The organism is Verrucosispora sp. NA02020 (genome assembly GCF_013364215.1).
In the GTDB taxonomy this organism is placed as follows: domain Bacteria; phylum Actinomycetota; class Actinomycetes; order Mycobacteriales; family Micromonosporaceae; genus Micromonospora.
On sequence record NZ_CP054923.1, the window covers coordinates 7,042,316 to 7,099,986 of the forward strand.

At 71.2% G+C, this 57,671-nt stretch carries 50 protein-coding genes, 3 tRNA genes and 1 pseudogene (1 of these 54 cut by a window edge); 33 read left to right on the forward strand and 21 right to left on the reverse strand.

Going from position 1 to position 57,671, the window contains the following annotated elements; all coding sequences use genetic code 11:
• From HUT12_RS31415 to HUT12_RS31430, 4 genes are all read right to left on the reverse strand, one after another.
• Nucleotides 1-585: the 5' end (the start) of a trypsin-like peptidase domain-containing protein gene (locus HUT12_RS31415; RefSeq protein WP_176095544.1), read on the reverse strand. The gene continues 1,668 nt to the left of window position 1, outside the view; only the first 585 of its 2,253 coding nucleotides appear in the window; the start codon lies at nt 583-585; the stop codon falls past the left edge of the window.
• A 17-nt stretch (nt 586-602) separates the two neighbouring features.
• Entirely contained in the window at nt 603-959 is a 357-nt protein-coding gene (locus tag HUT12_RS31420; protein WP_176095545.1) for a CU044_2847 family protein, read from the reverse strand.
• A 479-nt stretch (nt 960-1,438) separates the two neighbouring features.
• A tRNA-Arg gene (locus HUT12_RS31425) sits at nt 1,439-1,511 on the reverse strand.
• Nucleotides 1,512-1,546: 35 nt separating this feature from the next.
• Nucleotides 1,547-1,637, reverse strand: a tRNA-Ser gene (locus tag HUT12_RS31430).
• Between the two features lie 867 nt (nt 1,638-2,504).
• Here HUT12_RS31430 and HUT12_RS33090 point away from each other — a divergent pair.
• Nucleotides 2,505-3,662: a hypothetical protein gene (locus HUT12_RS33090; RefSeq protein WP_254877101.1), complete on the forward strand. Its 1,158-nt coding sequence runs from the start codon at nt 2,505-2,507 to the stop codon at nt 3,660-3,662.
• A 172-nt stretch (nt 3,663-3,834) separates the two neighbouring features.
• Here the strand turns inward: HUT12_RS33090 and HUT12_RS31440 are convergent, their stop codons facing one another.
• Nucleotides 3,835-4,605, reverse strand: a complete 771-nt coding sequence (locus tag HUT12_RS31440) for a CPBP family intramembrane glutamic endopeptidase (protein ID WP_131057684.1) — start codon at nt 4,603-4,605, stop codon at nt 3,835-3,837.
• A gap of 156 nt (nt 4,606-4,761) precedes the next feature.
• Here HUT12_RS31440 and HUT12_RS31445 point away from each other — a divergent pair, with 156 nt between their 5' ends.
• On the forward strand, nt 4,762-5,883 hold the full coding sequence (locus HUT12_RS31445; RefSeq protein WP_131057683.1) for a globin domain-containing protein: 1,122 nt from the start codon (nt 4,762-4,764) through the stop codon (nt 5,881-5,883).
• A gap of 224 nt (nt 5,884-6,107) precedes the next feature.
• On the opposite strand, the gene HUT12_RS31450 is transcribed toward HUT12_RS31445, so the two are convergent.
• Entirely contained in the window at nt 6,108-7,622 is a 1,515-nt protein-coding gene (locus tag HUT12_RS31450; RefSeq protein WP_131055932.1) for a peptide deformylase, read from the reverse strand.
• 277 nt (nt 7,623-7,899) lie between these two features.
• Here HUT12_RS31450 and HUT12_RS31455 point away from each other — a divergent pair, with 277 nt between their 5' ends.
• On the forward strand, nt 7,900-8,682 hold the full coding sequence (locus HUT12_RS31455) for a hypothetical protein (protein WP_176096057.1): 783 nt from the start codon (nt 7,900-7,902) through the stop codon (nt 8,680-8,682).
• Nucleotides 8,683-8,685: 3 nt separating this feature from the next.
• Here the strand turns inward: HUT12_RS31455 and HUT12_RS31460 are convergent, their stop codons facing one another.
• On the reverse strand, nt 8,686-10,512 hold the full coding sequence (locus tag HUT12_RS31460; RefSeq protein WP_131055930.1) for a hypothetical protein: 1,827 nt from the start codon (nt 10,510-10,512) through the stop codon (nt 8,686-8,688).
• Nucleotides 10,513-10,722: 210 nt separating this feature from the next.
• Between HUT12_RS31460 and HUT12_RS31465 the strand changes: the two genes are divergently transcribed.
• The gene (locus HUT12_RS31465; protein ID WP_131055928.1) at nt 10,723-11,433 is read left to right on the forward strand and encodes a class I SAM-dependent methyltransferase; all 711 of its coding nucleotides are present in this window, start codon (nt 10,723-10,725) and stop codon (nt 11,431-11,433) included.
• A gap of 136 nt (nt 11,434-11,569) precedes the next feature.
• Here HUT12_RS31465 and HUT12_RS31470 read toward each other — a convergent pair whose 3' ends face one another.
• Nucleotides 11,570-12,103 carry a YbhB/YbcL family Raf kinase inhibitor-like protein gene (locus tag HUT12_RS31470; protein WP_131057881.1) on the reverse strand — a complete coding sequence of 178 codons (534 nt, stop codon included), beginning with the start codon at nt 12,101-12,103 and terminating at the stop codon, nt 11,570-11,572.
• A 150-nt stretch (nt 12,104-12,253) separates the two neighbouring features.
• Between HUT12_RS31470 and HUT12_RS31475 the strand changes: the two genes are divergently transcribed.
• Nucleotides 12,254-12,412 (forward strand): hypothetical protein, encoded by a 159-nt coding sequence (locus tag HUT12_RS31475; protein ID WP_161595086.1) that lies wholly within the window; start codon nt 12,254-12,256, stop codon nt 12,410-12,412.
• 260 nt (nt 12,413-12,672) lie between these two features.
• Here HUT12_RS31475 and HUT12_RS31480 read toward each other — a convergent pair.
• Nucleotides 12,673-12,759 (reverse strand) — tRNA-Ser (locus HUT12_RS31480).
• A gap of 192 nt (nt 12,760-12,951) precedes the next feature.
• Here HUT12_RS31480 and HUT12_RS31485 point away from each other — a divergent pair.
• Entirely contained in the window at nt 12,952-13,929 is a 978-nt protein-coding gene (locus tag HUT12_RS31485) for an NAD(P)H-quinone oxidoreductase (RefSeq protein ID WP_176095546.1), read from the forward strand.
• Here HUT12_RS31485 and soxR read toward each other — a convergent pair.
• On the reverse strand, nt 13,926-14,375 hold the full coding sequence (soxR, locus tag HUT12_RS31490; protein ID WP_176095547.1) for a redox-sensitive transcriptional activator SoxR: 450 nt from the start codon (nt 14,373-14,375) through the stop codon (nt 13,926-13,928). The two genes, HUT12_RS31485 and soxR, sit on opposite strands and share 4 nt — an antisense overlap.
• A 46-nt stretch (nt 14,376-14,421) precedes the next feature.
• On the opposite strand from soxR, the gene HUT12_RS31495 reads away from it, so the two are divergent.
• Both HUT12_RS31495 and HUT12_RS31500 read left to right on the forward strand, forming a co-directional pair.
• Complete coding sequence (locus tag HUT12_RS31495; protein ID WP_176095548.1) at nt 14,422-15,147, forward strand: transketolase; 726 nt, start codon at nt 14,422-14,424, stop codon at nt 15,145-15,147.
• A gap of 2 nt (nt 15,148-15,149) precedes the next feature.
• Nucleotides 15,150-16,040 carry a transketolase family protein gene (locus tag HUT12_RS31500; protein WP_176095549.1) on the forward strand — a complete coding sequence of 297 codons (891 nt, stop codon included), beginning with the start codon at nt 15,150-15,152 and terminating at the stop codon, nt 16,038-16,040.
• 58 nt (nt 16,041-16,098) lie between these two features.
• Here the strand turns inward: HUT12_RS31500 and HUT12_RS31505 are convergent, their stop codons facing one another.
• Nucleotides 16,099-16,806 carry a glycosyltransferase family 2 protein gene (locus tag HUT12_RS31505; protein WP_131052358.1) on the reverse strand — a complete coding sequence of 236 codons (708 nt, stop codon included), beginning with the start codon at nt 16,804-16,806 and terminating at the stop codon, nt 16,099-16,101.
• A 125-nt stretch (nt 16,807-16,931) separates the two neighbouring features.
• Between HUT12_RS31505 and HUT12_RS31510 the strand changes: the two genes are divergently transcribed.
• Together HUT12_RS31510 and HUT12_RS31515 are read left to right on the forward strand one after the other, a co-directional pair.
• Nucleotides 16,932-19,175 (forward strand): glycosyltransferase family 39 protein, encoded by a 2,244-nt coding sequence (locus HUT12_RS31510; RefSeq protein WP_176095550.1) that lies wholly within the window; start codon nt 16,932-16,934, stop codon nt 19,173-19,175.
• A 173-nt stretch (nt 19,176-19,348) separates the two neighbouring features.
• Nucleotides 19,349-20,947, forward strand: a complete 1,599-nt coding sequence (locus HUT12_RS31515) for a ricin-type beta-trefoil lectin domain protein (protein WP_176095551.1) — start codon at nt 19,349-19,351, stop codon at nt 20,945-20,947.
• Between the two features lie 121 nt (nt 20,948-21,068).
• On the opposite strand, the gene HUT12_RS31520 is transcribed toward HUT12_RS31515, so the two are convergent.
• The 3 genes from HUT12_RS31520 to HUT12_RS31530 all read right to left on the reverse strand — a co-directional run bounded on the left by HUT12_RS31520 (nt 21,069) and on the right by HUT12_RS31530 (nt 23,924).
• Entirely contained in the window at nt 21,069-21,581 is a 513-nt protein-coding gene (locus HUT12_RS31520) for a hypothetical protein (protein ID WP_176095552.1), read from the reverse strand.
• A gap of 116 nt (nt 21,582-21,697) precedes the next feature.
• Nucleotides 21,698-22,696, reverse strand: coding sequence for a phosphotransferase (locus HUT12_RS31525; protein WP_176095553.1), 999 nt, complete (start codon nt 22,694-22,696; stop codon nt 21,698-21,700).
• Nucleotides 22,697-22,751: 55 nt separating this feature from the next.
• Nucleotides 22,752-23,924: an acetyl-CoA C-acyltransferase gene (locus HUT12_RS31530; RefSeq protein WP_131052353.1), complete on the reverse strand. Its 1,173-nt coding sequence runs from the start codon at nt 23,922-23,924 to the stop codon at nt 22,752-22,754.
• Nucleotides 23,925-24,036: 112 nt separating this feature from the next.
• Here HUT12_RS31530 and HUT12_RS31535 point away from each other — a divergent pair, with 112 nt between their 5' ends.
• Nucleotides 24,037-24,471, forward strand: a complete 435-nt coding sequence (locus tag HUT12_RS31535; RefSeq protein WP_131052352.1) for a PH domain-containing protein — start codon at nt 24,037-24,039, stop codon at nt 24,469-24,471.
• 4 nt (nt 24,472-24,475) lie between these two features.
• Here the strand turns inward: HUT12_RS31535 and HUT12_RS31540 are convergent, their stop codons facing one another.
• Both HUT12_RS31540 and HUT12_RS31545 read right to left on the reverse strand, forming a co-directional pair.
• Nucleotides 24,476-25,387, reverse strand: coding sequence for a rhomboid family intramembrane serine protease (locus HUT12_RS31540; protein ID WP_131052351.1), 912 nt, complete (start codon nt 25,385-25,387; stop codon nt 24,476-24,478).
• Nucleotides 25,388-25,530: 143 nt separating this feature from the next.
• Entirely contained in the window at nt 25,531-26,061 is a 531-nt protein-coding gene (locus HUT12_RS31545; RefSeq protein WP_131052350.1) for a peptidylprolyl isomerase, read from the reverse strand.
• 59 nt (nt 26,062-26,120) lie between these two features.
• On the opposite strand from HUT12_RS31545, the gene HUT12_RS31550 reads away from it, so the two are divergent.
• Nucleotides 26,121-26,936: a hypothetical protein gene (locus tag HUT12_RS31550; RefSeq protein ID WP_131052349.1), complete on the forward strand. Its 816-nt coding sequence runs from the start codon at nt 26,121-26,123 to the stop codon at nt 26,934-26,936.
• A 54-nt stretch (nt 26,937-26,990) separates the two neighbouring features.
• Here HUT12_RS31550 and corA read toward each other — a convergent pair whose 3' ends face one another.
• The 3 genes from corA to HUT12_RS31565 form a co-directional block, all read right to left on the reverse strand.
• The gene (gene corA, locus HUT12_RS31555; RefSeq protein ID WP_131052348.1) at nt 26,991-28,172 is read right to left on the reverse strand and encodes a magnesium/cobalt transporter CorA; all 1,182 of its coding nucleotides are present in this window, start codon (nt 28,170-28,172) and stop codon (nt 26,991-26,993) included.
• Nucleotides 28,173-28,522: 350 nt separating this feature from the next.
• Entirely contained in the window at nt 28,523-29,617 is a 1,095-nt protein-coding gene (locus tag HUT12_RS31560; RefSeq protein WP_131052347.1) for a PLP-dependent aminotransferase family protein, read from the reverse strand.
• A gap of 147 nt (nt 29,618-29,764) precedes the next feature.
• Nucleotides 29,765-30,259, reverse strand: a complete 495-nt coding sequence (locus HUT12_RS31565; protein WP_176095554.1) for an ester cyclase — start codon at nt 30,257-30,259, stop codon at nt 29,765-29,767.
• Nucleotides 30,260-30,396: 137 nt separating this feature from the next.
• Here HUT12_RS31565 and HUT12_RS31570 point away from each other — a divergent pair, with 137 nt between their 5' ends.
• The 5 genes from HUT12_RS31570 (at nt 30,397) to HUT12_RS31590 (ending at nt 34,167) form a co-directional block, all read left to right on the forward strand.
• Nucleotides 30,397-30,846 (forward strand): NUDIX domain-containing protein, encoded by a 450-nt coding sequence (locus tag HUT12_RS31570; RefSeq protein WP_176095555.1) that lies wholly within the window; start codon nt 30,397-30,399, stop codon nt 30,844-30,846.
• Nucleotides 30,843-31,610, forward strand: a complete 768-nt coding sequence (locus HUT12_RS31575) for a hypothetical protein (RefSeq protein ID WP_176095556.1) — start codon at nt 30,843-30,845, stop codon at nt 31,608-31,610. Before HUT12_RS31570 ends, HUT12_RS31575 begins: the two co-directional genes overlap by 4 nt.
• Before the next feature lie 73 nt (nt 31,611-31,683).
• Nucleotides 31,684-32,415 carry a sugar phosphate nucleotidyltransferase gene (locus HUT12_RS31580; RefSeq protein WP_131052363.1) on the forward strand — a complete coding sequence of 244 codons (732 nt, stop codon included), beginning with the start codon at nt 31,684-31,686 and terminating at the stop codon, nt 32,413-32,415.
• The gene (locus HUT12_RS31585) at nt 32,403-33,470 is read left to right on the forward strand and encodes an iron-containing alcohol dehydrogenase family protein (RefSeq protein ID WP_176095557.1); all 1,068 of its coding nucleotides are present in this window, start codon (nt 32,403-32,405) and stop codon (nt 33,468-33,470) included. Before HUT12_RS31580 ends, HUT12_RS31585 begins: the two co-directional genes overlap by 13 nt.
• Nucleotides 33,454-34,167, forward strand: a complete 714-nt coding sequence (locus HUT12_RS31590) for a CDP-alcohol phosphatidyltransferase family protein (protein ID WP_176095558.1) — start codon at nt 33,454-33,456, stop codon at nt 34,165-34,167. The genes HUT12_RS31585 and HUT12_RS31590 overlap by 17 nt, the downstream gene beginning before the upstream one ends.
• Nucleotides 34,168-34,692: 525 nt before the next feature.
• Here the strand turns inward: HUT12_RS31590 and HUT12_RS31595 are convergent.
• Nucleotides 34,693-36,060 carry a glycosyltransferase family 4 protein gene (locus HUT12_RS31595; protein WP_176095559.1) on the reverse strand — a complete coding sequence of 456 codons (1,368 nt, stop codon included), beginning with the start codon at nt 36,058-36,060 and terminating at the stop codon, nt 34,693-34,695.
• A 24-nt stretch (nt 36,061-36,084) separates the two neighbouring features.
• Here HUT12_RS31595 and HUT12_RS31600 point away from each other — a divergent pair, with 24 nt between their 5' ends.
• From HUT12_RS31600 to HUT12_RS31650, 11 genes are all read left to right on the forward strand, one after another.
• A complete protein-coding gene (locus tag HUT12_RS31600; RefSeq protein ID WP_131054756.1) occupies nt 36,085-36,945 on the forward strand; it encodes an Fpg/Nei family DNA glycosylase in 861 nt (286 codons plus the stop codon).
• A 325-nt stretch (nt 36,946-37,270) separates the two neighbouring features.
• On the forward strand, nt 37,271-38,782 hold the full coding sequence (locus tag HUT12_RS31605) for a sugar transferase (RefSeq protein WP_176096058.1): 1,512 nt from the start codon (nt 37,271-37,273) through the stop codon (nt 38,780-38,782).
• A 39-nt stretch (nt 38,783-38,821) separates the two neighbouring features.
• Nucleotides 38,822-40,048 carry a sensor histidine kinase gene (locus tag HUT12_RS31610; protein WP_176095560.1) on the forward strand — a complete coding sequence of 409 codons (1,227 nt, stop codon included), beginning with the start codon at nt 38,822-38,824 and terminating at the stop codon, nt 40,046-40,048.
• On the forward strand, nt 40,045-40,824 hold the full coding sequence (locus tag HUT12_RS31615; protein WP_131054758.1) for a LytTR family DNA-binding domain-containing protein: 780 nt from the start codon (nt 40,045-40,047) through the stop codon (nt 40,822-40,824). Before HUT12_RS31610 ends, HUT12_RS31615 begins: the two co-directional genes overlap by 4 nt.
• 139 nt (nt 40,825-40,963) lie before the next feature.
• Nucleotides 40,964-43,042, forward strand: coding sequence for a carboxypeptidase-like regulatory domain-containing protein (locus tag HUT12_RS31620; protein ID WP_176095561.1), 2,079 nt, complete (start codon nt 40,964-40,966; stop codon nt 43,040-43,042).
• 217 nt (nt 43,043-43,259) lie between these two features.
• Nucleotides 43,260-43,661: a hypothetical protein gene (locus tag HUT12_RS31625; protein ID WP_176096059.1), complete on the forward strand. Its 402-nt coding sequence runs from the start codon at nt 43,260-43,262 to the stop codon at nt 43,659-43,661.
• Nucleotides 43,662-45,302 (forward strand): cation acetate symporter, encoded by a 1,641-nt coding sequence (locus tag HUT12_RS31630; RefSeq protein ID WP_176095562.1) that lies wholly within the window; start codon nt 43,662-43,664, stop codon nt 45,300-45,302.
• A gap of 170 nt (nt 45,303-45,472) precedes the next feature.
• Nucleotides 45,473-46,834, forward strand: coding sequence for an IS4 family transposase (locus HUT12_RS31635; RefSeq protein WP_176092250.1), 1,362 nt, complete (start codon nt 45,473-45,475; stop codon nt 46,832-46,834).
• Between the two features lie 131 nt (nt 46,835-46,965).
• Nucleotides 46,966-48,327, forward strand: coding sequence for an IS4 family transposase (locus HUT12_RS31640; protein ID WP_176092250.1), 1,362 nt, complete (start codon nt 46,966-46,968; stop codon nt 48,325-48,327).
• A 129-nt stretch (nt 48,328-48,456) separates the two neighbouring features.
• Nucleotides 48,457-49,221, forward strand: a complete 765-nt coding sequence (locus HUT12_RS31645) for an ABC transporter ATP-binding protein (RefSeq protein WP_131055826.1) — start codon at nt 48,457-48,459, stop codon at nt 49,219-49,221.
• A complete protein-coding gene (locus HUT12_RS31650) occupies nt 49,206-50,894 on the forward strand; it encodes an ABC transporter permease (RefSeq protein ID WP_176095563.1) in 1,689 nt (562 codons plus the stop codon). Before HUT12_RS31645 ends, HUT12_RS31650 begins: the two co-directional genes overlap by 16 nt.
• Here the strand turns inward: HUT12_RS31650 and HUT12_RS31655 are convergent.
• Entirely contained in the window at nt 50,878-51,798 is a 921-nt protein-coding gene (locus tag HUT12_RS31655) for an endonuclease domain-containing protein (protein WP_176095564.1), read from the reverse strand. The two genes, HUT12_RS31650 and HUT12_RS31655, sit on opposite strands and share 17 nt — an antisense overlap.
• A gap of 380 nt (nt 51,799-52,178) precedes the next feature.
• Here HUT12_RS31655 and HUT12_RS31660 point away from each other — a divergent pair, with 380 nt between their 5' ends.
• From HUT12_RS31660 to HUT12_RS31680, 5 genes and pseudogenes are all read left to right on the forward strand, one after another.
• Complete coding sequence (locus HUT12_RS31660; protein ID WP_176096060.1) at nt 52,179-52,946, forward strand: flavin reductase family protein; 768 nt, start codon at nt 52,179-52,181, stop codon at nt 52,944-52,946.
• Nucleotides 52,947-53,140: 194 nt separating this feature from the next.
• A pseudogene (locus HUT12_RS31665) lies at nt 53,141-53,513 on the forward strand (DUF485 domain-containing protein); the annotation flags it as partial.
• The gene (locus HUT12_RS31670; protein WP_176096061.1) at nt 53,500-55,167 is read left to right on the forward strand and encodes a cation acetate symporter; all 1,668 of its coding nucleotides are present in this window, start codon (nt 53,500-53,502) and stop codon (nt 55,165-55,167) included. The pseudogene HUT12_RS31665 and the gene HUT12_RS31670, both read left to right, overlap by 14 nt.
• A 118-nt stretch (nt 55,168-55,285) precedes the next feature.
• Nucleotides 55,286-56,260 (forward strand): NAD-dependent epimerase/dehydratase family protein, encoded by a 975-nt coding sequence (locus HUT12_RS31675; RefSeq protein ID WP_131055746.1) that lies wholly within the window; start codon nt 55,286-55,288, stop codon nt 56,258-56,260.
• 68 nt (nt 56,261-56,328) lie between these two features.
• A complete protein-coding gene (locus tag HUT12_RS31680) occupies nt 56,329-57,549 on the forward strand; it encodes an LCP family protein (RefSeq protein WP_176095565.1) in 1,221 nt (406 codons plus the stop codon).
• Nucleotides 57,550-57,671 lie beyond the last annotated feature (122 nt).

Here is a 57,671-nt window from a genome sequence, read left to right on the forward strand (position 1 = left end):
CCAGCCGCCGAGGTCGCTGTAGCGGTCACGGGTAGCGGTGACCACGCCCACCACCGCCCTCCGCGTCGGACACACCAACGGTGCCCCCGACAGCCCCGGGACGGCCTGCCCCGCCTTCAGCTGGAAGAACTCGTCACCGGTAACACCTTCAAACGCAAAGGACGCCGGTGCCCCCACCGGCTTCACACCCTCCTCCCGCGGCGGGAACCCGAACGCATGACACTGTCCATCCAACGGCTGCCCTCCGGCCAGCCACACACACGGATGAGTGTCAACCCACGCGGCAGTGTGACGCAGCCGCAGCAAGGCCAGGTCCGGGAACGGCCACAACGCTGTATCTACCGGCGGCACCGACCGGGCACCCACATCCGCAACCACCGCAGCGACACCGACACCCCCATCGGCGGGCACCACCACGACCCGATCAAGGGCCACGCCGCTGGCATCGTCGTAGACAACGTGCGCGGCGGTCAGCACCCAACCAGGCGCGACGAAGAACCCCGCACCCCGCACCGCCCGATCCTCGACATGCTCGACTCGGACGACGTGGCGGCGTAGGTGCCGCGAGTCGACACGCGTGCGCATCTGCCTGCCCCCGGCTCTCAGGTCGACTCGGTCCGCTTCCAGGTAAGGGTGACCGTCAAGCTCGCCTCACCGTCAGCCTCGACGAGCAGGCCGGTCAGCTTGCCAGCCTTGGCCGTCAACGCCAGCCCGAACTCAACACTCGCCTCCGACGGCTTGACCCTCTCCCACACCTGCCCCAACTCCCCGGCGATAGCCTCAACCGTGTCCCGGACACCATCGAACGACAACGCCCGATCCACGGCGACGTTCTGCGGACCACCACCCTCGGCGAGCTTGACGAAGAACTCCGACCCACCCGCCTCAACCCGCGCCACCTGTCCCGCCCGCACCCACAGCCCCTTCCAGTCCGCCGTACCGGCACGTAACCACCCCACGTCCAACGTGGTAGCGCGGCACGAGAAGTCTCGTTCGGCCACACCCAGCACGCAACTTCCGCACCAGCCATGGTCAGAACTACGACAGCAGTTTCACGTCAGACCACTCATCCGCTCATCGGCAGATCCGGATGCCCCCAAGGCCTCGACGAGATCGTCGTCATTGGTGGCGGCCCCAGGCCCACCACCTCGCACCACAACGCAAAGCCGCGCCGGTCCGACTCGACGGCAAGATGCGGAACTGCGGCCTCAACCACCCCGCCCTCCACGCATTCGATCAATTTCGTGGATTGATTGAGGAAGGGTGGAAGTTCGGCATCGTCAAGCTCGCACGGACCCGACCGGACGCCCCCGGACAGTCCGACACGCAGGGGATGCTCGTCGCACGAGCAGCCACCGAGCAGCCAACCGTCCCTCATGGACAGAAACAGACAAGGCCCTGACCGCCGTTATGGCAGGTCAGAGCCTTGTCGATCTTGTGCGCCCGAAGGGACTCGAACCCCTAACCTTCTGATCCGTAGTCAGATGCTCTATCCGTTGAGCTACGGGCGCTGGTGCTCGGCCAGTCTACACACCCGGCCTTCGCGCGGAGACTCCGGGATTCGAACCCGGGAGGGGCTTTAAGACCCCAACCGCATTAGCAGTGCGGCGCCATAGACCAGACTAGGCGAAGTCTCCCTGGTGGCCCGCAGACCACCGCGCCCGAGGATACAGGCCCCGCCCGTCCGGGGGCAAAGCGACTACCGGAACCCGCCGCCCCGCAGACCGGCGAGGGGATTCTTGCGCTGTGCGTCGCCGTGATCGCGACTACGCTCCATCGACATGCAGGAGGAGTCGCCACGCGAGCATGACCACCCGGAACCTGCTCGGGAAGCGCGCCGCCGCTTGCCGAAGGCGACGTTCACAGCGCCTCCGGCTCCGGCGCCCCCGAGCGACGCGGAGCCGGAGGAGGGCGAGGGCGGGCGTCGACCTCGTCAGGCGAAGGCCGCGCCGGGTCTGATCTTCCAGCCGCCGCCCGTTGCCGAGCAGCCGGTGCCCCGTCAGACTCGTCCCGCTTCGTCCAGGACACCGTTCACCCCCACGCCTCCGGCCGCTCCGGCACCCCCCGCCGATGCCGGACCGGCACCCGCGGCCGGTCCGGCATCGGCGGGAAGCCAACCGGCCCAAAGGGGAGCCGACGGTCCGGACGGCGCGTCTTCGGACACCCCTGCGCCGTCGCGTCGGAGGGCCGCCGCTAAGAAGGCACCTCGATCGAGACCTGAGCCGACCGGGCCGGAATCGGGCGCCACCGGTCCCGCCGATTCCTCTGCCGCTGGGGCAGCGACCGCCGGGCCGTCGACCGGTAGCGGGCAGCACGACGCGACGGACACTCCCTCGGACAGGACCGAGCAGCACGACGCGACCGGAACGCCGTCGAGCAGCGATGGGCAGAACGACGCGACTGCGACTGCGGCGACGCAGCCGGCTCCGGCCCGGAAGACGGCCAGAAAGGCCACGCCGAGAAAGGCCACGCCGGCTGCGGCTGCTTCCGCCGAGGCCACCCCGGTGAAGAAGACGGCGAGGAAGGCGGCGGCGAAGGCCGCACCCGGCCGGAAGTCCGCGACGAAGGCGACCGGGGTCACCGCCGCCGGTGGGATCACAGCTGCCGCCGTGGTCGGAGCGGACGACGCCGTGCCCCAGGCCGAGGAGACCGCCTCGGCCCGCACCGACACCTCCCCAGCAGAGCAGACCACTGAGCCGACCCCGGCCGAGGCAACCCCCACACCGACCCTGGCCGGGCCTACCCCCACACCGAACGCCGCGGAGCCGACCCCAGTCGGGCCGACCCCCACACCGAACGCCGCCGAGCCGACCCCGGCCGAGCCGACCCTGCCACCGAACGCCGCAGCACAGACCGGCGCCGACCCGAGCGATCCGACCGAGCCGGATCCGAGCCGGCCGGGCTCCGTCGAGACGACCCGGCCCGAGCCGGCCCCGGGCAAGCCGACCCCGACCGCACCCGAGCCGCGCCCGCAGACCGCACCAGAACCAGCACCGCTCGACGCGATCGAAGCGGGGCTCGTCGGGCGTACGCCGGATCTGCGGATGCTCGTGTCGCGGTTGCTGGAGCACCCGGGATACGCACCGGAGCTGCTCGCCCTGACGGCCGTCGAGGCGCTCGGGCCGGGGGCGGCGGCGTGGGCGCGGCGGCTGCGGCAGAGGTACCCGGAGGCGGACGGCGACGGTCTGGCCCGGCTGGCCGACCGACGGTTCGTCCGGCAGGCGGGGGTCGGCGGGGCGACCGCCGCGCTAGCGGGTGTGTTCGCGCCGGTGGTGGAGTTGGTGGCGGTGCTCTGGACGCAGGCGAGCCTGGTGCTGCACCTGGCTGCGGCGTACGGCCGTGATCCGGCGGATCCGGAGCGGGCGGTGGAGCTGCTGGTGTTGGCGCAGGTGCATCCGGACGAGGCGAGTGCGCGGTCGGCGCTGGCGGCGGCGCGGACGGCGGACGGGCCGGGCGAGCAGCCGGGGCCACGGGCCGCCGAGGCGGCCTGGCGGCTGGCGGCGCCGCTGGCCGCGCAGGCGGGCGGCTGGTTGGCGTTGCGGTGGGCGTCCAGGTTGCTGCCCGGCGCGGCGGTGGTGACGGCGGCGGTCGGTGACTCGGCGGCGGCGCAGCGGCTGTCCTCCCGCGCGGTCGCCGCCTATCGCCCGACGCGACGTCGCTGACCACGGCCTGCCGGACCCCCGCTGACCACGGCTTGCCGGGCCCAACGGCCGCCCGCGTCCCCGACCGAGGCCAGCCCCACCATCCGGGAGCGCGACCGCCACCGGGCCAGGGACCTGCGCGGTCGGAGCGGAAGCGCGACCGGCGACCGGCACCGGGCCGGGGTCTGCGCGGTCAGAGCCAGTCGAACCATTCTCGGGGCAGCAGGCTGTAGCCGACGAAAGCGAAGATGTCGAGCAGGGCGTGCGCCACGATCAACGGCATCACCCGGCGGGTACGCAGGTAAAAGAGGCTGAACACGACGCCCATGACCGCGTTGCCGATGAACGCGCCGAAGCCCTGGTAGAGGTGGTAGGAGGCACGGAGAAGGGCGCTGGTGGCGATGATCGCGCCGACTCGCCACTGGAGCTGCCGTAGCCGGGTCATCAGGTAGCCGACCACGATCACCTCTTCCAGGATCGAGTTCTGGAAGGCGGCGAGGATCAGCACCGGCACGGTCCACCAGAGGTCGGGCAGCGCGGCCGGCACCACGGTGGCGTTGATGCCGAGTTGGGCTGCCGCCCAGAACAGCACCAGGCCGGGGAGCCCGATCAGTGCCGCCAGCCCGGCTCCCTGGGCGATGTCGGCCCAGGGTCGTCGGGCGTCCAGGCCGAGGGTGCGTACCGGGTCGCCGGGGTCGCGGGTGAGCAGGTGTACGGCGAGCAGCACCGGCAGCAGCGCGAAGACGATGCCGAGCAACTGGTACGTGAGGTCGAGGTACGGCCGGGCCGACGCGGAGGTGTTCAGCGCGGCGGTCTGCCGGGAGAGTCCGCCCTCGGCGGTCAGCTTCGCGATGATCGAGACGGTGGCGTAGACGGCCGACTGGCCGAGCGAGAGGCCGAGCACGAGCATCGTCTCGGTGCCGAGTGTCCGACGGGACGTCGGGCTGGTCAGCTCTGCGGTCACCGCACCACTGTGCCCGACCGTCTGCCCTGGTGGCATCCGGGTGTCACTGAGCGCGCCTCACGTCGGATCGCACATTCTGTGCGACCCACATGCACGCTCCGTGGACATTCTATCGGTGTTCCCGATCCCCGCCGGCAGAAGAAGGAGCGCTCCCAGGTGGACAACTTCGCGCGGCTGCTGAAGGAGAGCTGGGCCCTGGTCGAGGAGGATCGGGCCCGGTTGACGGACCACTTCTACGCGCGGGTCTTTCTCCTCGACCCGGAGCTGCGCAAGCTGTTCCCGGTGCAGATGTCCGGGCAGGGTGACCGGCTCCTCGAAGCGATCATCGCGGCGATCCACACCGTGGACGACCCGGAGGGGTTCGACGAGTTCCTGCGGGCGCTGGGCAGGGACCACCGCAAGTACCACGTCGACGCGGCGCACTACGACACGATGGGTGTCGCGTTGTTGGACGCGTTGCGTAGCACCGCCGGGGACGGCTGGAACCTGGAGTACGACCAGGCGTGGCGGGACGCGTACGCGGCGATCGCCGAGAAGATGCTGGCCGGGGCGGCGGCGGACGACAACCCGCCGTTCTGGCACGCGGAGGTGCTGACCCACCGGCGGTACGGCTCGGACACCGCCGTCTTCACCTGCCGCGCGTTGCAACATCCGCTGTCCTGGAAGGCCGGCCAGTACGTCAGCGTGGAGGCGCCCCGGCACCATCCCCGGGTGTGGCGGACGTACTCGGTGGCGAACGCTCCGAACGACGACAACGTGCTGGAGTTCCACGTGCGTACGCCGCCGGAGGCGGCCGGCTGGGTCTCGGGTGCGCTGGTCCGCCGGATCAAGCCGGGTGACCTGCTGCGGGTGGCCGCGCCGATGGGGTCGATGACGTTGGACCGCGCGTCGGAGCGGGACATCCTCTGTGTCGCCGGTGGGGTCGGGCTGGCGCCGGTGAAGGCCCTGGTGGAGGAGTTGGCCGGCTACAACCGGGCGCGCTGGGTGCACGTCTTCTACGGTGCCCGTACCGAGGCGGACCTGTACGGTCTCGACCAGTTGCGGGAGCTGGTGGCGGCACATCCGTGGCTGTCGGTGACGCCGGCGTGCAGCGACGACCCTGACTTCGACGGCGAGCAGGGTGACATCTCCGAGGTGGTGGCCCGCTACGGGCCGTGGACCGCGCACGACTGCTACGTCTCCGGTTCCGCCTCGATGGTCCGGTCGACGTTGCGGGTGCTCGCCGCCGACGACGTCCCGCCTCAGCAGACCAGGTACGACACCTTCGGCAACCTGTAGAGCTTTTCTCCCCCCGAGCCGGGGCGCGTGCCCCTGCCCCCTGGGGCACGCGCCCCGGCCCTCCCTGATCGGGCGGACCGGCACCGCCCGCGCCACCGCGCCCGTCCGGCCGTCGTTCCCACCCGGGCGGGCGCGGTGGCGCCTCCCGCGAGCCCGTGACCGACGGATCATGAGTCCGCCGTTCACACCTTGGCGCGGGGCGCCACCCGCGCAGGCGGCAGGGGTCAGTAGCGCCAGGGGTTCCCGGTCTCCCGGTACTCCTCGATCGGCACCAGCGGCACGCCGGGCGCCATCCGGTCGACGTAGAGCCGACCCTCCAGGTGGTCGATCTCGTGCGCGACCAGGCGGGCCATGCCGAACTCGAACGAGGTGATCACCCGTCCGCCGTCGAAATGCGCGTGCTCCACGTCGATCCGCAGCGCTCGGGGCACCAGCCCTCGGTGGTCGAAGAAGGAGAGGCAGCCCTCGTACTGTTCGTCGGTGTCCGGCGCGGCCTCGACCACCCGGGGGTTGAGCAGGACGACGGGCTCGGCGGTGCGGTCGGGCGGGCGGACCACGGCCGCCGCGCGACCGATGTCGAGCTGTGGCGCGGCGACGCCCACGCCCTTGGTGAAGGGGTGGATCTCGTCCAGCCGGGCCATCGCGGTGACCAGCCGGTCGACGATCTCGCGGGCGGCGTGTTCCTCGCGGGGCAGGTCGAACGGTCGGGCGGGCTGCCGCAGCAGGTCCGCGCCGCGCTGCACGACACCGAGTCCGCGCATCCGGTCGGACGGCCGGACCCGGCCGGCTTCCGGCTCGGTCTCCGGCTCGGCGCGGAAGCGCCACTGCATCCTGTAGCGGGCGTTCAGCGGCGGCTCGTCGGTCGCCCAGTCGAAGATCGCCCGGTCGTCCTCGTCCCGCCGGGTCACCGCCGTGCGCAGCGGCCCCTCCTCTGCCGAGAGCGAGGTCTCCGCGCCCCAGACCTGCGGGTCCAGCGCCGCCGGCAGATCCAGGCGTACGGCGAGGTACCGGGTGGGTACGCGGACCGCCCGCTGGAACCAGGGGCCCCACTTGTCCCGTCCGACGGTGTACGCGTACTCGATGGTGGCGCGGCGACCCGGGTAGAGCGGGAAGCGGCGGTCGGCGTTCTCGAAGAGCAGCCAGATCTCCTTGAAGGCGTCCCGGTCGTGCTTGGCCCGCCAGTGCATGGCCTCCCGCTCGCCGGACTCCTCGCGGAGTGCGCTCAGTTGCAGTTCGGCGAAGGTGAGCGGGTGTTCCCGGTGGTGCCGGTTGGAGCGGCCCGGGTCGTTCGGGTAGCGGTCGACGGCGATCCGGACCAGGTAGCGCGTGACCGGTTCGGTGCCGGCGTTGTACAGCTCCCGGCGGATGACGCAGTGGTAGGAGTCGTCGGTGTGGGTGAGTGTGGCGGTCTCGCGTTCGACGATGAGTCCGGTGCCCGGCGGCATCCACTGGCCGGGGAGGACGGGTTCCCGGTGGTGGCGCTCGACTCGGGCGTGGCGCAGGTCGTCGTACTCCCGGAACCGCTGCCAGATGGCGCCGCTGGCCTCCAGGACGGCCTCGGCGCGCCGGGCGAAGTCCTCGGTGGGTCGGTGCCGCCGCCCTTCCACGTGGCTGACGTACGACGGGTCGAAACCCATCAGGGTGGCGAGTTGTTTCTTGGACAGCCCCCGCTCCGTCCGGTGCCGTGCGAGTTCGGCGGCGAACGAGTCGGCAGCCCGATCGAGCGGTGAGGTCGTCATCAGCTTCCTCGTGGCCGGGTGCATCAAGTTTCACGTTGCGTCGCCGATCACGCACACATCTGGCATGTTCTCGACAGGACCCTTGACCGGTGAGCGATTTCTACCGATACTGCCCCGAGTCTCCGGTGCGACACTCTGCGTGACCGCCGCCCGTCGAGTGATCCGAACCTCTCGCTTTTCCTTCTTCCCGGGTTCCCCGGATGCCGGAAGTGTGGTTAGGCTAGCCTTAGTTTGGCCAGTGGGGTCTCGGACGGGGGTGGATCAGGTGACAGCCGTGCTGCCCGTCCACGCCGCCTCGGCCGCACCGCTGGCCCCGGTCACCACGGCCCTGCGGGCCATGTTCGGCACCGACGCGCTGCCCGGTCTGGCCGCCGGGCTGGTCGTGCCGGACGAGGCGGGTTGGGCCCCGGCGACGACGCTGACCAGCGGCACCCAGGTGCCGGAGCTGCTCAGCTCGGCCGTCCGCCTCTGGGGTGGTACGCCACACGCCTCCGCCGCGGTCGCCTGGAAGGCGTACAGCTACTGGGCGGCACTGCCGGTGGTGCTCGGTTGGGCCGTCGCCCGACGGGTGCCGCTGCTCGACGCCGACGCGGCTCTCGTGCACTTCGCCGACCCGCGCACCCTGATCACGCTGGGCCTGCGCCGGTCCACCCCGATCGCGGTCCTGCCCAACGACCCGCTGGCCCTGTCCGGGCTGCCCCAGGTCCGGGTGCTCGCCGACGAGCAGGCCCTGTTGACCGCGCTGCGCGGCACACTGCTGGACGCCCACCTGTCGCCGGTGATCGCCGCCATCCAGGGCGAGGTCCGGATCGGTACGCGGACGCTGCTCGGCTCGGTGGCCTCCGGCATCGCGCACGGGGTACTGCGGGCCGCCGACAGCCTGCCCGGCTCGGCAGTCGAGGCGGTCGACACCCTGCTCGGCGCGCTCGACCTGGCCGACCTGGTGGAGCTGGTGCCGGGCCGCAACGGCGAGCCGACCGTGCAGCGCCGCACCTGCTGCCTGGCCTTCACCCTGCCCGCGCCGAAGGTCTGCCAGGGCTGCTGCATCCGCAGCTCCTGAGCGTCACTCTCCGACCAGCGGCCGGACGTCCCACAACCACACCCCGCCGGTGTAGGTGGGTTCCACGCCGGTCAGTTCGGTCATCCCGGTCCGCAGCGCCTCGGCCTGCTCGTGCGGGCCGAGGACCACCGCCCCGGCCCGCCAGTACCGCAGGTCCTCGACCGCTTCCCGCCGGTCCTGGTCGGTGATCGGCGGCACCTCGCCGGTCCGCCGGATCGTTGCGAAGAAGGTGCTGGTGGGGCGCGGCGGCGCGGTGAACAGGGCGACCCGGTCCCGGCCCGGCCGGGTGTCGGGGCCGAGGAAGTAGCCACGGGCGATCGGCATCCGCAACCGGGTCTGCGCCGACCAGCGCAGTGGCTCGGCGTAGTCGGTGTCGGGAAGCGGCAGGGTCACCAGGCTGCGCCCGCCGGCCAGGTAGGGACGCCAGGCCCCCGAGGTGACGAACTCCGGGGTCGGTTCGAGGCGCTTGGTCGGCAGCGGGGTGGGCAGTACCGGCACCAGGGCCATCGCCAGCACGGTCGCCGTGCCGAACCGGATCTGGGTACGCCGGTCCGGGTGCCGGGCGGCGACCTGCCGGATCCGTTCGGCACCGTAGGCGAGCAGCAGCCCGACGATCGGCGTGATCGCCAGCGACCAGCGGGTGGGCACCACCGAGTGCAGCACCGGCAGGTCCTCCAGTGCGGCCCAGGGGCCCGGTATCCCGGTGCCCCGGCCGTCGAAGCGGATCTCCCGCCCGAGTGAGAGCACCGCGAAGACCAGCCCCAGTCCGGCCAGCGCGACCACCACCGGGTTGCGCCGCAGCCACCACACGATCGCCGCCACCAGGATCACCAGCGGCCAGCCGAAGAAGGCGTTCTCCTCCGTGGGGTTCTTGACCAGCCGGGCCGCGCTGAGCGCCTCGCCGCCCACCGACTCCCGGGCGTAGGTGAAGAACGAGGCCAGGTCGGTGGAGTAGCCCCGGATCAGCCAGGACAGGCCGTTGTAGGCGCCGGGCCCGAAGAACTGGACGTAGAGCGGGTACGCCAGCAGCACGAGTGCGATCCCGGCGGCGACGCCGAGTCCGGCGAGGAAGGTGCGGGTCCGTCGACGCAGGTCGGGTCGGGCGATCGCCAGCGCCACCACGACCACACCGAGACCGATCGCGGTCATCAGCAGGATCTCCAGGTTCAGGAACGCCTGCCAGACGATCACCAGGGCGAGCAGGACGCCGTTGCGCAGCCAGCGGCCGGGCTCGGCGAGCCGGAGGGTACGCCAGACGATCAGCGGCACCACGAACTGCGACACGATGTTCGGGTGCGCGTTGGCGTGCGAGACCATCGCCGGGGCGTACGCGCAGAAGGCGGCGCCCAGCCAGGCGGGGCCGCGCGAGCCGACGAGGACGCGGGAGAGCACGAAGTACCAGGCGGTGGCCGTGGCGATCATCCCGAGCGTCAGGAAGAGCAGGAACGACGTGCGGGTGCCGAACAGCAGGGTCACCGGCGTCATCGGCAATGAAACGGATAAAACGGAGGTATTCGCCATCAGATTGACGGATTCCGGCACGTTCATCCGATCCGAGGAGAACGGGTACGCGAATTCCGTCACCACCCGCGCACCGTGCGCCATCATCCACTGAAATTGGGCCATATCCGTCTGATTGTCGCGAATTCCGTCGGCCGGGTTGAGCCACATCCGCGCGGTGACCCAGAAGCCGAGCACCGTGAAGCTCACCACGGCGGCGACGTCCCTCCACCGCGCTGAACTGGGACGATGGCCGCCTTCCGGTGGCCCGACCGGCACCCCTGGCGCCTCGGACTCGTCGGCGGAGCGGCCCGATTCAGGAGTAGTCATGGTAATTCGGAGCGTAGTCGGCGTATCGGGCCATCGTGCGGCCTTCCGACCACTGGCGTAACATCTTCCGAGTTCGCTGACCACCACCGATCGTGCAGCCACCCGACCGTAATTCGGCCACCGCGGGCCCCGATATTCCCGCCCTCCAGGCGGATGGTTCACTCAGTCGGTCCTGGCGCGGGGTCGAGTCATATCGTGAGGAATCGACGCATGGCAGAAATCACTGGGGATCAGCGCGTGCAGTCCGAGGTTCTGGAGGGCCTCGCCACCGCGGTCAACCACCGACGTTGGTTCGTCGAGCTGGCCGTGCCCTACCTGGGCGACAACCCGATCGAGATCGGCAGCGGGCTCGGCGACTACGCACTGGAGTGGGCCGAGCACTTCCCCCGCTTCACCGCCACCGAGGCCGACCCGGACCGGCTGGTCGCGCTCAAGGAGCGCCTGGCCGACCAGCCGTCCATCGAGGTACGCCAGATGCTGCTGCCCAACACGGAGCGGGGCGACTACAGCGCGGCGGTGTCGTACAACGTGCTGGAGCACATCGAGGACCACGTGTCGGCGCTGCGCACCATGGGCCAGTTGGTCCGCCCGGGCGGCGCGGTCGTCATCATCGTCCCGGCGTTCCAGTTCGCGATGAGCCCGGCCGACGTCGCCACCGGCCACGTGCGCCGCTACACGAAGAAGACGCTCTCCGCCGCGATGACCGAGGCCGGTCTGCGGGTAGAGAAGATCCACTACGCGAACGCGCTCGGCCTGATCGGCTACTTCATGGCGACCAAGGTCTTCCGGCTGATGCCGAAGGAGGGCCCGATGGTGAAGGTGTACGACACCCTCGTCCTCCCCGCCACCAAGGCCGCCGAGCAGGTCGCCCGCCCGCCCTTCGGCCAGTCCGTCTTCGCCGTAGCCCGCACCCCCGCCTAACCCCCCCTGCGCCTCCCCCTCCCCCTCCCCCACCCCCGGGCGGGTTCACCGCGTTGATCAAGAATTTTGTGCCACGCCCGGTCGGGATCGGTGGCCAAAACCTCTTGATCAACGCGGCCATGTCGGCGGGGTGGGGTCAGGTGGTGATCTGGTAGGTCGGGCGGATGGTGGCTCGGGCGAGGGTGTGGAAGGCCAGGTTGAAGCCGACGTATGCCGGTGAGGCGTCCGGCGTGAGGTCCAGGCGCTCCACGTCGAGGGCGTGCACCGCGAAGACGTACCGGTGCGGCCGGTCACCGGCCGGCGGCGCCGCACCGCCGAACCCCTGCACGCTGTAGTCGTTCCGGACGCTGAACGCACCCCGCAGGTCGCCCTCGGCGACACCACGCGGCAACTCGGTCACGTCGGCCGGGAGGTTGACCAGCACCCAGTGCCAGAACCCGCTGCCGGTCGGTGCGTCCGGGTCGAAACAGGTCACCACGAAGCCCTTGGTCTCCGCCGGGAAACCCGACCAGGCCAGGTGCGGCGACACGTTCTCCCCACCGGTGCTGTCGTGGGCGTGCGCCGCGTCCATCGGCTCACCGTTGCGCACGTCGTCGCTGGTCAGCGTGAACGATGCGACGGTCGGCAGCAGCTCGTACGGGTCCGGGGCGATGGGTCGTTCCAGGGTCATCGACACAGGTCCTTCCGGTGGAAGTGGTGTTCTGCGTCCCCCTTCATACCCTGTCGCGCGGCGCCAACCAGGAAAACGCGAGGTGTCCGCCGTAACCGAAGGCCGCTCACGCGGGTTGTCAGCCTGGCACCCATCGAGCGAGGGAGATCCGTGGCCGGCATCTGGCGCGACTTCGTCACCGCGGCCGTAGACGCCGTGCGTGACCGCGACGACGAGCAGCCTCGACCCGACGAACGCCGCCGGGCCGTGGACCGGCTCGCCACCGAGAAGATCCGCGAGAACCAGCAGGTACGCCCACCAAAGCGCTGAGCGCCGACGAGTCACGCCACCCACCCCGCCTCGACACCCGCCTAACCCCACCCCACCCCAACCCACCCGCCACACCCCACCCGCCCCGCCGATCATGGACTTGTGGCAGGGACAAAGAAGGGCATTCAGGAGCTTTCCGCGTGCCACATGTCCATGATCGCGGCGGGCAGGCCCGTGACGCGGCAGGTCGCGGGGCGCGTGGACGGGTGCGGGCGCGTGGACGGGTGCCGGTCCGAATGAGCGCGCGGGTGGAGGGTGAGCGGAGGGTGTGGGATTCGAACCCACGAAGACATCGCTGCCTTACCGGTTTTCAAGACCAGCGCCATCGGCCACTAGGCGAACCCTCCCGGTGCCACGCACGGCGCGGCCGTGCACAGTCTGCCACGTCCGGCAGATCGGCGAAGGGGCGAGCCACCCCCGACCGCGTGGCCGTCGCGGCGGTCGGTCACGCGACTCCACTGTGCTCCGCCGGCCCGAATTTCGCCGGCCAGGGGACGGCCAGGGCGTGGAACAGCACGTCGATCGGGTAAGACTGGGCTATGCGCGCGATCGTGATTGCCGAGCCCGGTGGGCCGGAGGTGCTGAGCTGGGACGAGGTGCCCGACCCGGAGCCGGGACCGGACGAGGTGATCGTCGACGTACGGGCCACGGCGGTGAACCGGGCCGATCTGCTGCAACGGCAGGGGCACTATCCGCCGCCGCCGGGCGCGCCCGCGTACCCGGGACTGGAATGTTCGGGTGTGGTGAGCGCCACCGGCGCGGACGTCAGCGGATGGCGGGTCGGTGACGAGGTCTGTGCGTTACTGGCCGGCGGCGGGTACGCGGAGCGGGTGGCCGTGCCGGCGGGGCAGCTGCTGCCGGTGCCGGCGGGGGTCGACCTGGTCGACGCTGCCGCGCTGCCCGAGGTGGCGTGCACGGTCTGGTCGAACGTGGTGCAGGTGGCCCGGCTGTCGGCGGGCGAGACGCTGCTGGTGCACGGTGGCGGCAGCGGCATCGGCACGTTCGCGATCCAGCTCGGCACCGCGCTCGGGGCCACGGTGGTGGCGACCGCGCGGGCGGCGAAGCATCCCCGGCTGCGTGAGCTGGGCGCGGTCCACCTGGTCGACTACCGGGAGCAGGATTTCGTCGAGGAGGTCCGGCGGGTCACCGACGGACGGGGCGCGGACGTCGTACTCGACATCATGGGCGCGTCCTACCTCGGCCGGAACGTGGCCGCGCTGGCGCCGGACGGGCGGCTGGTGGTGATCGGCATGCAGGGTGGCCGCAAGGCCGAGCTGGACCTCGGCGCGCTGCTGGCCAAGCGGGGCACGGTGGCGGCCACCGCGTTGCGGGCCCGCCCGCTGGACCAGAAGGCCGCCATCGTGCAGGGGGTACGCGACGAGGTCTGGCCGCTGGTCGAGGCGGACCGGGTCCGCCCGGTCGTGGACCGGCGGCTGCCGATCACGGAGGTGGCCCAGGCACACCGGCTGGTCGAGTCGAACGAGCACGTCGGCAAGGTGCTGCTCACCGTCGGTTAGAGGGACTCCCGCCCCGGCAGCGTCAGTCGGGGGCCGGGGCCCTCGGCGCCGAGCCGGTCGTCGAGGTTGTTGAGCGCGCAGCGTTGGAGCGAGAGGCACCCACAGCCGACGCAACCGTCGAGATCGTCGCGGAGCTTGGCGAGCAGCCTGATCTTCTCGTCCAGCCGGTCGCGCCACGCGGCGGAGAGCTGGGTCCAGTCCTCGGCGGTCGGCGTCCGGGAGGCGGGCAGCGAGTCGAGTGCGGCCCGGATCTCGTCCAGCGAGATGCCGACCTGCTGCGAGATCCGGATGAACGCCACCCGGCGCAGTTCGCCCCGGTGGTAGCGACGCTGGTTGCCGCCGGTGCGGTCGGCGCGGATCAGCCCCATCCGCTCGTAGTAGCGCAGGGCCGACTGTGCCACGCCGCTGCGATCGGCGAGCTGACCGATGGTGAGGGCTTCCTGCATCACACCGCCTTGAATTGAACCTGACTTCAACTTGCAGAGTATCCGCATGACTACTCTCGCCACCACCGCCCGGGTCGCCGAGGCCGCCGCGCCGCTCGACGGCCGTTCGCCGGTCGCTCCGCTGCTGGAACGGATCCGCGCCGGCCGCGTGTTCGGTGCCAACGTCCACTCGACCGTCGACGTGCTCTGGGTGCTCTACGACCGGGTCCTCCGGATCACCCCGGACACTGTCGACGACCCGGCTCGTGATCGTTTCCTGCTCTCCAAGGGACACGCGGTCGCCGGCTACTACGCGGTGCTCGCCGCCAAGGGGTTCGTGCCGCTCGACTGGCTGGACGACCAGGGCGGGCCGGACAGCCGGCTCGGCGACCACCCGGACCGGACGCTGGTCCCCGGAGTCGAGATCGGCTCCGGTTCGCTCGGGCACGGTCTCGGCCTGGCCGTCGGGACCGCGCTCGGGCTGCGCGCCCAGGGACTGCTCGACACCCGGGTGTACGTGCTGCTCGGTGACGCCGAGCTGGACGAGGGATCGAACCACGAGGCGATCGCGTACGCGGGCGCGACCGGTCTGCCCAACCTGACCGCGATCGTGGTCGACAACTCCTCCGCCACACACGGCTGGCCCGGTGGCGTGGCCACCCGTTTCACGGTGAACGGGTGGACCGCCGCCACGGTCGACGGACGGGACCACGACGCGCTGCACACCGCCCTGACCGGGCACCACGGACCCCGGCCGCACGTCGTCGTCGCGGTCGTCGAGAGCGGGGAGTAGCCATGCGGGACAGCTTCATCGAGACCACCACGCAACTCCTCGCCGAGGATCCGCGTACCGCGCTGGTGCTCGCCGACATCTCCGCCGACGCGTTCTCCCCCGCCGCCCGACGGCACCCCGACCGGGTGCTCAACGTCGGCATCCGGGAGCAGTTGATGCTCGGGGTGGCCGGTGGGCTGGCGCTGACCGGGTTACGGCCGATCGTGCACAGCTACGCGCCGTTCCTGGTGGAGCGGGCGTACGAGCAGATCAAGCTCGACCTCGACCACCAGGCGGCACACGCGGTGCTGGTCAGCGTGGGCGCGTCGTACGACCGGGCGGCGGCCGGGCGCACCCACCTGAGCCCGGCCGACGTCGCGCTCTTCGACACCCTCTCCGGCTGGACGGTGCACGTGCCGGGGCACCCGGCGGAGGTGCCCGGTCTGCTGCGCGCCACGGTCGCCGGGGACGCCTCGGCGTACCTGCGGTTGTCGACGTCGCGGAACGCGCGACCGTACGCCGGTGACGGCGAGCTGGTGGTGGTCCGCGAAGCCGGACCGGGTGCACCGCTGCTGGTCGCGGTCGGGCCGGTGCTGGATGCGGCGCTGGCAGCCGCAGCGGACCTGCCGGTCACGGTGGCGTACACCCACCGGCCGCGCCCGTTCGACACCACCGGCCTGCGAGCGCTCGCCGGGACCGAGGTGATCCTGGTCGAGCCCTACCTGGCGGGCACCTCGACCCGGGTGGTCACGGCGGCACTGGCGGACCGGCCGCACCGGCTCCTCGCACTCGGTGTGGGACGCGACGAGCTACGCCGCTACGGCTCGGCCGACGACCACACCCGTTGGCACGGACTGGACGCGGCGGGCCTGCACCGCGCGTTGACCGGGTTCCTGTCCCCGGCTCTGGTCTGAGGACCGCCGTCGCCCGCGCCCGGCGGGAAAGCCGCCCGTCCTCGCCCCGGCTGCCGCGTCAGGCGGCGGAGCCGCTCCCGGGGCGACGGCGGGTCCGCTCACGGCCGAGGATCCAGATCGCCTCGACACCGTCCCGCCAGGTGATCTTCTTGCCCTCCTCGCGGCCCCGGGCCCGGTAACTGATCGGCACCTCGTACGGCCGGATCCGGCGGCGCAGCAGTTTGCCGGTCACCTCGGCCTCCATGCCGAAGCCCCGGGAACGCACGTCCAGCGAGCGGTAGAGCGCCACCGGCATCAGCTTGAAGCAGGTCTCCAGGTCGCCGATGTAGGAGTTGAACATCACGTTGGCCGCCATGGTGACGCCCTTGTTGCCCATCACGTACCAGAAGCTGTAGGCGCTGTGGCTGCCGAAGGTCCGATTTCCGTAGACCACGGTCGCCCGGCCGTCGAGCACCGGGGCGAGCAGCTTGGGGATGTCCTGCGGGTCGTACTCCAGGTCCGCGTCGAGGATGACCATGTACTCACCCTCGGCGCTGGCGACCGCCGTCCGGATGGCCGCGCCCTTGCCCGCGTTGCGCTGGTGCGTGATCACGCGCAGACGCGCGTCGTCGGCCCGGCCCAGGATCTCCCCGGTGCCGTCGCGGCTGCCGTCATCGACCACCACGAGTTCGATCTCACACGGGTACTCGACCGCCAACGCCTGCTTGAGGGCGTCCGCGATGCGTTCCTCCTCGTTGTAGACCGGCATGAGGATCGACAGCTTCACGGGAATCTCCACGAGGGCGGCAGTATGTCGGCCATAGCGTAGCCCCGGCAGGTCGGTCCTGTGGTGGCGACCGCCTCAGGAGATCGACCAACGGGCACTCAGTCCGATGGTGTTTACTTCCGGCCATGTCGGCCGCCGGCTTCCCGTTCGTCCTCGCCCCCGTCGCCGCCGTCGTCCTGCTGTCGGTGGCGCTGCGGCCACGGTCCGTACGCCACACCGCGCCACGACGGCTTGCGGTGATCCGAGCGAGTCTCGCCGTCGGCGCCTTCGCGGTGCTGACCGTCGAGGTGCTGGGTGCACTGGGGATGCTGGCCGCGCCCGCGTTCGGGGCGGCGTGGCTCCTCTTCCTCGCGGGTGCCGGGGTCGCCGCCGCGCGACGGCGGGCGGCCACCACGACCGGCCGGGTGGCGGATCGGCCTGTCTCCGAGGGCGCGAGCGGGTCGGTCGGTGGGCGTCCGGCCGCGTCGTCCTCGGCGAGTGTCCTCGCCGGAGCGTCGGAGACCCCGACCCCGACCTCGACCGCGATCGGCACGATCGCCACCGTCGACCCGGCGACCGTGTCCGGCCCGGAGGACCCGGCGACGGAGGTGGGCTGGCGGGCGTCGGTCACCGATTTCTGGCGTACGGCGAGTCGCGGCGAGCGGTTGCTGGCCGGCACGGTCGCCGGGCTGGTCCTGGTCGAGCTGCTGATCGCCCTGCTGGCCGCGCCGAACAACTTCGACTCGCAGACCTACCACTTGCCCAAGGTGGAGCGTTGGGTGGCGCAGGGCGACCTGTCGCTCTGGGCGACCGCGATCCACCGGCAGGTCACCATCCCGCCGGGTGCCGAGTACCTGCTGCTGCACCTGCGCCTCTTCACCGGTGGCGACGCGCTTCACCACCTGGTGCAGTGGGCCGCCGGGGTGCTCTGCCTGATCGCGGTCGCCCGGGTGACCGCGCAGCTCGGCGGCGCCCGCCGGGCCCAGTTGCTCACCGTCTTCGTCCTGGCCACCACGCCGATGGTGACGCTCCAGGCGACCAGCACCCAGACCGACCTGGTCTGCGCCGCATGGGTGGTGTGCACGGCCACGCTCGCACTGGACGGGCTGCGTCACCGCGCCGGCTTCGGTGAGTTGCTCGCGCTCGGGGCGGCCACCGGACTGACCGCCGTGACCAAGACCAGTGGCCTGCTCGCGGTCGGCCCGCTGCTGGTGCTCTGGGGACTGGGCCAGCTCCGCCTGGCGTACCGTGACCGGCCGGGCGTGGAGCGTCGACTCCCGGCCGCCCCGACCGCCCGGACGGTCGGCGCCTCGGCGCTGATCCTGCTGGTCGCCGTCACCGTGGTCGGCCCCTTCCTGGGCCGGGTGTACGCCGAGTTCGGCCATCCGCTCGGGCCGGAGCGGCTGCGCGAGTCGGTGCCGATGGAACGGCACGACCCGCTGTCGGTGGTGGTGAACGCGCTCCGTATCGGACACACCGCGCTGGACACGCCGCTGGCCCCGCTCCGGGACGCCTCCGCTGCGGTGATCATCGGCGTGGCCGACCTGATCGGGGTGGACCCGCAGGACCGGGCTATCACGTTCGGGCGGGAGGTCTTCCCGGTGCCGTCCTGGTATCCGGACGAGGACCGGGTGGCCTTCCCGCTGGCCGGCGCGCTGGTGCTGATCGGTGCCGTGGCGGCACTGCGCCGTCCGGCGCGGATCAGCCCGGAGACGGCCGGGGCGCTGCGCGCGTACGCACTGGTGGTGGTGGTCGCGGTGGTGCTGCATACCGCGACGATCAAGTGGCAGCCCTGGGGCAACCGGCTGATCCTCTACGCCCTGGCCGCCTCGGTGCCGCTGGCCGGGCTCTGGCTCGACGCCGTGCTGCGGCGAGCACACCGCAACGCCGGTGACGGGCGGAGCGCCGGTGACGGGCGGAGCGCCCGGCGGCCGATCGCCGCGACGCTCGCGGTGACGGTGCTGGCCACCTGCGCGCTGGCCGGTGTGCTCGCGGTGTCGTACGGCTTTCCGCGCCGGCTGGTCGGCGAGGGGTCGGTCTTCACCACCTCCGACTGGGAGAGCCGCTTCCTGCGACGTCCGCACTGGGCCGAGGAGTACCGCTGGGCGGCCGATGCGGTGCGCGCCGCCGACGCCCGTCGGATCGGGCTGTCCCAGCGCAACGACGACTGGGAGTACCCCTGGTGGCTGCTGTTGCGGGACGCCGACGGCGGAGCACCGGAGTTGCTCGCGCTCCAGTCGGTGCTGGATGACCGCCCGGCGGCCGACCCGGCGGCGATGGACGCGATCGTCTGCACCGGCAGCCGCCGGCTCTGCGCCGATCTCGTGCCGCCCGGCTGGCGCTTCGAGTTCCGGGAGTACGTGGGTTACGCGGTGCCGACGGACCGCTGAGCGGCACGCCGCCGACCTCGGGCGACACTGCCCGACCGGCCACGACCTGCCCCATTGGCCCGGTTCGACGCTGCGCGCAAGTATTCCGAGAGGCATTCACATAGGTACGCGGCAGGCGCTACCGTCCGGTAACTCGATCGACGTCCCGCGATCGACCCGGAAGGAGTGCGTCGATGTCTGGTACCCCTGCCAGGCGTGACCGGACGCATCGACGGCGGCTCGTCCAGGCCGCCGTCCTCGCCACCGCTCTCGTCCTGCCGATGCTCGCCACCGCGACCCCCGCCGCGGCGGCCGACCGTCCCACCGTCCAGCCGCTCCCCGCCCACCTGGAGACCATCCGCGCCGCCGAGGCCACCGCGCTCTACGGCTCCGCCGCCGTCCGCCCACTCGACCAACGGCGTACCGCCCTGCTCACCATGGGCGACAGCCAGATTTCCGGCGAAGGGGTGGGCAACTACGTGCCCGGCACCCACCAGCCGGGCAACTGGTGTGACCGCTCCTACGACCAGGCGGTGTTCCGGACCGGCATCACCGCCGACGAGCGGTACAACATCGCCTGCTCGGGTGCCACTCCGTGGAACCTGGTGGCCGGCGGCCCGACCCAGCACAACGAGCTGAACCAGGGTGACCACCTGGCGATCAAGGCCCGCAACACGAACATCAAGCTGATCTGGGTGGTGGCCGGGGCCAACGGCGACGGCACGATCCAGTTCGGCCCGGTCGCCACCGACTGCGCGCTGCGCCGGGTGCTGTTCCAGGGCCCCTGCTGGCCGACGTACACCGATCAGTGGACCGTCCGCACCGACGGCAGCCGGCGCGCCGTCGAGGAGGCGTTGACCGACATCCGCCGGACCATGACCGGGGCCGGCTACCTGCGTTCCGACTACGAGCTGGTGCTGATGTCGTACTCCAGCCCGGCCAGCCCCGACGTCGAGGACAACCCGAACTTCCCGGGCTGGTACGCGGGCGGCTGCCTGCTCTATCTGGCCGACGCCGCGTTCGCCCGGAACAAGGCGGTACCGATGTTCGAGTCGGCGCTCCGGGCCGCCGCCGCCAACACCGGCACCCGCTATCTCGACGCGAGCCGCCTCTTCCACGGGCACGAGGTGTGCACCGACAGCACCTCCGTCCGGGGTCTCTACATCGAACTCGGCGTCTGGGACGAGAACGCGGCCCGCCAGTCCTTCCACCCCAACTACCGGGGCCACGGCATGTTCGCCCAGTGCATCACGCAGTTCTATGCCGCCGGCCAGGAACGGGGCACCTGCGTCGACCCGGCCAGCACCGGCAACGGCGTGCTCCAGTCCGGGCTGATGGAGTTCCGGCAGCTCCGCAACGCGGCCACCGGCACCTGCGTCGACGGCAAGGGCTACGACTCCCGCAACGGCACCGCACAGCAGTCGTACCGCTGCCACGGCGGACGCAACCAGGGCTTCTGGTACGACCAGGCCCGGCAGTCGCTGCACTCCGAGCTGTCCCACGACCGCTGCCTGGACGTCTCGGGTGGCACCCTGAGCTCGGGCACGACGGTGAACGTCCACGACTGCCACGGCGGCGTCAACCAGCGGTTCGTGCTCGCCGGCAACCAACTCCGGGCCGCCGGCAACACCAACCTCTGCCTGGCCTTCGACAATCCGCTGCTGGGTACGCCCCGACTGCGGCTGGCCACCTGTTCGAGCAGTTCACGGCAGCAGTGGTCGTTCGAGTCGCGGTCGTTCGCCAACCCCGTCGGGTACGGCCGCGACGACTTCATCGGATCGCGGGTCTACTGATCCCGCACCGGTGACGAGGGAGCGGCCGTCGACGGACGGCCGCTCCCCGCTCGTGACCGGCACGCCGGTACCGGGGCGGCGTCGAACGGTGGCCGGCACCGCAGCAGCGGACCGTCGGGCGTCAGCGGGCGACGGCGGGATGCAGCGTGGCCGGCCGGACGGCGGCGGGCGTCTCGGCGACGGTGGCCACGACCCGGGGCAGCGCACTGCGCACCCGGGTGCGGAAGGCGTGGTTGAGCAGCGCGTCGAGCTGCCACACCTGCTTCGGGAACTGGGTGCGGACCAGGAACCGCTCACGGATCCCGTCGATCGCGGTGGCGGCCAGCTCCACCGAGTGCAGCCGTGGGTCGGGGCTCCAGGTGACGTGGCTCAGCTCGCGCAGTTCGGCGTTGAGGTGCAGCCGCAGGCGGTGCAGCACCGGCGTCTGCCGGGTCACCACCAGCCGCCGGTGGGTGAGTAGGAGAAGGTAGTCCCCGGACATCGGCCGATCGGGTCGGCTGCACCGGGTGACCAGGATGGTGGCGTCGCCGGAACCCACACAGCGACGGAACACCGGCATGTGGCGCGTGGCGGTCTGCACCGCCAGGCCGGCCTCGGAGGCGGCCGGGAGGAACGTTCGGGAGAAGACGTCCATGACGTGCCCAACGACGATGTTCGCTGGGTGACGTGGCTCACGGACATGCTTTTTGCAAATTCCACGTTACGTCTTGCAGCCCCGCCGAGCCCCTCGGCGGGCGTCCCGTGACCGGCTCAGGCGAACTCGGTGACCAGCAGTTCGTCCAGCCAGCCGGGCACGCTGGCGGCGAACTCGGCGCGCCTCGGGTCGGTGGTGTCCAGCGCCCGACGCCAGGACAGCGCCCGGCTGACCATCGTCACCCCGGCCGCGACCTCGGCGAGCCGGAGCAGGGTCGACCGGTCACCGCGATCCGTCCACGGCTCCAGGTACGCGTCGCGCAGCCGATCCAGCGCCGGGTCCCCGGCGTCGAGACCGCTGACGTACGCGACCGATCGCAGCGTCACCAGCAGCGTGCCGAACGGGTGCGCCACCGACGCGTCACCCCAGTCGAAGAACCGGTGGCCGTCGCCGGTCGCGAAGACGTTCCCGTCGTGCAGGTCGTCGTGCTGGACAGTGGGCCCGATCAGGCCGTCGGCCAGCAACCGGCACCGCTGCGCGTACTCCGGCAGCAGGGACCGCAACCGGTCACGCGCCTCGGTGGTGAGCCCGTCCGGGGTGTCCAGCAGCAGAGCCGCGTCGTCGTCGAGCAACTCCGTGAGATGCGCCGGCAACGCCGCCGGCCGATGATCGGGTACGCCGAGGGCGAGCAGTTCGTCGACGTGCGCGGCGGTGGCCCGTTGCAGCTCGGCGTACTCGGGCAGGATCCGTTCCCACCGGGCCGGGTCCGGCGCGCCGGCCAGCGCCTCACGTAGCGTCGCGCCGCCGTGCGGCCACAGCGCCCAGCGCCGCCGGGTGTCCACCGCGATCGGGTCGAGCACCCGTCCGGGCGCCAGCCGGGCCAGCGCGGCGGACAGTGCCGTCTCGAAGCCGGTCCCCGCCGCGTTCGCCTTGAACCACACGTCACCGGCGTCGGTCGGCACCCGCCAGATCAACGCCCACGGCCGGACGCGCGGCTCGACCGGGCCGGTGATCCGCTGCCCGGTGCCGGCGAGCGCCTCGGCCACCCATTCCCACGCGGCGGCGCGCCACGTGCGGTCGTCCCAGTCGGTGTGCGATGCGGTCGCGGCGGTCACGAGGGCACGCTAACCTCCGCCGGAGTCGGCCCGCGACGGGTTTACGGCGTACGGGTCAGAGCAGCTCGACGATGGTGGCGTTGGCCATCCCGCCGCCCTCGCACATGGTCTGGAGGCCGTAACGCACCCCGTTGTCGCGCATGTGGGCGAGCATCGTCGTCATGATCCGGGCACCGGACCCGCCGAGCGGATGCCCCAACGCGATGGCACCACCCCGCGGGTTGAGCCGCTCCGGGTCCGCCTCGGTCTCCGCCAACCAGGCCAGCGGCACCGGGGCGAACGCCTCGTTCACCTCGTACACCCCGATCTCCTCGATGCCCAGCCCCGCGCGGCGCAGCGCCTTCGCGGTGGCCGGGATCGGCGCGGTGAGCATGGTGACCGGGTCGTCGGCGGCGACCACGGCGGTGTGCACCCGGGCCAGCGGACGCAGGCCGTGCCGGCTGGCCCACTCGCTGGTGGTGACGGCGAGCGCCGCCGCGCCGTCGGAGATCTGCGAGGCCGAGCCGGCGGTGACCACGCCCTCCGGGTGGAACGGGGTGGCCAGTTCGCCGAGCTTCTCCAGCGAGGTGTTCCGGCGGATGCCCTCGTCCGCGGTGAACTTACCGCCGTCGGCCAGCGGCACCGGGGCCAGCTCGGCCTCGAACGCCCCGGCGTCCTGGGCGGCGGCGGCCTTCTCGTGGCTGGCCAACGCGAACTCGTCGAGCTGGGTCCGGGACAACCGCCAGCGGCGGGCGATCAGCTCCGCACCGACGCCCTGGTTGAACGGCAGCGCCGAGTCCTCCGCGACCCCTTCGACGCCTTGGTAGCGGGCCAGGATCTGGCCGCTGAACGGCAGTCCGCCCGCCGCGCTGGACCCCATCGGGACCCGGGTCATCGACTCGACACCGCCGGCCACCACCAGGTCGGCCTGCCCGGAGAGCACGGTGGCGGCGGCGAAGTGCAGGGCCTGCTGGCTGGAGCCGCACTGCCGGTCCACCGTGGTGCCGGGCACCGACTCGGGCCAGCCGGCCGCGAGCACGGCGTTGCGCGCGACGTTCCACGACTGCTCGCCGACCTGGGAGACGCAGCCCCAGACCACGTCGTCGACGAGCGTCGGGTCGATGCCGGTGCGTTCGGCGAGGGCGCGCAGCACGTGTGCCGACAGGTCCACCGGGTGCACCGTGGCCAGGCTGCCCTTGCGCCGCCCGACCGGGGTACGCACCGCGCCGACGATAACCGCGTCACTCATGTCTACTCCCCGGTAACTTGGGCTGCTCCCGATCCTACGCCGCCGTCCCGGCGACGTCGCCGCCCGTGGGCACCGGCATGCCGGTCACCCGCCGCGCTGGCATGCTGGTCGGGTGACGTTCGAGACGGTCGCCCGCCAGTGGCGGGTACGCCCCGCCCTGCCGATCCTCAAGCTGGCCGGCGCGGTCGGCGTACTGGCCCTGGGACTGCTGCTCGCCGACGGTGACCTGCTCCGGCCGGCACTCGGCGTGCTGGCCGGCGCGGCCCTCGCCGCCTGGGGCGTACGGGACCTGGTCGCACCGGTCCGTCTCGCCGTCGCACCGGACGGCGTCACCGTGCCGACGGGGTGGTGGACCGCGCGACGGCACCTGCCCTGGTCGACGATCGAGACCATCGAGGTGAACCGCCGAGCCGGGCGCGGGGGGAGCGGGCCGGTGTTGGAGATCGATGCCGGCGAGTCGCTGCACCTGTTCACCCGGCAGGACCTCGACGCCGACCCCGACGAGGTGGCCGACGCTCTGCGGGCCGCCCGCCCGACGACCGCCTGACCCCTCAGCCGAGCAGGGTGAAGGTGCGGAACAGGGCCAGCACCAGCAGCACCACCAGCAAGAACGCGCCACCGGTCGCCTGCACCAGCGTCCGGTGGGACCGGGGTGCGTACGCCAGCACCAGCGCCATCAGCGCGCCGAAGACCAGACCGCCCAGGTGACCGGCGATCGAGATCTGCGGCACGGTGAACGTGAAGATCAGGTTGATCACCAGGATCGGCACGATGGCCGAGGTGTCCCGACCCAGCCGCCGCATGATCACGAAGGTCGCCGCGAAGAGGCCGAAGATGGCCGTCGAGGCACCGGCCGACATCTGGTTGGGCGCGCTGAACACGTACACGGCGACGTTGCCGCCGAAACCGGCGATGAAGTAGAGCGCGATGAAGCGCAGTGGCCCGAGCACCGCCTCCAGCGAGCGACCGAGGACCCAGAGCGCCCACATGTTGAGCAGCAGGTGCACCACGCCGTAGTGCAGGAACATCGCGGTGACCAGGCGATACCACTGGCCCTCGGCGACGCCGCCGATGCTGCCGTCGAGGAACATCGCCCGACCGAGCACCGCACCCCACTCGGTCAACGGGGTGCTCCCGCCGAGCAGACCGCCGAAACCGGTGCCGCCGGCCGCCGCGTCCCCGCCCCGGTCCGAGGCGATGGAGATCAGCATCACCACGAGGTTGATGCCGATCAGCGTCTTGGTCACGTACCCGAGCCGACCGGTCTCGCCACCACCGAAGGCGGTGCGCGCCGGGCGTACGCTCCGACGTCCCTGCGCCACGCACTCCGGGCACTGGAACCCGACCGACGCCTCGTTCATGCAGTCCGGGCAGATCGACCGGTCGCACCGGGTGCACCGGACGTACGTCTCCCGGCCCGGATGGCGGTAACAGACCGGGGTGGTCGGCGGGGATTCGCTCACCGGGTGCCCCAGGTGCCCGAGCGCTCAGTCATGCGAGCAAAGGTACCTCGGCCCACCGATCGGACGGGTCAGGCGACCGTCCGGCCGGTCGGTGCCCGCCGCGCCCAGGCCCGGGCGGCGGGCACCACCTGTGGCGGCCGGTGTCAGGCCGGCTGCCGCTCGATCTCGACGCGCTCGATGACCACGTCCTGCAGCGGCCGGTCGCTCGGACCGGTCGGCGTGTTGGCGATCGAGTCGATCACCTTCGCGGACTGCTCGTCGGCCACCGCACCGAAGATGGTGTGCCGGTTGTTCAGGTGCGGGGTCGGCGCGACCGTGATGAAGAACTGCGAACCGTTGGTGCCGGGCCCGGCGTTCGCCATCGCCAGCAGGTACGGCCGGTCGAACCGCAGCTCCGGGTGGAACTCGTCGGCGAAGGTGTAACCCGGGCCACCGCGACCGGTTCCGGTCGGGTCGCCCATCTGGACCATGAAGCCGCTGATCACGCGGTGCGAGATGGTGCCGTCGTAGTACGGGCTGTTGCCCGGCTTGCCGGTCCGCGGGTCGGTGTACTCACGCGTGCCCTCGGCCAGGTCGACGAAGTTACGCACCGTCTTCGGCGCGTGGTTCGGGAAGAGTTCCAGCCTGATCGGGCCGGCGTTGGTGTGCAAGGTGGCGTAGACAGCCTCGGCCACGGGTACTCCTTACTCGTTGGTCAGTTCCTTGCGGATCCTCCCATGTGCCCGATCTGGACATGCGGAGGCATCCGAAGGTGGAGGATGAGACGAAGCAACTCCCAGGAGGTGGGACCGTGTTTGGAATCGGGCGCCGCAGGACTGAGGGGCAGTTGGCCCGGGCCGAGCTCAACCAGGGGATCGGTCACCTGAGGCTCGCCGCCACGCACGCGGCGAAGGGAGCCGGGTCCACTGTCGGCCCGCGCGTCCAGACGGCGCGTGACGCGGTGGCACCGACCGCGATGCTGGTCCGGGACCGTGCCGCGAGTGGCCTCGCCACCACGGCCGCCGCGATGGCACCGCTGGCGCTGGCCGTGCGCCACGCACAGGCCGAGGCCGCCGGTCGGGCCGCGTCGGGCAAGAAGGTCGTCGCCAAGCAGGCCGCGGCCGCCAGGAAGGTCAAGGCGAAGAACATGAAGAAGATGAAGCGGAAGAAGTCCCGCCGCAGCGGGACCATGCTGGCCGGGATGCTCGCCGCCGGCGTCGTGGCCGGGCTGGCCGGTGCGATCGCCCTGCGACGTCACCGCGAACAGCAGGAGTGGACCGAGTACGACGCGACCACCGCGCTGGAGCCGATGCACGAGGAGGTGGAGACCATCGAGGTGCGTACGGCCGCCCCGTCGGGCGTCGCGAAGGCGTCGACCGGAGCCGGCAGCTCGGCAGTGGTCTCCGGTGACAGCGCGTCGACCACCGCGCCGCCGAAGCCGTCCCCGGTGACGCCGACGGACAAGGTGCCGTCGGTCGCCGAGGGTGCACGGACCACCAGCGGTCGTCCCGCCGACGACCTGACCACCGCCCTGAGCAAGGCGCCCAGCAAGTCCAACGGGCGCGCCTGATTTCGCGGTCCCGCCTCCGCCCCGCCACCTCGGCGGGGCGGGCGGGCTGCGGGTTCAGAGCCAGTCGTTACGGCGGAACCACCGGTAGAGCGTCAGCGAGATGGTGAGCATCAACGCCAGGACCACCGGATAGCCGTACACGATCTTCAACTCGGGCATGAACTCGAAGTTCATGCCGTATATCCCGGCGATCGCCGTCCACACCGCCGCGATGGCGGCCCAGGCGGCGATCTTGCGCATGTCGTTGTTCTGGTCGACGGTCACCTGGGCCAGTCGGGCCTGCAGGATCGAGTTCAACAGGTCGTCGTACGAGTTGACCTGCTCGACGGTGCGGCTGAGGTGGTCCTGCACGTCGCGGAAGTAGCGGCGGACCTCCTTGGGCACCTCGCGGTTCATCTGGGCGGTGAGCGCGAGCAACGGCCGCTGCAACGGCATCACCGCCCGCTTGAACTCCACCAGCTCCCGCTTCATCTGATAGATCCGCTGGATCCGGCCGCTGGCCTGCCGGTCGAAGACCTCCGTCTCCAGCACGTCCATGTCGTCCTCAAGCTGGTCGGCGACCTCCAGATACAGGTCGACGACCCGGTCGGTGATCGCGTACGCGACCGCCCAGGGACCGTGCAGCAGCAGCTCCCGCCGGGCCTCCAACTCCTCGCGGACCGGCGCCAGACGGCAGGCGTCCCCGTGGCGGACGCTGATCAGGAAGTGCGGGCCGATGAAGAGCATCACCTGCCCGGTCTCCACCACGTCGGTCTTCTCGGTCAGCTCGGTGTGCTCGCAGTAGCGCGCGGTGCGCAGCACCAGGAAGCTGACCTCGCCGAAGCGCTCCAGCTTGGGCCGCTGGTGCGCCTTGACCGCGTCCTCCACGGCCAGCTCGTGCAGCCCGTAGGTGGCGGCGATCTCGCTCATCTCGGCCAGCTCCGGCTCGTGCAGGCCGAGCCAGACGAAGCCGTTCTCGGCTCGCCGCGCCTCGGCGAACGCCTCGGCGTAGCCGCAGTCACCGCCCTGGCGTCGCCCGTCGAGATAGAGCGCGCAGTCGACCACCGCACTCCGCCGGGGACCCGCCGGGGCCTCCACCCGCTGGGACCCGTCCGGGTTGAGCCGGCGGGTCACCGCGCGTACCGGCGACCAGGCGCGGGCTCGCGGCGACCGGGCTAGCGGCGGTGGAACCGGCTGGGGGTCGGTCTGGTCGCGACCGGTGGGGGCAGTGCCCTCCCGCTGCATCCGCTCCGTCATCACGCCCCCCGTCCGCGCTCGGCTGCGGCTTGCAGGGTACGCCGCCGTACCGATCATGGCGGTGGCACGGCGGCGGAGGGGTGGCGCCGGACGGACCGGATCGCATCGGGGGGGGTGAGGGGGCGATCCGGCCCGCCCGGCGCCGTTGGGGCGGGGGGTTGTGCTGGCCGCGTCACACCACACCGAGGGCGGCCGGGCCGCACCGCGACGTCGGCGTCACGCCGGCCGGAACCGGCGTGACCTGCACTACATGTGGTGTAGGACGCTCGCAGCATTGTGGGCCGCCAGTCGCCACAGCGGGAGTCCCGGGCACGCCGGTATCGCCGTTCTGTCGGAAACCCGACAGATTTTCACCCCCGAACGGCCTCCATCGCCTCGGCCAGCCGCCGGACGCCCTCGTCGATGCGGTCGGCGGTCACCGCCGAGTACGCCAGGCGGAGTGCGTGCCGGCCACCGTCCACCACGAAGTCGCTGCCCTTGACCACCGCGACGCCGCGCTCGGCCGCCGCCGGGGCGAGCTTGTCGACGAGGACGTCCTCGGGCAGCTCGACCCAGAGGAAGTAGCCGCCGTCCGGCTCCACGAAACGGGCCTCGGGGATGTGCCGCCGCAGCGCCTCGGCCAACGCCCCGGCCCGCTCGCCGAGCGCCGCCCGGACCGTCTCGATGGACCGGGCGATGTCGCCGGAGACGCAGAACTGGTGCACGATCGCCTGCGCCACCATGCCCGGCGAGATGTAGAGGTTGGTGGCCTTCTTCGCGATGTCGGCGATCAGGTCGGCCGGACCGACCAGGTAACCGACCCGGACGCCGGGGCAGACCGTCTTGGTGAAGCTGGAGGCGTGCACCACCACGTCCCGGGTGTCCATCGACAGCATCGACGGCAGCGGCTCGCCCCGGAACCGGACGTCCGCGTACGGGTCGTCCTCGAAGATGGTGAAGCCGTACTCGGCCGCCAGGTCGAGCAGCTCACGCCGCTTGCCCTCGGAGAGCGTCACGCCGGCCGGGTTCTGGTAGTTCGGGATCACGTGCGCCAGGCGCGGCCGCACCCCGGACTCCAGCAGCTTGCGCAGCTCGGCGGTGTCCAGGCCGTCCGGCTGGATGGTGACGCCGTGCACCTCGGCACCCATCTGCTGCAGGTTGAGCAGAGTCCGGTCGTAGGTCGGCCGCTCCACCACCACCGCGTCACCCGAGCGGACCAGGTGGTCGAAGAGGAAGGCGTCCGCCTGCAACGAACCGTTGGTGATCAGCACCTGCTCGGCCGTGACCCCGTGCTTCTCCGCGACCCACTGGCGCAGCGGCAGGTAGCCGACGGAGGTGCCGTACGCGGTCACCCCGGCGGGATCGGCGTCGAACGCACGGACGGCGGCGGCCTTGAGCCCTTCGACATCGACGATGTCCAGAGAGGGGGCGCCACGGGCAAAGGAGATCAGCTGCTCGGCGGTCATGGCTGTTCAGCGTACGGGCGGCGGCCGGGTGAACGCGTACGGCACGGCGATGTCCGCATCCTGAGCTACCGAGTCGGGTGAACCGGTGCGGACCGGGCGTCCGGCCCGCGCAGACCGACCGAGTAGCAGGTCAGGCCGGACGACGGATCAGGCCGCGACCGCCTGGGGCGCGGCGGTGAAGGCGGGCTCGTCGGCGAGCGACCGGTCCGGGGCCTGCTGGCGGGACAGTCCGGCCACGTGCAGGCCGAGCAGCGCGATCAACTGTCCCCAGTCGAAGTAGGACCGCCAGGCGGCGATGCGGCCCCGGCGTACCCGGACCATGTCCACCACCTCCCAGGAGACGGTGCGTCCGGTGGGGGCCACCGTGCCGAACGGGGTGTGCAGCACACCGGTGTGAGTGCCGGTCAGCCGCTGCTCGACCGCCGCCCCGCCGGCCGTACGCACCGAACCCAGCACGTCGAGCCGCAGGTCCGGGAAGGCACCCGTCCAGGTACGCAGCAGGACGGGCAACTCCACCGGCCGGACCGTCACGCCGGGCATCGCGTAGTACCCGTCCGGGGCGTACAGGTCGGGGAGTCTGGCCACGTCCCGTCGCAGGAGCATGGCGTACTGCTGCTCGACCAACTGGTCCGCGCCGCGCATGTCGACCTCCTCGCGTGCGCGTCTCGGCCCGCGCCCGCACCGAATCCATACCCCCGGTCCGGCCGGTCCACACCAGCGGACAAGTCCGCCCGAGCGGACATCGCCGCAGCTCGGCACCGGCGGCTACTGTTCTTCAGGTGTCCACCGAGCCGCTGCGCTGCGCCGGAGCGCTGATCGTCGACCCCGCCGGGCGCATCTTCTTCCAACGCCGCTCGCCGCACCGCCGCCTGTTCCCGAACAGCTGGGACATCGTCGGCGGGCACCTCGAACCCGGCGAGACCGTCGAACAGGCACTGCGCCGGGAGGTCACCGAGGAGACCGGCTGGCGGGTCTCGGAGATCATCGCGCAGGTCGGCGAGTACCGGTACGTGGGCGACGACGGCCTGGCCCGGATCGAGAGCGACTGGCTCGTCCGGGTCGACGGCGACCTGACGGCACCGGTCCTGGAGGTCGGCAAGCACACCGAGTACCGCTGGCTCGGCCCGGCCGACCTCGACCTGCTCGACGAGGACCGCGACGTCAACGACGGACTGATCCGGCGGATCGCCGAACAGGCCTTCGAACTCCTGGGTCCGACCGGTTCGTGAGCGACAGCGTCGGGCTCGCCGCGCACCGGTACGTGGCGCTGGTCGCCCCCGTCCTCGACCGGGTCGTCCGCGCGGCGATGCAGGCCGGTCAGGACGGCGGCGGAGCGGAACTGAGCCAGCGGTACGGCGGCATGCCCGCCACCAGCTTCCTGGTGGAGATGCGGACCCGCCTGGCTGCCGGTGGCACGGTCGACGGTGCCGGATTCGCCGCGATCATCCGGTACCGGGACCCGATCGCCTGTCAACGGGCGCTGGACCGGCACGTCGCGTACGGGATGATCCACCGGCGACCGGACGGCGGACTCACCGCCACCGAACGCGGCACGGCGTTCCTGGCCGAGCTGTACCAGGTGCACGCCGAGGTGACCGAGGAACTCTGGGCCGGCCACGACGACCGGGTGCAGCGGCTGACCGAGACCGCCGGGCGGCTGCTGACGGCTGCCCTGGCGCCCCGAGGCGACGAGCCGGTGCCCAGCCCCGGCGCATTCGACGCGGTCGCCCCACCGTACGAGCCGGACGGCACCCCGTCGGGCGTGTTGCTGCTCAACCGGCTCGGCACGCTGCGGTACCACCGGGCCGACGCGCACACCGACGCCTGGACGGCCGCCGGACACACCCCGTCGAGCATCGCCGACCTGACCGACGGGGCGCAGTGGCAGGCCATCGAGCTGGAGACCGACCGGCGGGCAGCCGGCCCGTACACGGCGCTGACCGCCGAGGAGCGACTGACCTTCCTCGCCGACCTGGCGGCCCTGCCCGGCTGACCCCCGACAGCCGGTCGACGCGCGGCGCTATCCTCCTTCGGTGAACGCCGTGAGAACAGGGACTGATGTCGGCATGGTCGGGATGGTGCTGGCGGCCGGGGCCGGGCGCCGCCTGCGCCCGTACACGGACACGCTGCCCAAGGCGCTGGTCCCGGTGGACGGCGAGATCACCATCCTCGACATCGCGCTGCGCAACCTCGCCGAGGTGGGGCTGACCGACGTCGTCGTGGTGGTCGGCTACGCGGCGGACACCGTCCGCGAACGCCAGGCCGACCTGGAACGCCGCCACGGAGTGACGCTCACCCTCGTGCACAACGACAAGGCCGAGGAGTGGAACAACGCGTACTCGCTCTGGCTGGCCCGCGACTGGTTCGCCCGGGGCGTACTGCTGGTCAACGGCGACACCGTGCACCCGGTGAGCATCGAGAAGACGCTGCTGGCCGAGCGTGGGCCCGGCGTGCTGCTCGCGGTCGACACCCTCAAGCCGCTGGCGGAGGAGGAGATGAAGACCACCTTCGACGCCGCCGGCCAGCTCACCCGGATCACCAAGCTGATGGACCCGGCCGACGCGTACGGCGAGTACATCGGCGCGACGCTGATCGAGCCGCAGGTGGCCGGAGCGCTCGCCGACGCGCTGGAGGCGACCTGGCGACGCGACCCGAACCTGTACTACGAGGACGGATACCAGGAGTTCGCCGAGCGGGGTGGCGAGGTACGCGCCGCACCGATCGGTGACGTGTCCTGGGTGGAGGTCGACAACCACGACGACCTGGCCCGGGCGCGGGAGATCGCGTGCCGTTACTAGCGCGCACCGTCACCACACCGCTGTCGATCGAGGTCCGCCGAGGGGCGGTGGCCAACCTCGGCGTGCTGCTGGCCGACCGGCGGATCTCCGGTGGTGGCGACGTCGCGGTGGTGGTCGGCCCCGGACAGGGCGAGAAGATCGCCGACCTGTGCCGGCCCTCACTCGGCTCGGCCGACATCTTCACGGTGACCGGCGGCACCGTCGACTCCGCGCAGGAGCTTGGCGACCAGCTCCGGCGCCGGCACTACGACGCGGTCGTCGGCATCGGCGGCGGCAAGACCATCGACACCGCCAAGTACGCCGCCACCCGTTACGCCATTCCGATGGTCACCGTGGCGACGAGCCTCGCCAACGACGGCATCGCCTCCCCGGTGGCGTCGCTGACCCACGAGGGCGGCAAGGGCTCGTACGGCGTGCACATCCCGATCGCCGTCCTGGTCGACCTCGACTTCGTGGAGAACGGGCCGGACCGGCAGACCCAGGCCGGCATCGGCGACGCGGTGAGCAACCTGAGCGCCTGCGCCGACTGGGAACTGGCCCACCGGGTACGCGACGAGCCGATCGACGGGCTCGCCGTGACGCTCGCCCGGACCGGTGCCGAAGCCCTGGTCAACCATCCCGGCAAGATCACCGACGACGCCTTCCTGACCACGCTGGCCGAGGCACTCATCCTCGGCGGGATCTCCATGTCGATCTGCGGCTCCAGCCGCCCGGCGAGCGGTGGCGACCACGAGATCTCGCACGCCATCGACCACCTCTACCCGGGCACCGGCTCGCACGGCGAACAGGTCGGCCTGGGCGCGTTGTTCTGCACCTTCCTCCGGGGCGACCTGGAACGCTTCGGTCAGCTCAGCACCTGCCTGCACCGGCACGGCCTGGCCGTCCGGCCCGACGAGCTGGGCCTCACCGACGAGCAGTTCGTCGAGGCGGTCGCCTTCGCGCCGCGTACCCGACCGGACCGCTACACCATCCTCGAACACCTCGCGTTGTCCGCTGACGACATCCGGACCCGGCTGGGAGACTACGTTGACGCCCTCCGTGAGCACCTTGGCTGAGCCTTCGCACCCCACGGTCGCCGACTTCCACCGGGTGAACCGGGGTGGCGGTCTGTTCAGCGAGTCCGTGAGCCAGTGGATCGGCGCCGTCTTCGCGCTGGTCGCCCAGCGGCTCGGACTCCGCCCCACCGCGCTGACCATCACCAACCTGGTACTCGGTCTGGCCACCTCGGTCACCGTGGTCGCGCTCGCCGGTCCGGTCGCCGCCGGTGACGTACCCGCCTGGGTGGTCGGGTTGCTCGCGCTGCTCGGCTGGCAGATCGCGTACGCCCTGGACTGCGCCGACGGACAGCTCGCCCGGGTGACCGGTCAGGGCAGCGCGGCCGGGGCCCGGGTCGACGTGCTCTGCGACGTGGCGGCCCAGATCGCCCTGGTCGCCGCGCTCTCCGCGACCGCCGTGGCGCAGGTGCCGTCGACGCCCGTGTGGTTGGTGGCGGCCTTCGCGGGCACCTGGATGGTCAACCTGGTGACCTCGGTGATGCAGTCCGGCCCGAACGCCGCCAGCATGGTCACCTCCACCAGCCTGCCGGTCCGCCTGGTGAAGCTGGTCCGCGACTACGGCGCAGTGATCTTCGTAGCCGCCCTGGTGCTGGCCTTCGCTCCGGCGCTCGTCTTCTGGGTCGTGGTCGCCTTCACCGTGGTGAACGGCGGCTTCCTGCTCGCCAGCATCGCCTTCTCCGCCCGCGCCTCCCTCTAACCGGCATGCAAGGAAGGGCACCTTATTAACGCCTCGTGCATAGCAGGGGTCCCCGATTAACGCAGCCTGCCCGGATTAGCGCTGCCTGCCGACGGACCGCCTGACGGCTGCCGCCGGGCCGCTGGCGCCGGGACCCGTGCCGAGCCCACCCCGACACTGTGCCTAGCGCCCCCCGCTCCCTAGCGCCCCCCGCTCCCTGCGTGCCCCACTTCCCAAGATCGTGCTCGATCCAGGATCGAGTGGCATCGAAGCACCACGGTAGGCACTCGATCCCGGATCGAGTGCCTACCGGGCGCTCATCACGACAGGTTCCGCTGGTCGCTGTAGAGGGGAGTCGATGAGCACGCGGCAGCACTCCATCCACTCCCGCGCTGGGCAGGCTCGACTCGTCGATCATGGAGTTGTGGCGCTCACAAAAGGCGCAAGACTGGATGAGTCGGAAGCCACAACTCCATGATCGACGCACGAGGCGCGGCGCATGCGTCGCGAGGCACGTGGGGTACGCGGGGACGGGGGTGTCGGGGGTCAGCGGAGGGACGCGTACACGTCGATGAGACGCTTGGTGACCACCTCGGGGTGGAAGGTGCGGTCGTAGCGGGCGCGGGCGGGCCCGGCCAGGGCGGCGGCTCCGGCGGCGGCCACCGGCAGTGCGGCTGCCAGCGCCGCCGGGTCCGGCGGCACGACCCATCCGGCCTCTCCGGCCCGGATCCCGGCCGGCAAGGCGCTCGCCCGACCGGCGGAGTCGACCTGACCGACGGATCCACCAGGCCCGACCGGGTCAACGGAACCCACGCCACCGGAGCTGACCGGGTCAGCAAGACCCACCGGGCCAGCGGGGCCGCCGGGGCTGGGCGGGGCGGCTGCCGAGGCGGCCACGGCAGGGCCGGTGCCGGCAGGTTCGCGGGGGGTGTCGGCGCCGACGAGGTACGGGATGCCGCCGAGCGCGGTGCCGAGCACCGGCCGCCCGCTGGCCAGCGCCTCGATGATCACGGTGGGGAGTACGTCGTGCCAGGTGGAGGTGGCGAGCACGACGGCGCTGGCGTTCAGCGCCTCGCGTACCCCGGCCCGGTCGAGCGGGCCGAGGAAGGTGACGTCGGCGCGTTCGGCCGCCGCCGCCTCGACCAGCGGACGCAGTTCGCCGTCACCGGCCACGCGCAGTGGGCCCAGTGCGCCGTCCGGGTGCCGGCGCCACGCCTCCAGCAGCAGGTCGAGCCCCTTCTCGGGGGAGAGCCGACCGAGGAAGAGGAAGCCCCGGCCCAGCGGCGCGGGGGTGCCCGGGTCCGGGATGGCGTTCGGCTTGACCACGATCCGCTCGTCCGGGATGCCGTAGTCACGCAGGTGGTCGGCGACCGCGCTGGTCAGCGCGATGAACCGGTCCACCGACTTCCAGGTGCCCCGGTGCACGGCCAGGGTGGTCGCCATCAGCGCGCTCTGTGCCCGCGACCCCCGGTAGCAGCGGTGTACCACCGCCGGTACGCCCAGCGTCCGGCCCCGGCAGTCCTGGCAGATCACCCCGTCGCGGAAGTACAGGCCGGAGGAGCAGACCTGGCGGTAGTTGTGCACCGTCTGCACCACCGGCACCCCGTGCCGGTGCGCGGTCCGCACCACCCAGGGCGAGAGCAGCGGGTACGGGTTGTGCAGGTGCAACACGTCCGGACGGTGCTCGGTGAGCAGCCGACTCAGCTCCTGTTGCGCCCGGGGGGCGTAGATCGGCGAGATCGGCAGCAGTGCCTTCGCCGTCTTCGGCATCGACGGGATCTCGTCGGAGCTGCGCAGGAACGGCAGCACCTCCACGCCGGCTGCGGCGAGCTGGGAGATCTCCACGTCGACGATGGTGTTCTCGCCGGACGGCTGGGCTTCCCGGTACCGGTTGTGCGCCACCACGATTCTCACGGCAAAGAAGGCTACCGTTGACCTGTGCCCGAACTACCGGAGGTAGAGGCGCTCGCAGGCTACCTGCGGCAGCGCGCGGTGGGCCGGCGTGTCGACCGGCTGGAGGTCGCCGCGATCAGCGCCCTGAAGACGTACGATCCGGCGCCGAGCGCGGTCGTCGGCCGGACGGTGACCGACGCCCGGCGACACGGCAAGTTCCTCGACGTCGTCTTCGACGGCGGCCTGCACCTGGTGGTACACCTGGCCCGCGCGGGCTGGCTGCACTACCGGGAGGCGTTCGCCTCGACCGTCCCGCTCCGTCCCGGAAAGGGGCCGATCGCCCTCCGGGTACGCCTCGACGACGGTTCCGGCTTCGACCTGACCGAGGCCGGTACGCAGAAGAAGCTCGCCGCCTACCTGGTGACCGACCCGCAGACGGTGCCCGGGGTGGCCAAGCTCGGGCCGGACGCGATCGCCGCCGACCTGAGCGCCTTCGCCGAGGCGCTGCGCAGCCGCCGGGGCCAGGTCAAGGGGGTGCTCACCGACCAGTCCGTGCTGGCCGGGGTCGGTAACGCGTACTCGGACGAGATCCTGCACGCCGCGAAGCTGTCGCCGTTCGCGCTGACCGACCGGCTGAGTGACGACCAGATGGCGACGCTGCACGCGGCGACCCGGCGGGTGCTCGGCGACGCGGTGACCCGTTCGCTGGGGCAACGCGCCGCGGAACTCAAGGGTGAGAAGCGGTCCGGGCTGAAGGTGCACGCCCGCACCGGGCTGCCCTGCCCGGTCTGCGGGGACACCGTCCGGGAGGTGTCGTTCGCCGATTCGAGCCTCCAGTACTGCCCCACCTGCCAGACCGGCGGTAAGCCGCTGGCTGACCGACGGCTGTCCAGACTTGTACGGTGAGTGACGTTGCTCATCGACTACGGAGCGGAATCGGACGTGGGTGTCGAACCGCCGCTCGCACGCTCTACCCGGGCCACAATCCATCGGTATAGTGGCCCGGTCCCCGGCTTCCGGACGGCGCGAAGTCGGCCAGATCCCAGGCGAACACGAGTCTGTCGCGCAATGTCCCCCGGGTCCGCGACGGGCGCGGATCCGCGTGGGAAGCTGGAACGGTGGGCGACGCGGGCCATCACGGCGAGTGAGCGGCACGTGTCATGCGGGAGGACATGGTGAGGTGACGACTAGCCTCCAGCGCCCGGTGACCAACGAAGGCCGGAGCAGATTCGTGCGGCACGTCGACAGCTTCGAGATCCAGCCGCCGACCCCACCCTCCACCAGCGGCGTACCGCGATCGGCGTGGGCGCGGGCGCGGCGACGCGTCTCCCGCTGGCACCGCCCGTACACGGCGATCCTGCTGCTGCTGGACTTCGCCGCCGTCGCCTTCTCCAGCTACACCGCGATCCACAGCTTCGACCAGGCCACCGCCGGTTTCTACGACGCGCAGAACGACCCGACCTGGTTCTTCACGGTGGCCTTCCTGCTGTTGCCGCTGGGCTGGCTGGTGGTTCTGTGGTTCAACGGCGCCTACGACCGGCGTTGTCTCGGGCTCGGGCCGGACGAGTTCAAGCGGGTGATCCGCGCCGGGGTCACGGCCTGCGCCACGGTGTCGTTCCTCGCCTTCGCCACCAAGACCGACCTGTCCCGGTTCACCGTCGGCACCGCCCTGCTGATGGCGCTGCTGCTGATCCTGCTGGGCCGGATCCTGGCCCGCTTCGTGCTGCACGTCATCCGGCGCAACATCCAGCAGGCGGCGCACCGGATGGTGCTGGTCGGCACGCTGCCGGACTGCCTGGAGGTCTACACCGCGGTCACCCGCAACCCCTCCGCCGGGCTGGTCCCGGTCGCCATCCACATCACCGACGGGTATGCGGCAGCACGGGGCGTGCAGACCCCGGTCCCGGTGTACGCCGGACGCGACGTACTGGCGCTGGTCCGTGAGGTCGGCGGCGACACCATCGCGGTCTGCGGCTCGGCCAGCTCCGAGCCGGGCGAGCTGCGCCGGCTGGCCTGGCAGTTGGAGGGCTCCGGGGTCGACCTGGTGGTGGCCCCGCAGTTGACCGACATCGCCGGCCCCCGGGTGCACATCCGCCCGATCGAGGGTCTGCCGCTGCTGCACGTCGAGGAGCCGACCCTCTCCGGGCCCGCGCTGCTGGCCAAGAGCATGATGGACCGGGTCGGCGCCGGTCTCGGCCTGCTGATGCTGGTGCCGGTCTTCCTCGCCGTCGCCGTCGCGATCCGGATCTCCGACCCAGGTCCGGTCTTCTTCCGCCAGCCCCGGGTGGGGCACGAGGGACGGACGTTCCGGGTGTGGAAGTTCCGCACCATGTACGTCGACGCGGAGGACCGGCTCGCCAGCCTGACCGACCAGAACGAGACCGACGGCATGCTGTTCAAGATGAAGCAGGATCCCCGGGTCTTCCCGGTGGGCCGCTTCCTGCGTGCCTCGTCGCTGGACGAGCTGCCTCAGTTGATCAACGTACTCAAGGGTGAGATGTCGTTGGTCGGACCGCGCCCGCTGCCCGCCGACGACGGCGACTTCCTCGGTGACGTACGACGCCGACTGCTGGTCCGTCCCGGTATGACCGGCCTGTGGCAGGTCTCCGGCCGCTCGGACCTGTCCTGGGACGAGGCCGTCCGGCTGGACCTCTACTACGTCGACAACTGGTCGCTGGCGTACGACCTGAGCATCCTGTGGCGCACCGTGGGCGTCGTGCTGGCCCGCAAGGGCGCGTACTGACTCTTGGCCCGGCGGCCGGAAACGACCAGGATCGTCGGCGTGGGTGGCAACCTCTCCGCCGTCGTCGGCGTCATCTCCCTGGTCGCCGTACTGGCCGGGGCCCTGTACGCCGTCGGTCGGCTGCGCGGTCGACGTGGCATCGCCACCCCCGGCCAGCGGGCCACCTACGAGGTGCTGCACACCGCCGGGTTGGCCGCCGAACCGCTGCGTGCCGGGCTGAACCCGGCCGGCGCGGCGAAGGCGGCCCGCCACCTGCGCACCCTGGTCGGGGCCGAGGGGCTGGCCTTGACCGACACCGACGACCTGCTCGCCCTGGACGGGCGGGGCGCCCACCACGGGGACCAACTACGCGCGGCGGCCCAGCGGGTGGTGGCCTCGGAGCGGTCGACGGTGCTCGGCGAGGCGGAGTTGTCCTGCGACCGCGTCGACTGTCCGGTCCGGGGTGCGGTGGTGGCTCCGCTGGCCGGCGCGGAGGGCCGGATAGCCGGTGCCCTGGTCGCCGTCACCGACGGCGTGCCCGCCCCCGGTCTGGTGCAGGCCACCCTGGAGACCGCCCACTGGGCGGGCAGCCAGCTCGCCCTCGCCGAGCTGGACTCGTCCCGGGAGCGGCTGGCCCGCGCCGAGGTACGGGCGCTGCGGGCGCAGATCAGCCCGCACTTCATCTACAACGCGCTGACCGCGATCGGCTCGTTCGTCCGGACCGACCCGGAGCGGGCCCGGGAGCTGATCCTGGAGTTCGCCGAGTTCACCAGGTACTCCTTCCGGGCGCACGGGGAGTTCACCACGTTGGCCGAGGAGCTGCGGTCGATCGATCGCTACCTCACCATCGAACGGGCCAGGTTCGGCGACCGGCTCCAGGTCCGGCTCCAGATCGCCCCCGAGGTGCTGCCGGTGACCCTGCCGTTCCTGTGCCTGCAACCACTGGTGGAGAACGCGGTCCGGCACGGCTTGTCGCGTAAGCCCGGCACGGGCATGGTGAGCATCGAGGCCCGGGACGCGGGAGCCGAGTGCCACATCACGGTGGAGGACGACGGAGTGGGGATGGATCCGGCCACGTTAACCGCCGGGATCGCCGAGCTGGCCGGTGCCACCGGCGACCCCGGCGACGACCCGGGCCAGCACGTCGGCCTCTCGAACGTCGACGAGCGACTCCGGTCGGTCTTCGGTGACGGCTTCGGCCTCGTCGTGGAGACGGGGCTGGGCTCGGGAACGAAGGTGAGCATGCGGGTGCCCAAGTTCCATCCCGGCGTACGGGCCGGCTCGTGACCGGCAACGGCGGCCCGGCCGCTCCCGGCTTCCTGCGCGTCCTCGCGGTGGACGACGAACCGCCCGCGCTCGACGAGCTGGCGTACCACCTGCGCGCCGACCCCCGGGTGGCCCGGCTGCACACGGCCGGCGACGCCACCGAGGCGCTGCGGGTGCTCCGCGACGGCGACATCGACGTGGTCTTCCTGGACATCCGGATGCCCGGCCTGGACGGCATGGAGCTGGCCCGGGTGCTGCGCCGGTTCGCCCGGCCACCGGCGATCGTCTTCGTCACCGCCTACGACGACGGCGCGGCCGACGCCTTCGACCTCGGCGCCACCGACTACGTCCGCAAGCCGGTCCGGTCCGAACGGCTCTCCGAGGCGCTGCGTCGGGTGGTCGGCTCCCGGGTGGTGCCCTCCCACCCGGCCGCGCTGGCCCGCGCCGAGGAGGACCCGACCATCCCGGTCGAGTTGGCCGGCACCACCCGGATGCTGCCCCGTTCGGCGGTGCGGTGGGTGGAGGCACAGGGTGACTACGCCCGGCTGCACACCGTCGACGGCGCCCACCTGGTCCGGGTGTCGCTGGCCACGCTCGCCGAGCGCTGGGCCGACGCCGGTTTCGTCCGGATCCACCGGTCGTACCTGGTGCAACTCCGGCTGATCGCCGAACTCCGGCTGGTCAACTCCGGGTACGTGGTGGTGGTCGACGGCACGGAACTGTCGGTGAGCCGGCGACACATCCGGGAGTTGAAGGACAAGCTGGTCCGCGCCGCGAAGCAGGAGTGGAGCCGCTGAACGTGCGGCGGTCCGTTTATCGGTCCACGCGAGAATCGTCGCTGCTCTATCCTCCTGCTGCCGGTCCGGTACGGGGCGCGGGACCGGCGCGGGCGCAGTGCCTGCACGGGCCGCCCCGCACCCTCACGTTTGGACGCAGATGCAGCTAACCCTCATCCGCCGTGCCGTGCTGGCCGGCATCGCCGTGGTGGCCGTCGTGGCACCCGGTGCCACCCCCGCGTGGGCGGCCGACACCGGCACGATCAGCGGTCGACTCACGACCAGTGCCGGCGCCGCCGCACCGGACGTTCCGGTGGTGGTCTACCGGACCGGCGGGTTCACCACCATCGCCGAAACCCGGACCGACGCCGACGGCACCTACACTCTCGCCTCGCTGCGGCCCGGCTCCTACACCGTCGGTTACCTTCCCCCCAACCGGCCGGAGCAGTACCACCGACAGAAGTTCCGGTCCTGGGAGGCGGATCCGGTCGTGGTGACCGCAGACGCCACCACCACCGTCGACGAGCAGTTGGTGGCCACCGGCACGGTCACCGGCCGCATCGTGGACGCCGCTGGTGAGCCTCGGTCCGGGTTACGGGTCGAGGCCCGCCCGATCGGCTCCCCCAACTGGGCCAACACGGTCACCGACTCCGACGGGCGGTACGCGATGGCCGTGCTCGCCGGCGACTACCGGGTGAGTTTCCAGCCGATCGAGGGCTCCAGGCAGGCCCAGTACGTACCGGGCAAGCTCGGCCTGCGCAGCGCGGGTGTCTTCGCGGTCACCGCCGACGCGGTGGTCGTGGCCGACGACACGGTGCTGCCGGTGGGCAACCTGTCGGGCCGGTTCACCACCGCCGCCGGGGCACCGTTGACGGAGGCTCAGGTCGACCTCTACACGCCGGACGGAGAGAACGCCGGCTGGACCGACACGGACGCCGACGGGGCCTTCGACCTGGAGGTGCTCGCCGGCGCCTACCGGGTCGGGGTGTTCAAGGACGACCGCCAGCAGTACTACCGCGGGAAGCTCGTCCCCGAGCAGGCCGACCTGGTCACCGTGCGGGGCGGGGAGCGGACCAGCATCACCGACGCCCTGCTCGGCACCGGGACCCTGCGGGTCCGGGCGGTCGACTCGGTGACCGGTGCGCCGATCGCCCGCTTCTGCGCGATGGATGCGTGCAGCAACGGCACCGGTTCGGTGATCATCCCCGACATCCCCGAGGGGCGGCACGACGTCTACCTCTACACGCCGGACGGCCGGTACCTCCCACGCAACCGCAGCGGTGTGCTGATCCGCGCCGACCAGACCACCGAGGTGACCGTCGCGCTGAGTCCGGGCGCGACGATCAGCACCACGGTGGTCGACCGGCAGACCGGAGCACCCCTTGCCGGCGTCTGTCTGGAGGCGTTCGCGAACAAGCGGGCGCTGCTGCTGGACAGCTACCCGAAGTGCAGCGACCACGACGGTCGGGTGGACATCGGACCGCTGCGGGCTGGCGAGCACAAGCTCTTCGCCGTGCCGCAGAACCAGACGTACGGCCGGCAGTGGGTCGGGCCGGACGGCGGCACCGGCGACGAGCGGGAGGCCGCCACGGTCACCACCAACCTGGGCCAGGTGTCCACCGGCCCGGTGGTCCGACTCGACCGTGCGGGCCGGGTGAGTGGTCGGGTGACGGACGTGCAGACCGGCGCGGGTCTGGCGGACGTCCACGTATCGGTACTCACCGGCCACCCCGGCGTCGGCGCGGAGGACGTCCGCACCGACGATCAGGGCGGCTACACGCTGACCCGACTCGGCCCGTACGCGTGGCCCGTGGTGTTCGGCGGGGATTCGCACGCCGCCGTCTGGTCCGGTGGCGCGTCCAGCCGCTTCAAGGCCACTCCGGTGCTGGTCACCGCTGACGCCACGGCGACCCTGGACGCGACGCTCAGCCCCGGCACGCAGTTCACCGGCACGATCAAGGACGGCACGGGTAGGCCGTTCCAGTCCGGCTTGGTGATGGCGCACAGCGTCGACACCGGCGACATCGCGGGCAGCGGCTTGGTCTCCGGCGGGCAGTTCGACCTCCGACTGACCGGACGCCAGCGGGTCTTCCTCAGCTACGAGGTCTCGCTGGACGGGGTGGACATGCACTCGGGCCGGTACCGGGTCGCCGACTCCGACGGCGTCGTTCGGCTGGTCCGTTTCACGGTGCCCGCGACCGGGTCGACGAGCGTCGACGTGGTCATCCCGACGAGCTGAACCTGAGGTGGCGGGCGGACGGCGACGCACGACGCCGTCCCCCGTCCACCGGGTTATCCACAGGCTGCACGGGTTGTCCACAGGTTGTGCACAGCCCTCTTGACATTCCCGTCCGGCGGACGAGACTGCCGGGGTGGCCGCTGCCGACGATCCCGTCCCGGCGCCCGGGGCGGCGGCAGGGCCCGGGGCGCAGCCCCGCCACGCCGACCCCGGACCGGTGCCGCCGCAGGGCGGGCGGCCGACACCCGAGGCGCCCACCCGCACCCGGGTGGTGCTGGCCGAGGTGTCGCAGCGGCAGCGCCCCGCCGCCGGTACGCACACCGAGCTCACCCAGCAGACCCGGGTCGGTGAGGCCCTCGTCCGTGGACTGGTCCGCGCCCAGTTGGCGCTGGCGTTGCAACTGTCGGCGGTGGTGCTGGTCGGGCTGGGCGGCCTGCCCCTGTTGTTCGCCATCGCGCCGTCGGTCGGGCGGATGACCGTGCTCGGCGTCAACCTGCCGTGGCTGGTGCTCGGCGCGCTCTCCTTCCCGTTCCTGGTCGCGGTCGGCTGGACGTACGTGCGGCTGGCCGAACGCAACGAGCAGGACTTCACCGACCTGGTCCAGCGGCCGGAGCGCTGAGTGGGCAACGACCTCGTCGTACCCGCGATCGTGGCGGTCACCCTGATCACGCTGGGGATCGGGTTCTACGGGCTGCGGCTGGCCCGCACCACCTCCGACTTCCTGGTCGCCTCACGGGTGGTCAGCCCGACCTGGAACGCCGCCGCGATCGGCGGGGAGTACCTCTCGGCGGCGAGCTTCCTCGGCGTGGCCGGGCTGGTCCTCAAGTACGGCGTCGACGTGCTCTGGTATCCGGTCGGCTTCGCCGCCGGCTACCTGGCCCTGCTGCTCTTCGTGGCGGCACCGTTGCGCCGCTCCGGGGCGTTCACCCTGCCCGACTTCTGCGAGATGCGGCTCGGTTCCCGCCGGTTGCGGACGCTCGCCACCATCTTCGTGATCTTCATCGGGTGGCTCTACCTGGTCCCGCAGTTGCAGGGCGCCGGGCTGACGCTGGCCACGCTGGCCGGTTCGCCGTACCCGGTGGGTGCCCTGGTGGTGGCCGCGGTGGTGACCGCCAACGTGGCGCTCGGCGGGATGCGCGCGGTCACCTTCGTGCAGGCGTTCCAGTACTGGCTCAAGCTGACCGCGCTCGCCGTACCCGCGATCTTCCTCGCCCTCCAGTGGCAGTCCGACGGACGTCCCCCGGTGACGCCGCCCGACGGGCCGACGTTCCGGACCGCGACCACCGTCGTGGTCGAGCACCGCGCGGTGCTCACGCTGCCCGACGGTGAGACCCGGGAGGTACGCCCCGGCGACGAGTTGACCTTCGCAGCGGGTGAGCCGGTGCCGGAAGTCTCCGGAGTGGCGACCGGATCGGCCGAATGGCTGCTGCCCAGCACCGCGGCCGACGACGACCGGGGGCTGTTCGCCACGTACTCGCTGATCCTGGCGACCTTCCTGGGCACCATGGGGTTACCGCACGTCCTCGTCCGCTTCTACACCAACCCGGACGGGGCCGCCGCCCGCCGGACCACGCTGGTGGTGCTGGCGCTGGTCGGGGTCTTCTACCTGCTACCCACGATCTACGGCGTGTTGGGTCGGATCTACACCCCGCAACTGCTGGTCAGCGGGCAGACCGACGCGGTGGTGGTGCTGCTGCCCGAAGCGGCGCTCGGCGCCGGGACCACCGGCCGGCTGATGGCCGCCCTGGTCGCCGCCGGTGCGTTCGCGGCCTTCCTCTCCACCTCGTCCGGCCTGCTCACCAGCGTCGCCGGAGTGATCTCCACGGACGTGCTCGGCCGTGGCTCGGTACGCGGCTTCCGGCTGGCCACGGTGATCGCGGGCGGAATCCCGACAGTGCTCGCGTTGAACGTCTCCGGGCTGGACGTCTCGCAGGTGGTCGGGCTGGCGTTCGCCGTCGCCGCGTCCAGCTTCTGCCCACTGCTGGTACTCGGCATCTGGTGGCGCGGGCTCACCGACGCGGGCGCGGCGGCCGGCATCCTGGTCGGCGGCGGCGCGGCGATCACGGCGGTGCTGGTCACCGTGCTCGGCCCACCGCTGTCCGGCTGGCCCGCCACCCTGACCGCCCAGCCCGCCGCCTGGACGGTGCCGCTGGCCTTCACCGTGATGGTCGCCGTCTCGCTCGCCACCCGCCGCCGCGCCCCGACCGACATCGCCCGCACCATGCTGCGCCTGCACGCCCCCGACGCCCTCCGGCGGTAAGGAAGGGCCCCCTGCTAACGCCTGCGGTATAGGAGGGGTCCCCTGCTAACGTCAATGCCGCTCAGTTAGGGCGGTGTGGTGGATGTCAAGCGGGGTGTAGACGTGGACGGCGGGGTCTCGGTATAGAGGTTTGTCACTCCAAGACAGCCTCTGGACCGGGAGCCCCGCCGTTGGAACAGTCTGCCATCACGTCCACGATCAGGGTGGCTGCGGGGCGGTTCGCGCCGGGCCATCTGGGTGAGTTGACGCAGCAGGTGCCGTTCGAGATGGTCGATGCCGTTCTGGCTGAGGCCGGTGGTGTGCAGTCGCGGGTGCGGGATCTGCCGTCGCGGGTGGTGGTGTATCTGCTGCTCGCGGCGGGGCTGTTCGCTGAGGTCGGTTACCGGCAGGTGTGGGCTCGGTTGGTCGCTGGGCTGGACGGGTTGACGGTGGCGCTGCCGACGTCTTCGGCGTTGTCGCAGGCTCGCCGTCGGGTCGGGGACAAGCCGCTGGTGGCGTTGTTCCGGTTGCTGTCGGGTCCGCCGGCGGGGGCCGCCCGGTGGCGGGGTCTGCTGGTGTGCGCGATCGACGGCACCAGCATGTTCGTGCCCGATACGGCGGCTAACCTGACGGTCTATCCGCGTCAGGCGGGCAGCCACGGTGGGTCGGGGTATCCGATGCTGCGGCTGGTCGCCGTCGTGGCGTGCGGCACCCGCGCTGTCATCGACGCGGTGTTCACCCCCATCAGCACTGGCGAACTCACGTGTGCGGGGCGTCTGTTGGGCTGCCTGCGCCCAGGCATGCTGCTGCTGGCCGACCGTGGGTTCGCCGCCCGTCAGATGATCGAACAGTTCGCCAGCACCGGCGCTGACCTGCTCATCCGCGACAAGGACGACCGGCGGCTGCCCGTCATCCGCCGCCATCGCGACGGGTCCTGGCTGTCTGTCATCGGCACGATGACGGTCCGGGTCGTTGACGCCGAGATCGTCGTGAGCATGAACGGTAAACGCCACGTCGGCCGGTACCGGCTGATCACCACCCTCACCGACCAGCGCCGCTTCCCGGCCATGGACCTGGTCACCCTCTACCACCACCGCTGGGAGATCGAGACGACATATCTGGAGTTGAAGTCCACCCTGCGGGGCGGACGGGTCCTACGAGCCCGAACCCCGAACGGGATCAGTCAAGAGGTCCACGCCCTGCTCACCACCTACCAAGCGGTCCGGCTGGCAATGGCTGACGCCACCGCCAGCCGGCCCACGACCAACCCCGACCGGGCCAGCTTCACCATCGCCGTCCACGCCGCCCGAGACCAGATCACCCAAGCCGCTGGTGTCATCGCCGGCACCGTCATCGACCTCGTCGGCACCATCGGCCGCGCAATCCTGGCCGACCTGCTACCCCCACGCCGCACCCGAATCAGCCCCCGCGTGGTCAAACGCGCGATCTCCAAACACCGCGCCAAAGGCACCATCGACCGCACCAACTACCACGCCACCATCAACATCAACATCCTCGAAACAGCAGCATTGACAACCCGCCCACCGCCCTAACTGAGCGGCATTGCAATGCCGCTCAGTTAGGGCGGTGTGGTGGATGTCAAGCGGGGTGTAGACGTGGACGGCGGGGTCTCGGTATAGAGGTTTGTCACTCCAAGACAGCCTCTGGACCGGGAGCCCCGCCGTTGGAACAGTCTGCCATCACGTCCACGATCAGGGTGGCTGCGGGGCGGTTCGCGCCGGGCCATCTGGGTGAGTTGACGCAGCAGGTGCCGTTCGAGATGGTCGATGCCGTTCTGGCTGAGGCCGGTGGTGTGCAGTCGCGGGTGCGGGATCTGCCGTCGCGGGTGGTGGTGTATCTGCTGCTCGCGGCGGGGCTGTTCGCTGAGGTCGGTTACCGGCAGGTGTGGGCTCGGTTGGTCGCTGGGCTGGACGGGTTGACGGTGGCGCTGCCGACGTCTTCGGCGTTGTCGCAGGCTCGCCGTCGGGTCGGGGACAAGCCGCTGGTGGCGTTGTTCCGGTTGCTGTCGGGTCCGCCGGCGGGGGCCGCCCGGTGGCGGGGTCTGCTGGTGTGCGCGATCGACGGCACCAGCATGTTCGTGCCCGATACGGCGGCTAACCTGACGGTCTATCCGCGTCAGGCGGGCAGCCACGGTGGGTCGGGGTATCCGATGCTGCGGCTGGTCGCCGTCGTGGCGTGCGGCACCCGCGCTGTCATCGACGCGGTGTTCACCCCCATCAGCACTGGCGAACTCACGTGTGCGGGGCGTCTGTTGGGCTGCCTGCGCCCAGGCATGCTGCTGCTGGCCGACCGTGGGTTCGCCGCCCGTCAGATGATCGAACAGTTCGCCAGCACCGGCGCTGACCTGCTCATCCGCGACAAGGACGACCGGCGGCTGCCCGTCATCCGCCGCCATCGCGACGGGTCCTGGCTGTCTGTCATCGGCACGATGACGGTCCGGGTCGTTGACGCCGAGATCGTCGTGAGCATGAACGGTAAACGCCACGTCGGCCGGTACCGGCTGATCACCACCCTCACCGACCAGCGCCGCTTCCCGGCCATGGACCTGGTCACCCTCTACCACCACCGCTGGGAGATCGAGACGACATATCTGGAGTTGAAGTCCACCCTGCGGGGCGGACGGGTCCTACGAGCCCGAACCCCGAACGGGATCAGTCAAGAGGTCCACGCCCTGCTCACCACCTACCAAGCGGTCCGGCTGGCAATGGCTGACGCCACCGCCAGCCGGCCCACGACCAACCCCGACCGGGCCAGCTTCACCATCGCCGTCCACGCCGCCCGAGACCAGATCACCCAAGCCGCTGGTGTCATCGCCGGCACCGTCATCGACCTCGTCGGCACCATCGGCCGCGCAATCCTGGCCGACCTGCTACCCCCACGCCGCACCCGAATCAGCCCCCGCGTGGTCAAACGCGCGATCTCCAAACACCGCGCCAAAGGCACCATCGACCGCACCAACTACCACGCCACCATCAACATCAACATCCTCGAAACAGCAGCATTGACAACCCGCCCACCGCCCTAACTGAGCGGCATTGCTGCTAACGTCCGTCGGCGTGCAGGGGCGGCTGGCGCGACGTCCGACTCGGGGATGAGCCGCGAATCGTCCTCCGGAGGGTCGGTGCACTGGTCAGGACCGGATACGGTCGGGATCATGACTGGTGAGCACCCGGCGCTGGCGCTGCGCGGCCTGGCGAAGAGGTTCGACAGCAAGGTCGCGGTGGCCGGCGTGGATCTGGACGTACCCGCCGGCTCGTTCTACGGCCTGCTCGGCCCGAACGGCGCGGGCAAGACCACTACGCTGTCGATGGCGGTCGGGCTGCTGCGGCCCGACGCGGGTGGCGCCCAGGTCCTCGGGCACGACGTGTGGGCCGACCCGGTCACCGCGAAACGGCTGCTCGGCGTGATGCCGGACGGCGTACGCCTCTTCGACCGCCTCAGCGGGTCCGAGCTGTTGGCTTACCACGGCCTGCTGCGCGGCATGGACCCGGCGGTGGTCGACCAGCGTGCCGGGGAACTACTCGACGTGCTCGCCCTCGCCGACGCCGGCCGCACCCTGGTGGTGGACTACTCGGCGGGTATGAAGAAGAAGATCGGCCTGGCCTGCGCGCTGCTGCACGGGCCGCGACTGCTGGTGCTGGATGAGCCGTTCGAGGCGGTCGATCCGGTCTCGGCCGCGTTGATCCGCGACATCCTCCAGCGGTACGTCACCGGCGGCGGCACGGTGGTCTTCTCCAGTCACGTGATGGAGGTCGTGCAGCGGCTCTGCACGCATGTGGCGATCCTCGCCGAGGGCACCATCAAGCGGGTCGGCACGCTGGAGCAGGTACGCGGCGAGCGCTCGCTGGAGGAGGTCTTCGTCGAGGTGGTCGGCGGGCGTACCGCAACCGGTGAGGAGCTGGCGTGGCTGTCTCAGTGACCACCCCGGCGAAGCCGGTACGGGCCGTCTCGGCCCGGCACTTCGTCCGGCTCAAGCTGCGGGTGATGGCCAACAACTTCCGTGGTCAGGGCTGGCGGGTCGCACTGTTCCTGATCGGGTCGCTGTTCGGGCTCTGGATCGCGGTGGGCGCCTTCTTCGGCCTGGCCGCCCCCGGGCTGGCGGGCAACGACACGTACGCGCTGCTGATCGCCGCGCTCGCCGGCAGCCTCACCGTGCTCGGCTGGATGCTGCTGCCGCTGGTCTTCTTCGGCGTCGACGAGACGCTCGACCCGGCCCGCTTCGCGCTGCTGCCGTTACCCCGCCGCACCCTGGTCAAGGGGCTGTTCGCGGCGGCGCTGGTGAGCGTACCGGCGATCGCCGCCCTGGTGGCGTTCTCCGGCCTGGTGGTCACCGCCGGTGTCTTCGGTGGCTGGTCCGCCGCCGTGGTGGCCGCGATCGGCGTCGTCCTGGGGCTACTCGTCTGCGTCGCCGGTGCACGGGCGGTGACCAGCGCGTTCGCCACCATGCTCCGCTCCCGGCGGGTCCGTGACCTGGCCGCCGTCCTGCTGGCGGTGCTGGCCGCGATGCTGGGGCCGCTGCAGATCGCGGGCGTGGCCGCACTCGGCGAGGTCAACTGGGACCGGTTCGTCCCGGTGGCGACCGTGCTGGGCTGGACCCCGCTGGGCGCACCCTTCACGGCCGGCATCGACCTGGCCCAGGGCCGGGTCTGGGCCGCCCCGCTGAAGCTGGCGATCGCCGTGCTCACCATCCTCGCGCTGTTGGCGTGGTGGTCGCGGTCGCTGGAGTCGGCGATGGTGGGTGCGGCGAGCACCGGGTCGACCCGTGTTCAGGCCGGACCCACCGGTGGCGCGGTCGCCCAACTGTTTCCCCGTGCGGCCGGCTGGCTGCGCCGGGACCAGTTCGGCGCGCTGGTCGCCCGGGAGGCCAGGTACTGGTGGCGGGACGCCCGGAGGCGGGCCAACCTGATCACCGTCGCGGTGGTCGGTCTCTTCGTGCCGGTCATGGTCAACTTCGGCGCGCAGGGCTTCGCCTTCGACAGTGATCAGGGCTTCAGCGTCGGCGACTCGTCACCGGTGCTGGTCAGCGTCTCCATGCTCTTCGTCGGGCTGCTCGCCGCCGTCACCCTGGCCAACCAGTTCGGCTTCGACGGCAGCGCGTACGCCGCGAACGTGGTGGCCGGCGTACCCGGTCGACAGGAACTACTCGCCCGGATGGCCGCCTTCTCGCTCTACGTCCTGCCGATGCTGGCCGTGGTCGCGGTGGTGATCGCGCTGGTCCTCGGCGAGCCGGCGTGGATCGGGTTCATGGCCGGCGCACTGGTCGCGACGTACGGTGTCGGGCTGGCGGTCAACTCGTTCATCTCGGTGCTCGGCGCGTACTCGCTGCCGGAGACGAGCAACCCGTTCGCCATGAACAGTGGTGCCGGCGTGGCCAAGAGTCTGCTGACGCTGCTGTCGATGGTCGTCACCGCCGTGCTCGGCATACCGATGGTGGTGGCCGCCGCGCTGCTCGGCGACACCTGGCTCTGGCTCGGTCTGCCGCTCGGCGCGGTGTACGGCGTCGGTGCGGCACTGCTCGGCGCGTACCTGGCCGGCGACACGCTGGACCGCCGCCAGCCCGAACTGTTGGCCACGGTCACCCCGCGCCGCTGAACGACGGCGGGACGGCACCCCGGGCGCGAAGCGCAGCCTGGACCTCGGCGACGAAGCCCTCGAAATCCGCACGGAGGCGCTTCGCGGTGAGGTGCAGGATGATCCAGCCCCCGGTGACCAGCCGGTTGAGCCGCCTGCGGTCCGAGTGGAACCGCTCCGGCTCGGCGTGCCAGAGACCGTCGTACTCCACCGCGACCCGATAGTCCGGCCAGGCGAGATCGAGACGAGCGACGAAACGGCCCCGATCCGACACGACCCATTGGGTACGGGGCCGGGGCAGCCCGGCCAGCACCAGCCGTACCCGGGTCCGGGATTCCTGGGGCGACTCGGCACCGGCGTCAGCGAGATCGACTGCTCGGAGCATCGCCCGCCAGCCACGACGCCCCGCCCGCGCGAGGGCGTACCCGCGAAGCGTGGACGCGTCGGCGAGTCGGCGCGCCAACAACACGTCGATGACCACCACCGCCTCCACCAGGTCGAGCCAGAGCGCCAGGTCCCAGCAGGTACGTTCGGGGGACGTGACCGGCGTCCCCGCGCGATCGAGGATGTCACCCGGGTCGATGGGCCCGCGACGGATGCGCAGACCAGCGATGACACCGACGCGTACGCCGCGCGGCACGACGACGTCCACCGGCTCATCGGCGGCGACCTCGGCGCACCCGTAGAGTGCCGCAGCGGATCGGCCGGCGATCGCCCCGGCCGACGGGATCAGCCACCGACCGACAGCAGTGCACCTGATCCGGTGGGTCACCGGCAGTTGGGCGTCCGCGTACACGTCTCGGAAGAGTGAGCGCCAGGCGGAACTGCGGAGGTCGTTGCGGGTGAGCAGGCCACTGGTGACCGCGTGAGACCCACGGAAGATGCGCCCCCGCAACTGCGGAGGCCGACGAGGCGATCTGGACATGCCACCGACGATGGCAGTCACCACGCCCCGCGCGCCGCCCCTGTGGATAACCCGGCTTTCTGCGCCCGTGCCGCCGCCTGTCGGCAGCCCCACACGCCCACAGGCGCCCCCGCACGACGACGGGCGGCGCGCATTCACGGGCGGCGCGCATTCACGGGCGGCGCGCATGATCACGCTCGATGCAGGATCGAGTGGTTAACGAGCGACGACGAGACCACTCGATCCTAGATCGAGCGTGATCTTCGGAGAGGGTCGCACCCTCGCGCAGAGCCGGCGGGCGGACGGAGACCGCTGGTGATCCGGGCATCCGCCGCGCCGGAAGGATCAACCCGGCACGGACGGTCGGATCGACCGTGAGCCGCGTCGTCCCGCACGTGCCGATGCGACCGCTCTGGCGGTGTCGATCCTGTGGAGCGCACTGGCCCTGTCAGCCCGCCCGCCTGTCGCTGCTGGTCGAGTACCGCGAGGACCGGACCGCACTCCTGGTGTATCTCGGGCTCCTGATGACGGAGGCCCACGCCCAGCTCAGCCAACTCGACGGGCGACTCGACCCGGCCAGCCTGCACGAACGGTTCCTGACCTGGGCACGGGCCCGCGAACCCGCTGGGCGGGTCACAATGTTTCACGTGAATCATCAGCCGGGTGCCCAGATCCACCACACCGACCCGTTCGCCGTGCCGGCGAGCGACCGTTCGCCGGCACGGCGGCTGCGAGGTCGGCTCGCCGCGCCGGTGACGCTCTGGACGGCACCCGGACCGGCCGGGCTGACCGTATCCTCCACGCTGGTGGCCGAGGGCGAGCCGGACCGTCTGCTCGGCCTGATCGACGCCGAGTCCGACCTGTGGGCGGCGGTGGAGGAGGCCGGGCGATTCGCGGTCGCGCCGCTCGGCCCGCCGCACCGGCAGCTCGCCGACCGGTTCGCCGGGCTGTTCCCGTCGCCTGGTGGCCTCTTCGCCACCGGCACCTGGACCGAGACGCCCTACGGCCCGGTGCCCGCCGACGCCGGCGGGTGGGCGGGGTGCCGGCTCGACAGCGCCCGGGAGTACGGCTGGAGCCTGCTCGTCGAGGCGACCGTCGAGCAGGTGAAGCTCGGCGACGACATCGCGCCGTTGCTGCATCATCGGGGTCGCTACCGCGAACTGGGCTGACCGCGGGGCCGGCAGCGGACGAACCTGGACGGATCTCACCTACCGCTCAACGGAGTGAGCCGAGTCACTCGGCGCAGCCATCCTGCCACTCGGCGCAACCGTCGACCGACACCGATATCAGCCTTCTCCGGCGGGGAGTCCGCTTCTTACCGTGCGCGGGACTCCTGACGTCTGTGAAGGTGGTGATCCACACAATGTCCACGGACACACCCGCGACCGCGCCGACCGATTCGACGCCCGAGCGGTACCTCGCGGTCCAACGGTCGGACGAGTTCGCCGGGCTGCGCCGCGCGCTGCGCGGATTCGTCTTCCCGATGACCATCGCGTTCTTCCTGTGGTACGCGCTCTACGTGATCCTCTCGGCGTACGCCCGAGACTTCATGGGCACGCGACTGTTCGGCAGCAACATCAACGTGGCGCTGGTCTTCGGCCTGCTCCAGTTCGTCACCACCTTCCTCATCGCCTGGCTCTACAGCCGGTACGCCGACCGGAAGATCGATCCGGTGGCCGACAGGATCCGTGACGAGTTGACCGGCGGTGAGTCGTGACCACGATGATCCTCGCGGTCGAGGCGGGCAACACCACGGCCCGGAACCTGACCATCGTGCTCTTCCTGACCTTCGTCGCCGCCACCCTGGGCATCACGATCTGGGCCAGCCGACAGACCAAGACCGCCACGGACTTCTACGCGGGCGGCCGGTCGTTCTCGGGCTTCCAGAACGGCATGGCGATCGGCGGCGACTACATGTCCGCCGCGTCCTTCCTGGGCATCGCCGGCATCATCGCCCTCTACGGCTACGACGGCTTCCTCTATTCGATCGGCTTCCTGGTGGCCTGGCTGGTGGCCCTGCTGCTGGTCGCGGAACTGCTGCGGAACTCCGGCCGGTACACGATGGCCGACGTACTCGCCTTCCGGATGCGGCAGCGTCCGGTGCGTACCGCGGCGGCGGTCTCCACCATCACCGTGTCGATCTTCTATCTGCTGGCCCAGATGGTCGGCGCGGGCGCACTGGTGGCACTGCTGCTCGGCATCCGCCCCGGCACCACGTTCCTGGGCATGGACGCCAGCACCGCCAAGGTGGCGACCATCATCCTGGTCGGCGCTCTCATGATCATCTACGTCACCGTGGGCGGCATGAAGGGCACCACGTACGTGCAGATCGTCAAGGCGTTCCTGCTGATGGGCGGCGCGCTGCTGATGACCCTGCTGGTGCTGGCGAAGTACAAGTTCAACCTGTCCTCGCTGCTGGGTGACGCGGCGGCGAGTTCCGGCCAGGGCACCGCGTTCCTCGAACCTGGGCTGCGGTACGGCGTCGAAGTGGCCGGCAACGCGACACAGACCTTCTACAACAAGGTCGACCTGCTCTCCCTCGGTATCGCCCTGGTGCTCGGCACCGCCGGTCTGCCGCACATCCTGATCCGCTTCTACACCGTGCCGACGGCGAAGGCGGCCCGCAAGAGCGTGCTCTGGGCGATCGGCATCATCGGCTCGTTCTACCTGCTCACCCTGGCCCTCGGCTTCGGTGCGGCGGCGATGGTCGGTGGTGCGGCCATCCGGGAACAGGACGCGGCCGGCAACACCGCCGCGCCACAGCTCGCCGAGGTGCTCGGAATCGAGTTCTTCGGCGGCGACCTGGGCGGCGCGGCGATGCTGGCGGTCATCGCGGCGGTCGCTTTCGCCACCATCCTCGCGGTGGTCGCCGGGTTGACCCTGGCCTCGTCGTCCAGCCTGGCGCACGACTTCTACGCCAACGTCATCAAGCGCGGCAACACGTCGGAGCGCCAGGAGGTACGCGTCGCCCGGATCTCCGCCCTGGTGATCGGCGCGATCGCCATCGCTCTGTCGATCTTCGCGCAGAACCTGAACGTGGCGTTCCTGGTGGCACTGGCCTTCGCGGTCGCCGCCTCCGGCAACCTGCCGGCGATCCTCTACAGCCTGTTCTGGAAGCGCTTCAACACCTCGGGCGCGGTGTGGGCGATCTACGGCGGTCTGCTGGCGGCCGTACTGCTGGTGTTCTTCTCGCCGGTGGTCTCCGGAGCACCGACGGCGATGTTCCCGGACCACGACTGGCAGTGGTTCCCCCTGTCCAACCCGGGCATCCTGTCCATCCCGTTCGGCTTCCTCTGCGGGTGGATCGGCACCCTCCTCTCCAAGGAGAGCGACGAGGACAAGTACGCCGAACTGGAGGTGCGTTCGCTGACCGGCGCCGGCGCGCACTGACGACCCATCGGCGGGCACCGAGCGTCTATCGGCACGCCGGTGCCCGCCGAGTTGTTAGTAGGGGTCCCCTGTAGGACGCGAGGCGTTAGCAGGGGACCCCTCCTTTAGTCTGGTCGGCGTGAAGGTTGAGCAGCGTTTTGGTCCCGGTCACCGCGTCCTGGTCACCGGCGGTGCCGGTTTCGTCCCGTCGCACCTGGTGGATTCCCTGATCGGTCGCGGTTGCACGGTGGTCGCACTGGACAACTTCGTCACCGGGTCGAAGGAGAACGTCGCCCATCTGCTCGACGCGCCCTCCTTCACGCTGGTGGAGGCGGACGTCTCCGACGGGCTGCCGGACCATCCCGCGCTGGCCGAACGGTTCGACGCGATCCTGCACATGGCGTCCCCGGCGAGCCCGACGGACTTCGAGAAGCTGCCGGTGGAGATCCTGCGGGTGGGTTCGGTCGCCACCCTGCACCTGCTGGAGCGCGCCGCCACCGACGGTGCCCGGTTCCTGCTGGCCTCGACCTCCGAGGCGTACGGCGACCCGAAGGAGCACCCGCAGCGGGAGACGTACTGGGGCAACGTCAACCCGATCGGCATCCGCAGCGTGTACGACGAGGCGAAGCGCTTCTCTGAGGCCGCGACGATGGCGTACCGGCGCAGCCGGGGCGTGGACACCGCGATCGTGCGGATCTTCAACACGTACGGCCCGAGGATGCGGCCGGACGACGGGCGGGCCATCCCGACCTTCGTCTCCCAGGCGCTGCGCGGCGAGGCGATCACCGTGCACGGCACCGGCAACCAGACCCGCTCGATCTGTTACGTGGCGGATCTCGTCCGGGGCATCCTGCTGCTGCTCGACTCGACCGAGAGCGGTCCGGTCAACTGCGGCACCGAGCACGAGATGAGCATGCGGCAGCTGGCCGAGACGATCGTGTCACTCTGCGAGAGCAAGTCCGAGGTGACCTACGTCACGCGCAGTGCCGACGATCCGGAGATGCGCCGTCCCGATCTAACCCTCGCCCGTGAGGTGCTCGGCTACGAGCCCTCCGTCGCGCCCGAGGTGGGCCTGCGACGCACGATCGAGTACTTCCGCGAGCGGATCGGGTAGCACCGGCACCGGCACCGGTCGGGTTTCACGACGGGCGACAGTGGCGGGGCCTGCGTACCCTGAGTTACATGTCAGCCACCAACTCCGCCGCACTGCCGGCCCTCCACCTGCACCGCGGCGCCGGGCGCGCGGCGGTTCCGGCCGGTTCGGGCCGGGGCGGACGCGCTGCCCGAGCGAACGAGACGAGCCGGTTCTCGGCGTACGACGAGGCACCCGGTGGACCGGGTGGACCGCGAGGTCCGGTGGGGCCGGGCGGACCCGGTGGTCCACCGCCGCCGCGTGGCCGCCGCCCCCGGTGGGGACGGATCGCCCTGCTGACCGGTGTCGTGGTGCTGGTGCTGGCGCTGCTCGGTGGCGTCGGCGCCTGGTTCTACGCCCGCAGCCTGGACAACAACCTGGCCCGCACCGATCCGTTCTCCGAGATCACCGGCGGTCGGCCGGCGAAGGCGGTGGACGGCGCGCTCAACATCCTGATGGTGGGCACCGACTCGCGGGATCCGGATGCGCCGATGGACCAGGCCGGCGAGTGGCGCGCCGACACGATCATCGTCATGCACATCCCCGCCGACCACCAGCAGGCCTACCTCGTCTCCATCCCCCGGGACCTGTACGTACCCATTCCGGAGAGCGCCGGCTCCGACTGCGACTCCGGCCAGCGGCGCAAGATCAATGCGGCGTTCGCATTCGGTGGCCTGCCGCTGGCGGTACGCACCGTCGAGTGCTTCACCGACGTGCACATCGACCACGTCATGGCGATCGACTTCGGGGGCTTCAAGCAGGTCACCGACGCGCTCGGCGGCGTCGAGCTGGAGGTCGAACGGAGCATCACCTCGATCCACAAGCCGTACCGGAAGTTCACCAAGGGCACCAACCAGATGAACGGCACCGAGGCGCTGGACTGGATCCGGCAGCGCAAGCAGTTCCCGGACGGCGACTTCGCCCGGATGCGTCACCAGCAGGAGTTCCTGCGGGCGCTGATGGACAAGGCGGCGAGCAGCGGCACGCTGACCAACCCGAAGAAGCTCAACGCGTTCCTCCGGTCGGTCACCGACGCGGTCACCGTCGACCAGGGCTTCTCGCTGACCGACATGGCGGTGCAGTTCCGCAATCTGCGGGGCGAGAACCTCACGTTCGTCACCAGCCCGCACCTGGGTAGCCAGAACATCAACGGCGAATCGGTGGTCGTCTCCGACCGGGAGAACGCCCTGGCCATGTACCGCGCGATGTCCGGCGACACGATGGCCGACTGGCTCAAGGCGAACAAGGAGTCGCGAGCCGGTAACGGCTGATCACACCACCGGCCGACAGTCGGACTCTCTGCTCACCCTGCGTGAACGGAAAGTCCGACTTCTGCTGTGAAATCACTGGGAGCCAATAGTCGATCGTGCATTTCATTCTGCCCGTTCGTCCA

What these genes read in the sequence shown, in the direction of transcription:
- HUT12_RS31450 (WP_131055932.1), bottom strand. Translation starts at nt 7,622, where the DNA reads ATGACGACCTCACCGCTCGATCGGGCTGCCGACTCGTTCGCCGCCGAA.
- HUT12_RS31465 (WP_131055928.1), top strand. Translation starts at nt 10,723, where the DNA reads ATGGCAGAAATCACTGGGGATCAGCGCGTGCAGTCCGAGGTTCTGGAG.
- HUT12_RS31470 (WP_131057881.1), bottom strand. Translation starts at nt 12,103, where the DNA reads ATGACCCTGGAACGACCCATCGCCCCGGACCCGTACGAGCTGCTGCCG.
- HUT12_RS31500 (WP_176095549.1), top strand. Translation starts at nt 15,150, where the DNA reads ATGCGGGACAGCTTCATCGAGACCACCACGCAACTCCTCGCCGAGGAT.
- HUT12_RS31515 (WP_176095551.1), top strand. Translation starts at nt 19,349, where the DNA reads ATGTCTGGTACCCCTGCCAGGCGTGACCGGACGCATCGACGGCGGCTC.
- HUT12_RS31510 (WP_176095550.1), top strand. Translation starts at nt 16,932, where the DNA reads ATGTCGGCCGCCGGCTTCCCGTTCGTCCTCGCCCCCGTCGCCGCCGTC.
- HUT12_RS31530 (WP_131052353.1), bottom strand. Translation starts at nt 23,924, where the DNA reads ATGAGTGACGCGGTTATCGTCGGCGCGGTGCGTACCCCGGTCGGGCGG.
- HUT12_RS31660 (WP_176096060.1), top strand. Translation starts at nt 52,179, where the DNA reads ATGCGACCGCTCTGGCGGTGTCGATCCTGTGGAGCGCACTGGCCCTGT.
- HUT12_RS31460 (WP_131055930.1), bottom strand. Translation starts at nt 10,512, where the DNA reads ATGACTACTCCTGAATCGGGCCGCTCCGCCGACGAGTCCGAGGCGCCA.
- HUT12_RS31565 (WP_176095554.1), bottom strand. Translation starts at nt 30,259, where the DNA reads ATGCGCGGCGCGGACCAGTTGGTCGAGCAGCAGTACGCCATGCTCCTG.
- HUT12_RS31560 (WP_131052347.1), bottom strand. Translation starts at nt 29,617, where the DNA reads ATGACCGCCGAGCAGCTGATCTCCTTTGCCCGTGGCGCCCCCTCTCTG.
- HUT12_RS31620 (WP_176095561.1), top strand. Translation starts at nt 40,964, where the DNA reads ATGCAGCTAACCCTCATCCGCCGTGCCGTGCTGGCCGGCATCGCCGTG.
- HUT12_RS31580 (WP_131052363.1), top strand. Translation starts at nt 31,684, where the DNA reads ATGGTCGGGATGGTGCTGGCGGCCGGGGCCGGGCGCCGCCTGCGCCCG.
- HUT12_RS31645 (WP_131055826.1), top strand. Translation starts at nt 48,457, where the DNA reads ATGACTGGTGAGCACCCGGCGCTGGCGCTGCGCGGCCTGGCGAAGAGG.
- HUT12_RS31655 (WP_176095564.1), bottom strand. Translation starts at nt 51,798, where the DNA reads ATGTCCAGATCGCCTCGTCGGCCTCCGCAGTTGCGGGGGCGCATCTTC.
- HUT12_RS31550 (WP_131052349.1), top strand. Translation starts at nt 26,121, where the DNA reads ATGCGGAGGCATCCGAAGGTGGAGGATGAGACGAAGCAACTCCCAGGA.
- soxR (WP_176095547.1), bottom strand. Translation starts at nt 14,375, where the DNA reads ATGCAGGAAGCCCTCACCATCGGTCAGCTCGCCGATCGCAGCGGCGTG.
- HUT12_RS31520 (WP_176095552.1), bottom strand. Translation starts at nt 21,581, where the DNA reads ATGGACGTCTTCTCCCGAACGTTCCTCCCGGCCGCCTCCGAGGCCGGC.
- corA (WP_131052348.1), bottom strand. Translation starts at nt 28,172, where the DNA reads ATGACGGAGCGGATGCAGCGGGAGGGCACTGCCCCCACCGGTCGCGAC.
- HUT12_RS31485 (WP_176095546.1), top strand. Translation starts at nt 12,952, where the DNA reads ATGCGCGCGATCGTGATTGCCGAGCCCGGTGGGCCGGAGGTGCTGAGC.
- HUT12_RS31680 (WP_176095565.1), top strand. Translation starts at nt 56,329, where the DNA reads ATGTCAGCCACCAACTCCGCCGCACTGCCGGCCCTCCACCTGCACCGC.
- HUT12_RS31670 (WP_176096061.1), top strand. Translation starts at nt 53,500, where the DNA reads ATGATCCTCGCGGTCGAGGCGGGCAACACCACGGCCCGGAACCTGACC.
- HUT12_RS31495 (WP_176095548.1), top strand. Translation starts at nt 14,422, where the DNA reads ATGACTACTCTCGCCACCACCGCCCGGGTCGCCGAGGCCGCCGCGCCG.